This is a genomic window from Pseudomonas sp. NFACC13-1, from assembly GCF_900104425.1.
GTDB lineage: Bacteria > Pseudomonadota > Gammaproteobacteria > Pseudomonadales > Pseudomonadaceae > Aquipseudomonas > Aquipseudomonas fluorescens_AA.
In genome coordinates this window covers 1-57,671 of sequence record NZ_FMXV01000035.1, presented here as the reverse complement: position 1 = coordinate 57,671, position 57,671 = coordinate 1, and the positions used below count along the sequence as shown (strand labels likewise).

General features: G+C 61.3%; 46 protein-coding genes, 3 tRNA genes and 1 pseudogene (1 of these 50 running past the window's edge). 36 read left to right on the top strand and 14 right to left on the bottom strand.

From position 1 onward, the window contains the following. On the bottom strand, positions 1–464 hold the 5' portion of the coding sequence (locus BLQ55_RS28295; protein WP_092202109.1) for an outer membrane protein assembly factor BamE. Its footprint begins 64 nt before the window's first position; the window shows 464 of its 528 coding nt (coding positions 1–464); it begins with the start codon at positions 462–464; its stop codon lies off the left edge, out of view. Positions 465–561: 97 nt separating this feature from the next. On the opposite strand from BLQ55_RS28295, the gene fur reads away from it, so the two are divergent. Then, positions 562–966, top strand: a complete 405-nt coding sequence (gene fur, locus BLQ55_RS28290; RefSeq protein ID WP_003197684.1) for a ferric iron uptake transcriptional regulator — start codon at positions 562–564, stop codon at positions 964–966. A gap of 75 nt (positions 967–1,041) precedes the next feature. Here the strand turns inward: fur and recN are convergent, their stop codons facing one another. After that, the gene (gene recN / locus BLQ55_RS28285) at positions 1,042–2,715 is read right to left on the bottom strand and encodes a DNA repair protein RecN (RefSeq protein WP_092258764.1); all 1,674 of its coding nucleotides are present in this window, start codon (positions 2,713–2,715) and stop codon (positions 1,042–1,044) included. Positions 2,716–2,957: 242 nt separating this feature from the next. Between recN and grpE the strand changes: the two genes are divergently transcribed. The 8 genes from grpE to BLQ55_RS28245 all read left to right on the top strand — a co-directional run bounded on the left by grpE (position 2,958) and on the right by BLQ55_RS28245 (position 13,437). Beyond that, positions 2,958–3,524 carry a nucleotide exchange factor GrpE gene (gene grpE, locus BLQ55_RS28280; protein ID WP_092258762.1) on the top strand — a complete coding sequence of 189 codons (567 nt, stop codon included), beginning with the start codon at positions 2,958–2,960 and terminating at the stop codon, positions 3,522–3,524. Positions 3,525–3,625: 101 nt separating this feature from the next. Continuing rightward, positions 3,626–5,542, top strand: a complete 1,917-nt coding sequence (dnaK, locus tag BLQ55_RS28275; RefSeq protein ID WP_014336568.1) for a molecular chaperone DnaK — start codon at positions 3,626–3,628, stop codon at positions 5,540–5,542. A gap of 323 nt (positions 5,543–5,865) precedes the next feature. Continuing rightward, a complete protein-coding gene (gene dnaJ, locus BLQ55_RS28270; protein ID WP_060739226.1) occupies positions 5,866–6,990 on the top strand; it encodes a molecular chaperone DnaJ in 1,125 nt (374 codons plus the stop codon). A 9-nt stretch (positions 6,991–6,999) separates the two neighbouring features. Next, the gene (gene dapB, locus BLQ55_RS28265) at positions 7,000–7,806 is read left to right on the top strand and encodes a 4-hydroxy-tetrahydrodipicolinate reductase (RefSeq protein WP_060739225.1); all 807 of its coding nucleotides are present in this window, start codon (positions 7,000–7,002) and stop codon (positions 7,804–7,806) included. A gap of 255 nt (positions 7,807–8,061) precedes the next feature. Next, complete coding sequence (gene carA / locus BLQ55_RS28260; protein ID WP_092202115.1) at positions 8,062–9,198, top strand: glutamine-hydrolyzing carbamoyl-phosphate synthase small subunit; 1,137 nt, start codon at positions 8,062–8,064, stop codon at positions 9,196–9,198. Positions 9,199–9,303: 105 nt separating this feature from the next. After that, positions 9,304–12,525 (top strand): carbamoyl-phosphate synthase large subunit, encoded by a 3,222-nt coding sequence (gene carB / locus BLQ55_RS28255; RefSeq protein ID WP_092202117.1) that lies wholly within the window; start codon positions 9,304–9,306, stop codon positions 12,523–12,525. 2 nt (positions 12,526–12,527) lie between these two features. Next, a complete protein-coding gene (gene greA, locus BLQ55_RS28250) occupies positions 12,528–13,004 on the top strand; it encodes a transcription elongation factor GreA (RefSeq protein WP_030139783.1) in 477 nt (158 codons plus the stop codon). Between the two features lie 28 nt (positions 13,005–13,032). Then, the gene (locus tag BLQ55_RS28245) at positions 13,033–13,437 is read left to right on the top strand and encodes an MFS transporter (protein WP_092202119.1); all 405 of its coding nucleotides are present in this window, start codon (positions 13,033–13,035) and stop codon (positions 13,435–13,437) included. A 10-nt stretch (positions 13,438–13,447) separates the two neighbouring features. Here BLQ55_RS28245 and BLQ55_RS28240 read toward each other — a convergent pair whose 3' ends face one another. Continuing rightward, the gene (locus tag BLQ55_RS28240; RefSeq protein ID WP_003177852.1) at positions 13,448–13,756 is read right to left on the bottom strand and encodes a YhbY family RNA-binding protein; all 309 of its coding nucleotides are present in this window, start codon (positions 13,754–13,756) and stop codon (positions 13,448–13,450) included. Positions 13,757–13,862: 106 nt separating this feature from the next. Here BLQ55_RS28240 and rlmE point away from each other — a divergent pair, with 106 nt between their 5' ends. From rlmE to BLQ55_RS28160, 16 genes are all read left to right on the top strand, one after another. Continuing rightward, entirely contained in the window at positions 13,863–14,513 is a 651-nt protein-coding gene (rlmE, locus tag BLQ55_RS28235) for a 23S rRNA (uridine(2552)-2'-O)-methyltransferase RlmE (protein ID WP_060739222.1), read from the top strand. Between the two features lie 191 nt (positions 14,514–14,704). Then, positions 14,705–16,618, top strand: coding sequence for an ATP-dependent zinc metalloprotease FtsH (gene ftsH / locus BLQ55_RS28230; RefSeq protein ID WP_092202121.1), 1,914 nt, complete (start codon positions 14,705–14,707; stop codon positions 16,616–16,618). Between the two features lie 8 nt (positions 16,619–16,626). After that, complete coding sequence (gene folP, locus BLQ55_RS28225; protein WP_092258759.1) at positions 16,627–17,478, top strand: dihydropteroate synthase; 852 nt, start codon at positions 16,627–16,629, stop codon at positions 17,476–17,478. Positions 17,479–17,494: 16 nt separating this feature from the next. Then, on the top strand, positions 17,495–18,832 hold the full coding sequence (glmM, locus tag BLQ55_RS28220) for a phosphoglucosamine mutase (protein ID WP_092202126.1): 1,338 nt from the start codon (positions 17,495–17,497) through the stop codon (positions 18,830–18,832). Positions 18,833–18,898: 66 nt separating this feature from the next. Further along, positions 18,899–19,654 (top strand): triose-phosphate isomerase, encoded by a 756-nt coding sequence (gene tpiA, locus BLQ55_RS28215; RefSeq protein ID WP_060739219.1) that lies wholly within the window; start codon positions 18,899–18,901, stop codon positions 19,652–19,654. 4 nt (positions 19,655–19,658) lie between these two features. Continuing rightward, positions 19,659–20,045 carry a preprotein translocase subunit SecG gene (gene secG / locus BLQ55_RS28210; RefSeq protein WP_003177862.1) on the top strand — a complete coding sequence of 129 codons (387 nt, stop codon included), beginning with the start codon at positions 19,659–19,661 and terminating at the stop codon, positions 20,043–20,045. A gap of 21 nt (positions 20,046–20,066) precedes the next feature. After that, positions 20,067–20,152: transfer RNA gene (locus BLQ55_RS28205), tRNA-Leu, on the top strand. 97 nt (positions 20,153–20,249) lie between these two features. Next, positions 20,250–20,326 (top strand) — tRNA-Met (locus BLQ55_RS28200). Between the two features lie 140 nt (positions 20,327–20,466). Then, complete coding sequence (gene rimP, locus BLQ55_RS28195; protein WP_053118762.1) at positions 20,467–20,925, top strand: ribosome maturation factor RimP; 459 nt, start codon at positions 20,467–20,469, stop codon at positions 20,923–20,925. 59 nt (positions 20,926–20,984) lie between these two features. Next, positions 20,985–22,466 carry a transcription termination factor NusA gene (gene nusA, locus BLQ55_RS28190; protein ID WP_003177868.1) on the top strand — a complete coding sequence of 494 codons (1,482 nt, stop codon included), beginning with the start codon at positions 20,985–20,987 and terminating at the stop codon, positions 22,464–22,466. A 27-nt stretch (positions 22,467–22,493) separates the two neighbouring features. Next, positions 22,494–25,013: a translation initiation factor IF-2 gene (gene infB / locus BLQ55_RS28185; protein WP_060739218.1), complete on the top strand. Its 2,520-nt coding sequence runs from the start codon at positions 22,494–22,496 to the stop codon at positions 25,011–25,013. A gap of 159 nt (positions 25,014–25,172) precedes the next feature. Beyond that, positions 25,173–25,574: a 30S ribosome-binding factor RbfA gene (gene rbfA, locus BLQ55_RS28180; protein WP_060739217.1), complete on the top strand. Its 402-nt coding sequence runs from the start codon at positions 25,173–25,175 to the stop codon at positions 25,572–25,574. A gap of 3 nt (positions 25,575–25,577) precedes the next feature. Beyond that, positions 25,578–26,495, top strand: a complete 918-nt coding sequence (truB, locus tag BLQ55_RS28175) for a tRNA pseudouridine(55) synthase TruB (protein WP_060739216.1) — start codon at positions 25,578–25,580, stop codon at positions 26,493–26,495. Between the two features lie 143 nt (positions 26,496–26,638). After that, positions 26,639–26,908 carry a 30S ribosomal protein S15 gene (rpsO, locus tag BLQ55_RS28170; RefSeq protein ID WP_011332409.1) on the top strand — a complete coding sequence of 90 codons (270 nt, stop codon included), beginning with the start codon at positions 26,639–26,641 and terminating at the stop codon, positions 26,906–26,908. 194 nt (positions 26,909–27,102) lie between these two features. After that, positions 27,103–29,208 (top strand): polyribonucleotide nucleotidyltransferase, encoded by a 2,106-nt coding sequence (pnp, locus tag BLQ55_RS28165; RefSeq protein ID WP_072411314.1) that lies wholly within the window; start codon positions 27,103–27,105, stop codon positions 29,206–29,208. 125 nt (positions 29,209–29,333) lie between these two features. Further along, positions 29,334–29,406, top strand: a tRNA-Thr gene (locus BLQ55_RS28160). Positions 29,407–29,419: 13 nt separating this feature from the next. Here the strand turns inward: BLQ55_RS28160 and BLQ55_RS28155 are convergent. Then, entirely contained in the window at positions 29,420–29,968 is a 549-nt protein-coding gene (locus BLQ55_RS28155) for a hypothetical protein (protein WP_092258756.1), read from the bottom strand. A gap of 304 nt (positions 29,969–30,272) precedes the next feature. On the opposite strand from BLQ55_RS28155, the gene BLQ55_RS28150 reads away from it, so the two are divergent. After that, positions 30,273–30,578: a DUF6388 family protein gene (locus BLQ55_RS28150; RefSeq protein WP_072341097.1), complete on the top strand. Its 306-nt coding sequence runs from the start codon at positions 30,273–30,275 to the stop codon at positions 30,576–30,578. A gap of 38 nt (positions 30,579–30,616) precedes the next feature. On the opposite strand, the gene nadC is transcribed toward BLQ55_RS28150, so the two are convergent. Then, positions 30,617–31,465 (bottom strand): carboxylating nicotinate-nucleotide diphosphorylase, encoded by an 849-nt coding sequence (gene nadC, locus BLQ55_RS28145; RefSeq protein WP_092202131.1) that lies wholly within the window; start codon positions 31,463–31,465, stop codon positions 30,617–30,619. A 224-nt stretch (positions 31,466–31,689) separates the two neighbouring features. Between nadC and BLQ55_RS28140 the strand changes: the two genes are divergently transcribed. The 5 genes and pseudogenes from BLQ55_RS28140 (at position 31,690) to BLQ55_RS33000 (ending at position 37,681) form a co-directional block, all read left to right on the top strand. Then, the gene (locus tag BLQ55_RS28140; protein WP_092258753.1) at positions 31,690–33,903 is read left to right on the top strand and encodes a DUF1631 domain-containing protein; all 2,214 of its coding nucleotides are present in this window, start codon (positions 31,690–31,692) and stop codon (positions 33,901–33,903) included. 64 nt (positions 33,904–33,967) lie between these two features. Continuing rightward, positions 33,968–34,528 carry a 1,6-anhydro-N-acetylmuramyl-L-alanine amidase AmpD gene (gene ampD / locus BLQ55_RS28135; protein ID WP_092202135.1) on the top strand — a complete coding sequence of 187 codons (561 nt, stop codon included), beginning with the start codon at positions 33,968–33,970 and terminating at the stop codon, positions 34,526–34,528. After that, positions 34,525–35,361, top strand: coding sequence for a regulatory signaling modulator protein AmpE (ampE, locus tag BLQ55_RS28130; protein ID WP_092202137.1), 837 nt, complete (start codon positions 34,525–34,527; stop codon positions 35,359–35,361). Before ampD ends, ampE begins: the two co-directional genes overlap by 4 nt. A 322-nt stretch (positions 35,362–35,683) precedes the next feature. After that, positions 35,684–36,775: pseudogene (locus tag BLQ55_RS33005) on the top strand (methyl-accepting chemotaxis protein); the annotation flags it as partial. After that, complete coding sequence (locus BLQ55_RS33000; protein ID WP_371128555.1) at positions 36,752–37,681, top strand: methyl-accepting chemotaxis protein; 930 nt, start codon at positions 36,752–36,754, stop codon at positions 37,679–37,681. The pseudogene BLQ55_RS33005 and the gene BLQ55_RS33000, both read left to right, overlap by 24 nt. Positions 37,682–37,797: 116 nt before the next feature. On the opposite strand, the gene BLQ55_RS28120 is transcribed toward BLQ55_RS33000, so the two are convergent. Beyond that, positions 37,798–38,574 (bottom strand): TatD family hydrolase, encoded by a 777-nt coding sequence (locus BLQ55_RS28120; protein ID WP_092258746.1) that lies wholly within the window; start codon positions 38,572–38,574, stop codon positions 37,798–37,800. Positions 38,575–38,594: 20 nt separating this feature from the next. Then, positions 38,595–39,590, bottom strand: coding sequence for a catabolite repressor/activator (gene cra / locus BLQ55_RS28115; RefSeq protein ID WP_092258743.1), 996 nt, complete (start codon positions 39,588–39,590; stop codon positions 38,595–38,597). Between the two features lie 289 nt (positions 39,591–39,879). Here cra and ptsP point away from each other — a divergent pair, with 289 nt between their 5' ends. The 4 genes from ptsP (at position 39,880) to BLQ55_RS28095 (ending at position 47,183) form a co-directional block, all read left to right on the top strand. Beyond that, the gene (gene ptsP, locus BLQ55_RS28110; RefSeq protein WP_092202143.1) at positions 39,880–42,744 is read left to right on the top strand and encodes a phosphoenolpyruvate--protein phosphotransferase; all 2,865 of its coding nucleotides are present in this window, start codon (positions 39,880–39,882) and stop codon (positions 42,742–42,744) included. Beyond that, positions 42,744–43,685, top strand: coding sequence for a 1-phosphofructokinase (pfkB, locus tag BLQ55_RS28105; RefSeq protein ID WP_092202145.1), 942 nt, complete (start codon positions 42,744–42,746; stop codon positions 43,683–43,685). Before ptsP ends, pfkB begins: the two co-directional genes overlap by 1 nt. Positions 43,686–43,699: 14 nt before the next feature. Then, positions 43,700–45,442, top strand: a complete 1,743-nt coding sequence (locus BLQ55_RS28100) for a PTS fructose-like transporter subunit IIB (protein ID WP_092258740.1) — start codon at positions 43,700–43,702, stop codon at positions 45,440–45,442. 199 nt (positions 45,443–45,641) lie between these two features. Beyond that, a complete protein-coding gene (locus BLQ55_RS28095) occupies positions 45,642–47,183 on the top strand; it encodes an alkaline phosphatase D family protein (protein WP_092258737.1) in 1,542 nt (513 codons plus the stop codon). Positions 47,184–47,316: 133 nt separating this feature from the next. Here BLQ55_RS28095 and BLQ55_RS28090 read toward each other — a convergent pair whose 3' ends face one another. From BLQ55_RS28090 to BLQ55_RS28065, 6 genes are all read right to left on the bottom strand, one after another. Further along, positions 47,317–49,842: a PepSY domain-containing protein gene (locus tag BLQ55_RS28090; protein ID WP_176814265.1), complete on the bottom strand. Its 2,526-nt coding sequence runs from the start codon at positions 49,840–49,842 to the stop codon at positions 47,317–47,319. A 324-nt stretch (positions 49,843–50,166) separates the two neighbouring features. Continuing rightward, positions 50,167–51,330: a type III PLP-dependent enzyme gene (locus BLQ55_RS28085; protein WP_092202153.1), complete on the bottom strand. Its 1,164-nt coding sequence runs from the start codon at positions 51,328–51,330 to the stop codon at positions 50,167–50,169. Positions 51,331–51,831: 501 nt separating this feature from the next. Beyond that, entirely contained in the window at positions 51,832–52,989 is a 1,158-nt protein-coding gene (locus BLQ55_RS28080) for an osmoprotectant ABC transporter ATP-binding protein OsmV (protein ID WP_092258731.1), read from the bottom strand. Further along, the gene (locus BLQ55_RS28075; RefSeq protein ID WP_060739198.1) at positions 52,986–53,639 is read right to left on the bottom strand and encodes an ABC transporter permease; all 654 of its coding nucleotides are present in this window, start codon (positions 53,637–53,639) and stop codon (positions 52,986–52,988) included. Before BLQ55_RS28075 ends, BLQ55_RS28080 begins: the two co-directional genes overlap by 4 nt. Positions 53,640–53,654: 15 nt before the next feature. Further along, entirely contained in the window at positions 53,655–54,557 is a 903-nt protein-coding gene (locus BLQ55_RS28070; protein WP_092202159.1) for a glycine betaine ABC transporter substrate-binding protein, read from the bottom strand. Positions 54,558–54,582: 25 nt separating this feature from the next. Continuing rightward, positions 54,583–55,299 carry an ABC transporter permease gene (locus tag BLQ55_RS28065; protein WP_092202161.1) on the bottom strand — a complete coding sequence of 239 codons (717 nt, stop codon included), beginning with the start codon at positions 55,297–55,299 and terminating at the stop codon, positions 54,583–54,585. A gap of 331 nt (positions 55,300–55,630) precedes the next feature. On the opposite strand from BLQ55_RS28065, the gene BLQ55_RS28060 reads away from it, so the two are divergent. Next, positions 55,631–57,214, top strand: coding sequence for a peptide chain release factor 3 (locus BLQ55_RS28060; RefSeq protein WP_092202163.1), 1,584 nt, complete (start codon positions 55,631–55,633; stop codon positions 57,212–57,214). A 134-nt stretch (positions 57,215–57,348) separates the two neighbouring features. Here the strand turns inward: BLQ55_RS28060 and BLQ55_RS28055 are convergent. After that, a partial coding sequence (locus BLQ55_RS28055; protein WP_143011796.1) for an integrase core domain-containing protein occupies positions 57,349–57,671 on the bottom strand: 323 nt, incomplete at its 5' end.

Here is a 57,671-nt window from a genome sequence, read left to right as displayed (position 1 = left end):
TCCTTCTGGATCTGGTCCAGCAACGAACCTGGCTTGGCCGGTTTTTCCGGTTTCGGCTGTTCGGCATTCTGGGTCGGATCGGTCACGGTGGTGCCGCTGTCCTTGCCCATGATGGCCTCGTCGCGGCTCACGCCAGGCATGAAATCCCCCGACAGGCTGACGAGTTGGTCATTGGGGCTAAAGATAACGCTGATGCGTTCCTGCTGGCGCTCACCGCCGCCTGGCTGCAAGCTGTACAGATAATCCCAGCGATCGGCATGGAACGTGTCGGTCAGCAGAGGGTTACCCATGATAAACCGTACTTGCCGGCGGGTCATTCCCGGGCGTAACTGGTCTATCATGTCCTGCGTGACGACATTGCCCTGCTGGATGTCGATTTTGTAAACCCCGGGGAATGAACAACCGGCGAGTGCGAGCAGTCCCACAAAGGTGAAACTGGTTAGCAAGAGCTTGGTGTTTTGCATCGGTGGGCGACTTCCACTATCTTGGCTGGGACAACGTAAACGCCGATCATACCCGCATTAAGAGAAGCTGCGAAGCAGCATCGCGAGAAAGCTGACCATGGTTGAAAATAGCGAACTACGCAAAGCCGGCCTCAAAGTGACCCTGCCACGGGTCAAGATTCTACAAATGCTCGATTCCGCAGAGCAACGCCACATGAGTGCCGAGGACGTCTACAAGGCGCTTATGGAGGCTGGTGAGGACGTCGGTCTGGCCACGGTTTACCGTGTTCTGACCCAGTTCGAGGCAGCTGGCCTTGTGGTGCGACACAACTTCGACGGAGGCCATGCGGTCTTCGAGCTGGACGACGGCAAGCATCACGACCATATGGTCAACGTCGAGACCAGCGAAGTCATCGAATTCTTCGACGAAGAAATCGAGCGGCTGCAGAAGGCAATCGTCGACAAGTATGGTTTCGAGATGGTCGATCACAATCTTGTACTGTACGTACGCAAGAAAAAGTAAGCATGTCGCGCGGACTTGAGGTTCGCGAAACGAACGAAGGCGACCCCAGGGTCGCCTTCGTGCTGTCTGTCGTTCTCAGATTTTCGCAGTAACGACCATTTTTTTCGCGTGGGCCAGGGATTCCTTGGTGAGGTCGATACCCCCGAGCATTCGCGCCACTTCTTCCACTCGCTCGTTTTTGTTGAGCTTGGACACGGCGGTGCGAGTCGCGTCCTCGCCACGCACTTTGTGCACGAATAAATGCTGGTGTCCCTGGGCGGCGACTTGGGGCAGGTGAGTGACGGTCAGCACCTGGCCGCGTTCCCCCAGTCGGCGCAGCAGTTGGCCGACAATTTCCGCGGTTGGGCCACCGATGCCCACGTCCACTTCGTCGAATACCAGTGTCGGCACGCGTGAGGTCTGCGCGGTGATGACCTGGATGGCCAGGCTGATTCGCGACAACTCACCGCCGGAGGCGACTTTGGCCAGGCCCTTGAGCGGTTGCCCGGGGTTGGCGCTGACCAGCAGTTCCACCTGTTCCAGCCCATTGGGTTGGAGCTCGTCACCGGCGTTGGGGCGCAATTCGATGGTGAAGCGTCCGCCCGGCATGCCCAGGCGCTGTATCTCCTGCTCCACGGCACTGGCCAGCCCTGTCGCGGCCTGGCGCCGCAATTCACTGAGCTCCTTGGCCTTTTCCTGGTAATGACGGGCATAGGAAGCCAGTTCGTCCCCCAGGCGCTCGATGGATTCATCGTTGGCGTTCAGGGTTTCCAGTTCTTCCAGCAGGCGCTGCTGGAGTTCGGCAACGTCGGTTGGCTGGATACGGTGCTTGCGCGCCAGCGTATAGATGGTATCCAGGCGCTCTTCCAGGTACTGCAGGCGGGCCGGGTCGGCATCGAAATGATCGAGGAAGCGGTTCAGTTCCCCAACGGCTTCCTCGACCTGGATCTGCGCGCTCGTCAGCAGGTTGGTCGCTTCGTTCAGGGCGCCCACCGAATTGTTCACGCTGGAGAGTCGGTTCAGGCTCGCCGTCAGGGCATTGAGCACATTGCCCGAGTCGCTCTCGCTGCATTGTTCGACCACCTGGCGGCAGATGCCCAGCAGGGTTTCGGCGTTGGTCAGGTTCTTGTGTTCCTGCTCCAGTTCTTCCAGTTCATTTTCACCCAGGGACAGGTTTTCCAGTTCTTCGAGCTGGTAGCTCAATAGCTGGTGACGGGCACGCTGTTCGTCGCCGGAGTTGGAAAGGCGATCGAGCTCCTGACGGGTCTGGCGCCAGCGTTGGGCGGCCAGCTGGACTTGCCGGGCCAGGTCGGTGGCGCCGGCGTATTCATCCAGCAGGCGACGATGGGTATCGGTCTTGAGCAGGGATTGGTGCTCATGCTGGCTGTGGATGTCGATCAACAGTTCGCCAAGGGCCTTGAGATCGCCCAGGGGGCAGGGCGTGCCGTTGATGTAGCCTCGGGAGCGGCCTTCGGCGGTGATGACCCGGCGCAGGATGCACAGGCCGTCGGTGTCCAGGTCGCGTTCGGCCAGCCAGGCGCTGGCCTCGGGGATGTCGACCAGGTCGAACGTCGTCAGGATGTCGGCCTTGTCCGCTCCGGGGCGCACCACGCCGCTGTCGGCGCGGTCGCCCAGCGTCAGGCCCAGGGCGTCGAGCATGATCGACTTGCCCGCGCCGGTTTCACCGGTGATCACGCTCATGCCTCGATCGAGTTCGAGGTCCAGATGTTCGACGATGGCGTAGTTGTGTACGGACAGGTGCACCAGCATAAGGCCGCTCCCAGGCTTTAGGTCTGGTTATTTATACAGTGTTTTGTTTCGGCCTGACAATGCCCGCGCTTAGCTCGATTTGCTTGGGAAAGTGGTTTTCTTAGCGCGGCGAGGAATGATTATGCAGCTGCTTTTTGTAAGGTTAATTCGTCAGGTGGCCCTTGAAGCTGGAAAACCCGGCCCCATATACCGGGGCAGAAGCGCGAGTCGAGCTCGCGGACGAAGTTGAAAGGAGAAATTCTATGGCTGACGAACAGACGCAGGACACGCAAAATCTAGACGCCAATCAGGCCTCCCAGGATTCCGGTGAGGACCTGACGGCACGTGTACAAGTGCTCGAGGAGCAACTGGCCGGTGCGCAGGATCAGGCGTTGCGTGTAGCCGCCGACCTGCAGAATGTCCGTCGTCGCGCCGAGCAGGATGTGGAAAAGGCTCATAAATTCGCCCTGGAGCGTTTTGCTGGCGACCTGCTGCCGATCATCGACAGCCTGGAGCGCGGCCTGGAGCTGTCCAACCCGGACGACGAGAACATCCGTCCGATGCGTGAAGGCATCGAGCTGACCCTGAAAATGTTCCAGGACACCCTCAAGCGTTATCAGCTCGAAGCCCTTGATCCCCATGGCGAGCCCTTCAATGCCGAACATCACCAGGCCATGGCGATGCAGGAAAGTGCCGACGTCGAGCCAAACAGTGTTTTGAAGGTTTTCCAGAAGGGCTATCTGCTGAATGGCCGTCTGTTGCGCCCGGCCATGGTCGTGGTCAGCAAGGCACCGGCACCGGTTTCGCCTTCTATTGACGAGCAGGCTTGAAATCGGGCGCAGCGGCCCCATCTATAAGTCAAGCGTTTAAGTGCTACCGCAGTTAGCCACCACTGCTGCGGCAACAAAATCCAAGTTCCGGGAGAGTTAACATGGGCAAGATTATCGGCATCGACCTGGGGACCACCAACTCGTGCGTCTCCGTGCTGGAAAACGGCAAGGCCAAGGTTATTGAAAACGCTGAAGGCGCGCGTACCACGCCGTCGATCATCGCGTACGCCAATGATGGCGAAATTCTGGTTGGCCAGTCGGCCAAGCGTCAGGCAGTGACCAATCCGCATAACACCCTGTACGCGGTGAAGCGTCTGATCGGTCGCAAGTTCGACGAAGAAGTCGTTCAGAAAGACATCAAGATGGTGCCTTACAAAATCGCCAAGGCTGACAACGGCGACGCTTGGGTTGAAGTGAACGGCCAGAAAATGGCACCGCCACAGATCTCGGCCGAGATCCTCAAGAAAATGAAGAAAACCGCCGAAGACTACCTCGGCGAAGCGGTGACCGAGGCGGTCATCACGGTTCCTGCCTATTTCAACGATAGCCAGCGCCAGGCGACCAAAGACGCCGGCCGCATCGCGGGCCTGGACGTAAAACGTATCATCAACGAACCGACCGCGGCCGCTCTGGCCTACGGTATGGACAAGGCCAAGGGCGACCACACCGTGATCGTCTATGACCTGGGTGGCGGTACCTTCGACGTCTCCGTGATCGAGATCGCTGAAGTCGACGGCGAGCACCAGTTCGAAGTACTGGCAACCAACGGTGACACGTTCCTCGGTGGTGAAGACTTCGACATCCGCCTGATCGACTACCTCGTCGACGAGTTCAAGAAAGAAAGCGGCATGAACCTCAAGGGTGACCCGCTGGCCATGCAGCGCCTGAAAGAAGCCGCTGAAAAAGCCAAGATCGAACTGTCCTCGAGCCAGTCGACCGACGTGAACCTGCCGTACATCACCGCAGATGCCACCGGTCCTAAGCACCTGAACGTAAAAATCTCCCGCGCCAAGCTCGAAGCGCTGGTGGAAGACCTGGTTCAGCGCACCATCGAACCTTGCCGCATTGCGATGAAAGACGCCGGTATCGACGTTGGCTCGATCAACGACGTGATCCTGGTGGGCGGCCAGACCCGTATGCCGCTGGTTCAGAAGCTGGTCACCGACTTCTTCGGCAAAGAAGCCCGCAAGGACGTGAACCCGGACGAAGCCGTTGCCATGGGTGCTGCCATCCAGGGCGCTGTTCTGGCCGGTGACGTGAAGGACGTTCTGCTGCTCGACGTCAGCCCGCTGACCCTGGGTATCGAAACCATGGGTGGCGTGATGACTGCGCTGATCGAGAAAAACACCACGATTCCTACCAAGAAATCCCAGGTGTTCTCGACGGCTGACGACAACCAGGGCGCCGTGACCATCCACGTGCTGCAGGGTGAGCGCAAGCAGGCTGCCCAGAACAAATCCCTGGGCAAGTTCGACCTGGCCGAGATTCCACCAGCGCCACGTGGCGTGCCACAAATCGAAGTGACCTTCGACATCGACGCCAACGGCATCCTGCACGTCGGCGCGAAAGACAAGGCCACCGGCAAGACCCAGTCGATCGTGATCAAGGCCAACTCCGGCCTGTCCGAGGAAGAAATTCAGCAGATGGTTCGCGATGCTGAAGTCAACGCCGAGGAAGACCGCAAGTTCGAAGAGCTGGCCAGCGCCCGCAACCAGGGCGATGCCCTGGTGCACTCGACCCGCAAGATGATCGCCGATGCTGGCGAGAAAGTGACCGCGGAAGAGAAAACCGCCATCGAAGCGGCCGTGGTTGCCTTGGAAGCCGCTGTGAAAGGCGACGACAAGGCGGCCATCGAGGCGAAGATCGAAGAGCTGTCCAAGGTCTCCGCACCAGTGGCTCAGAAGATGTACGCCGAGCAGGCTCAGCCCGCTGAAGGCGCGGCTGCCCAGGGCGAATCGGCCGAAAAAGCCGACGACGTCGTGGATGCCGAGTTCGAAGAAGTGAAAGACCACAAGTAATCGCTTGTTGGTCGGCCGGTTGACTGCACTTGTGCGGTGGCTGGTAGGATGTCGCCGCGCGGGGGCTTGCTCCCGCGTTGGCGTGTCTGGAGCTAGGGAATTTTTACAGCATGCGACAGTTGTTCGGATGTTGGCGGTGCGTTCGGGAATGCTCCTGCTTTCCGGCGATGGGCACTGCGTTTTGGCCGGGGCCCTGGCTGAAATATTTAAAGACCAGGATCGTTGAATTGACGTGAGTTGGGTCCGGGCCTGTATTGGGGCTCAACGAGTTTGGCAAGGCTCAGGAGAGGTTTGCCGGACGTCCTATAAGAGTGCAAAGACTAATGGCGAAGCGTGATTTTTACGAAGTATTGGGTGTCGAGCGGGGGGCCAGCGAGGCGGAGCTGAAAAAGGCTTATCGTCGCCTGGCGATGAAGCACCACCCGGACCGTAATCCCGGCGATAAAGCGTCGGAAGAGATGTTCAAGGAAGCCAACGAGGCTTACGAAGTTCTGTCCGATTCCAGCAAGCGCGCGGCCTATGACCAGTATGGGCATGCCGGTGTCGACCCAAGCATGGGCGGCGGCGGTGCCGGTTTCGGCGGCCAGAACTTCTCCGATATTTTCGGCGACGTGTTCAGCGATTTCTTCGGCGGCGGTCGCGGCGGTGCCCGTGGGGGCGCCCAGCGTGGCAGCGATTTGCGCTACACGTTGGAGCTGAACCTGGAAGAAGCGGTGCGTGGTACCACCGTCAATATCCGTGTACCGACATTGGTCAACTGCAAGCCGTGCGATGGCTCGGGTGCAAAGAAGGGCTCCTCGCCCGTGACTTGCCCGACTTGCGGCGGCATCGGCCAGGTTCGCATGCAGCAGGGCTTCTTCTCGGTCCAGCAGACCTGCCCGCGTTGCCATGGCCAAGGCAAGATCATTTCCGACCCGTGCGACTCCTGCCATGGCGAAGGGCGTGTCGAAGAGTACAAGACGCTGTCGGTCAAAGTGCCGGCCGGTGTCGACACCGGTGACCGCATTCGCCTGTCCGGCGAAGGCGAGGCGGGTGCCCAAGGCGGTCCGACTGGCGACCTGTATGTGGTCATCAACGTGCGCGAGCATGCGATTTTCCAGCGCGACGGCAAGCACCTGTTCTGCGAAGTGCCGATCAGCTTCGTCGACGCGGCCTTGGGTGGCGAGCTCGAGATCCCGACCCTCGACGGTCGCGTCAAGCTGAAAATTCCCGAGGGCACGCAGACCGGCAAACAGTTCCGGATTCGCGGCAAAGGCGTTGCGCCAGTGCGTGGCGGTGGTGCGGGCGACCTGATGTGCCGTGTGGCGGTGGAGACGCCGGTCAACCTGAGTCGGCGTCAGCGTGAGCTGCTGGAAGAGTTCCGCGGCACGCTGGCGGATGACAACAGCCACTCCCCGAAAACCACCGGTTGGTTCGAAGGTGTGAAGCGCTTCTTCGGCGACCTGTAAGGAGTTCGCATGCGACGTATAGCTGTGATGGGCGCTGCGGGGCGCATGGGCAAGGCGCTGGTCGAGGCGGTGCAGCAGCGCTCGCCGCTCTCCGGCCTGACGGCGGCCATCGTTCGGCCCGACAGTACGTTGGTGGGCGCCGATGCTGGCGAGCTGGCTTCGCTGGGGCGTATCGGCGTGCCGATGTCTGGCGGCCTGGAGAAGGTGTTGGACGAGTTCGATGTGCTGATCGACTTCACCCTGCCGGACGTGATGCTGAAAAACCTCGCGATCTGCCGCAAGCATGGCAAGGCCATGGTGATTGGCACCACGGGGCTGGATGCTGCGCAAAAGCAATTGCTGGCCGAAGCGGGCAACGATATCGCAATCGTGTTCGCGGCGAACTTCAGCGTGGGCGTGAACCTGTCGCTGAAGCTGCTGGACATGGCGGCCCGGGTCTTGGGCGACGATGCCGATATCGAAATCATCGAAGCGCATCACCGGCACAAGATCGACGCACCTTCCGGAACGGCCTTGCGCATGGGTGAGGTGATTGCCGATGCGTTGGGGCGTGATCTGCAGAAAGTCGCCGTGTACGGGCGTGAAGGGCATACCGGTGCCCGCGAGCGCGACACCATCGGTTTCGCCACAGTGCGCGGTGGTGATGTGGTAGGTGATCACACGGTGTTGTTCGCCACTGAAGGCGAACGCCTGGAGATCACCCACAAGGCCTCCAGCCGGATGACCTTCGCCAAGGGCGCCGTGCGTGCCGCGCTGTGGCTGGATGGCCGCGAGCCTGGCTTGTATGACATGCAGGACGTTCTCGACCTGCGTTGATGTCATTGAAGGCGGGGTTCAGGTTATACTGCGCCCCGTTTTACACCGCTTCGCGACGGCCTGTCGCATTCCCCTGCCTTTAAGGCTCATTAGCGGTGGACCAAAAAAGCCTTTTTCTGTAAGCTACAGCTTTAGTGTGTCCACTAAAAGCGCGCAGAATAATTCAGTGAACAAGCGGGGTGACGTGTCCATACGTCACTCCGCTTTTTTACAACCTGCGATCGCCCTTTCAGGCTTTATTTACGGGAGGTCTTCTTGACTAAGCCAGCCATACTCGCCCTTGCTGATGGCAGCATTTTTCGCGGCGAAGCCATTGGAGCCGACGGTCAGACCGTTGGTGAGGTGGTGTTTAACACCGCAATGACCGGCTATCAGGAAATTCTTACCGATCCTTCCTACGCCCAGCAAATCGTTACCCTGACTTACCCGCACATCGGCAACACTGGCACCACGCCGGAAGACGCCGAGTCCGATCGTGTCTGGTCCGCCGGCCTGGTCATTCGTGACTTGCCGCTGGTAGCGAGCAACTGGCGTAACACGATGTCCTTGTCCGATTACCTGAAAGCCAACAACGTCGTGGCGATCGCCGGTATCGACACTCGCCGCCTGACCCGCATCCTGCGGGAAAAAGGCGCGCAGAACGGCTGCATCATGGCTGGCGACAACATTTCCGAAGAAGCCGCCATTGCCGCTGCCCAGGGCTTCCCTGGCCTCAAGGGCATGGACCTGGCGAAAGTCGTCAGCACCCAGAAACAATACGAATGGCGCTCCACGGTCTGGGACCTTAAGACCGACAGTCACGCGACGATCGAGGCTTCCGAGCTGCCCTACCACGTGGTGGCGTACGACTACGGCGTCAAGTTGAACATCCTGCGCATGCTGGTCGAGCGTGGCTGCCGCGTCACCGTGGTACCGGCCCAGACCCCGGCCGCCGATGTCCTGGCCCTCAATCCCGACGGCGTGTTCCTGTCCAACGGCCCGGGTGACCCAGAGCCGTGCGACTACGCGATCCAGGCGATCAAGGACGTGCTGGAAACCGAGATCCCGGTGTTCGGTATCTGCCTCGGTCACCAGTTGCTGGCCCTCGCTTCGGGCGCCAAGACCTTGAAAATGGGCCACGGCCACCACGGTGCCAACCACCCGGTGCAGGACCTGGATACCGGCGTGGTGATGATCACCAGCCAGAACCACGGTTTTGCGGTGGATGAGGCGACCCTGCCGGCCAACGTGCGTGCGATTCACAAGTCGCTGTTCGACGGCACGCTGCAAGGTATCGAGCGTACCGACAAGAGCGCGTTCAGCTTCCAGGGCCACCCTGAAGCGAGCCCGGGCCCGAACGATGTGGCGCCGCTGTTCGATCGCTTCATCAACGAGATGGCCAAGCGACGCTGACCGCGTGAAGCTCGAGGGCGGCCCCGAGTGCGGCGGCCCCTTCGGGCGCTTCAAAGATTGTTCGACGGCCTAGCCGACTGACCTGCGGATTTGAGTGACAAACCCATGCCAAAACGTACAGACATAAAAAGCATCCTGATTCTCGGCGCTGGCCCGATCGTGATCGGCCAGGCCTGCGAATTCGACTACTCCGGCGCCCAGGCCTGTAAAGCCCTGCGCGAAGAGGGCTACCGCGTCATCCTGGTGAACTCCAACCCGGCCACCATCATGACCGACCCGGCCATGGCCGACGCCACCTACATCGAGCCGATCAAGTGGCAGACCGTTGCCAAGATCATCGAGAAGGAGCGCCCTGATGCGCTGCTGCCGACCATGGGCGGCCAGACCGCGCTCAACTGCGCCCTGGACCTGGAGCGCGAAGGCGTCCTGGAGAAGTTCGGCGTGGAAATGATCGGCGCCAACGCCGATACCATCGACAAGGCCGAAGACCGTTCGCGCTTCGACAAGGCGATGAAATCCATCGGCCTGGACTGCCCGCGCTCGGGCATCGCCCACAGCATGGAAGAGGCCAACGCCGTCCTGGAGCGCCTCGGCTTCCCATGCATCATCCGTCCGTCCTTCACTATGGGCGGCACCGGTGGTGGCATCGCCTACAACCGTGAAGAATTCGAAGAAATCTGCGCCCGTGGCCTCGACTTGTCGCCGACCAAGGAACTGCTGATCGACGAATCCCTGATCGGCTGGAAAGAATACGAAATGGAAGTTGTCCGCGACAAAAAGGACAATTGCATCATCGTCTGCTCCATCGAGAACTTCGACCCGATGGGCGTGCACACCGGCGACTCGATCACCGTCGCACCGGCCCAGACCCTGACCGACAAGGAATACCAGATCCTGCGTAACGCCTCCCTGGCGGTGCTGCGCGAGATCGGCGTGGAAACCGGCGGCTCCAACGTCCAGTTCGGCATCTGCCCGAACACCGGTCGCATGGTGGTCATCGAGATGAACCCGCGAGTTTCCCGTTCGTCGGCCCTGGCGTCCAAGGCCACCGGTTTCCCGATTGCCAAGGTCGCCGCCAAGCTGGCCGTGGGCTACACCCTGGACGAGCTGTCGAACGACATCACCGGCGGCAAGACCCCGGCGTCCTTCGAACCGTCCATCGACTACGTCGTGACCAAGCTGCCACGCTTCGCCTTCGAGAAATTCGCCAAGGCCGATGCCCGCCTGACCACCCAGATGAAGTCGGTCGGTGAAGTCATGGCCATCGGCCGGACCTTCCAGGAGTCCCTGCAGAAAGCCCTGCGCGGCCTGGAAGTGGGTGTCTGTGGCCTGGATCCGAAGCTGGACCTGAACGACCCGGAAAGCATGAGCGTGCTCAAGCGCGAGCTGACCGTGCCAGGTGCCGAGCGCATCTGGTACGTGGCCGATGCCTTCCGCGCCGGCATGACCGTCGAGCAGATCTTCGGCATGAACATGATCGACCCTTGGTTCCTGGTGCAGATCGAAGACCTGATCAAGGAAGAAGAGAAGGTCAAGACCCTGGGCATGTCCAGCATCGATCGCGACACGATGTTCCGCCTCAAGCGCAAAGGTTTCTCCGACATGCGCCTGGCCAAGCTGCTGGGTGTGACCGAGAAGAGCCTGCGCACCCACCGCCACAAGCTGGAAGTGTTCCCGGTCTACAAGCGCGTCGACACCTGCGCGGCCGAGTTCGCCACCGATACCGCCTACCTGTACTCCACGTACGAAGAAGAGTGCGAAGCCGCGCCATCGACCCGGGACAAGATCATGATCCTGGGTGGCGGTCCCAACCGGATCGGCCAGGGCATCGAGTTCGACTACTGCTGCGTACACGCGGCACTGGCCCTGCGCGACGACGGCTACGAGACCATCATGGTCAACTGCAACCCGGAAACCGTGTCCACCGACTACGACACCTCCGATCGCCTGTACTTCGAGCCAGTGACCCTGGAAGACGTGCTGGAAATCGTCCGCGTCGAGAAACCAAAAGGCGTGATCGTCCAGTACGGCGGCCAGACCCCGTTGAAACTGGCCCGTGCCCTGGAAGCCGCCGGCGTGCCGATCATCGGTACCAGCCCGGATGCGATCGACCGCGCCGAAGACCGTGAGCGCTTCCAGCAGATGGTCGAGCGCCTGAACCTGCGTCAGCCGCCAAACGCCACTGTTCGCAGCGAAGACGAAGCGATTCGTGCCGCCGCCAAGATCGGTTACCCACTGGTGGTGCGTCCGTCCTATGTACTGGGCGGCCGTGCGATGGAAATCGTCTATCAGGAAGACGAACTCAAGCGCTACCTGCGCGAAGCGGTCCAGGTGTCCAACGACAGCCCGGTGCTGCTGGACCACTTCCTCAACTGCGCCATTGAAATGGACGTGGATGCGGTCAGCGACGGCAAGGATGTGGTGATCGGCGCGATCATGCAGCACATCGAGCAGGCCGGTGTTCACTCCGGTGACTCCGCCTGTTCGCTGCCGCCTTACTCGTTGCCGGCGCACATCCAGGACGAGATGCGCGAGCAGGTCAAGAAAATGGCCCTGGAGCTGGGCGTCGTCGGCCTGATGAACGTGCAACTGGCCCTGCAGGGCGAAGACATCTACGTCATCGAAGTCAACCCGCGCGCTTCCCGGACCGTGCCGTTCGTCTCCAAGTGCATCGGCGTTTCCCTGGCGATGATCGCGGCGCGAGTCATGGCCGGCAAAACCCTGAAGGAACTGAACTTCACCAAAGAAATCATTCCGAACTTCTACAGCGTGAAAGAGGCGGTGTTCCCGTTCGCCAAGTTCCCTGGCGTGGACCCGATCCTCGGCCCGGAAATGAAGTCCACCGGTGAAGTGATGGGCGTGGGCGATACCTTCGGTGAGGCGTTTGCCAAGGCCCAGATGGGCGCCAGCGAGGTGTTGCCGACTGGCGGCACGGCGTTCATCAGCGTGCGTGATGACGACAAGCCACTGGTTGCAGGCGTGGCCCGTGATCTGATCAACTTGGGCTTCGAAGTGGTCGCCACTGCCGGTACTGCCAGGCTGATCGAAGCCGCGGGCCTGAAAGTGCGCCGCGTGAACAAGGTGACCGAGGGGCGTCCGCACGTGGTCGACATGATCAAGAATGACGAAGTCACGCTGATCATCAACACCACCGAGGGTCGTCAATCGATCGCCGATTCCTACTCCATTCGTCGCAACGCGCTGCAGCACAAGATCTACTGCACCACGACCATTGCGGCAGGCGAAGCGATCTGCGAAGCGCTCAAGTTCGGTCCCGAGAAGACCGTACGTCGCTTGCAGGATCTACATGCAGGATTGAAGGCATGAGCATAACCAAGTACCCGATGACTGTTCAGGGCGCGAAGGCCCTGGAAGAAGAACACGCTTTCCTGACCAAGGTTGAGCGCCCGCGCTTGAGCCAGGCTATCGGTGAAGCGCGTGAGCTGGGCGATCTCAAGGAAAACGCCGAATACCACGCTGCCCGAGAGGAGCAGGGGATGGTCGAGGCGCGTGTCCGGGACATCGAAGGCCGCATGCAGAATGCGGTGATCATCGATGTCACGACGATTCCACATACCGGCAAAGTGATTTTCGGCACCACGGTGGAAATCGCCAACGTCGAGACCGATGAAAGCGTGACGTACCAGATCGTTGGCGAGGACGAGGCAGACATCAAGCTCGGCAAGATTTCCGTCGGTTCACCCATTGCTCGTGCCTTGATTGCCAAGGAAGAGGGCGATGTGGTGGCGGTGAAGACACCGGGTGGTGTCATCGAGTATGAGATTGTCGAAGTCCGTCACATCTGAACGAAGGCGCCCGCTGCGAGCGGGCGCCATGATCTGGCAGCTCACCCAGATGTTGTGGGTGGGCGGTGTCTGGTTGCTGCACATCGGTTTGCTGCCGGTGCTGGGGCGAGTGGGCCTGGCACCGCTGCTCATCGATGAAATCGCAGGCATGCTCACGGCGCTGCTGGTGGGTTTTTCCGCGGCGTGCGTGATGTTTCAGGCGTTGGTGCTGGTTCAGGCCGAAGGCCTTGGCAGCCTATGGCGCGACATTCGTGGGCAATTGCTGCTCATGTCGTTGTACGCGTGCGGGATGTTCTTTGCCGTGCGTCTCGGCTGGCCGGATGCGAGCCAGTGGCAGGTATTCAGTTACCTGGTGCTGGGTTTTTCCGGTCTGGTACTGGTCTTGCAGCCGGTTCCGGGGTGGAGCGGCAGGGTGTGCGAAGCACACCCTTGACCCTTTGGCATCACTTGAAGCGATGAACGTTCGACAGTTGCTTGTTGACGCTGAAATTCTTGCGATAAATCAGCGCCATCTTGCCGATGACCTGCACCAGGTCTGCCTTGCCGGTCTTGCACAATTCGGCAACGGCAGCCAGGCGGGCTTCGCGATCGAGGATGTTGAGCTTGATCTTGATCAGCTCGTGATCGCCCAGGGCGCGTTCCAGTTCGGCGAGTACACCTTCAGTCAAACCGTTGTCAGCCACAGTCAAAACCGGTTTCAGATGGTGGCCAATGGATTTGTATTGTTTCTTCTGCTCTTGAGTGAGCGGCATAATCTGACCCCTGCGTCTGATCTTGTAAAAAGCGGCGGCCAGTTTACCCGAGCAAGTCCGGGACCGCCCACTTAATCACGACCCGTTTTATTTTTAGAGGTGGCCCGTGGCCCGTTCCAAGACTAGCCAGAACTGGCTCAGAGAGCATTTCAACGATCCGTACGTCAAAATGGCGCAAAAAGACGGCTATCGCTCTCGTGCCAGCTATAAATTGCTGGAGATCCAGGAAAAGGATCGCCTGATCCGTCCAGGCATGACCGTGATCGACCTTGGCGCAGCCCCGGGCGGCTGGTCCCAGGTTACCAGTCGTCTGATTGGTGGTCAGGGCCGCTTGATCGCTTCCGACATCCTGGAAATGGACAGCATCCCTGATGTGACCTTTATCCAGGGCGATTTCACGGAAGACGCCGTACTGGCGAAAATCCTGGAAGCCGTCGGAAATACGCAAGTTGACCTTGTGATTTCCGATATGGCCCCCAATATGAGTGGATTGGCGGCTGTCGACATGCCTCGTGCCATGTTCCTCAGCGAGCTGGCCCTGGATCTTGCCGGGCGGGTTTTGCGTCCAGGCGGTGATTTTCTGATCAAGGTCTTCCAGGGGGAAGGCTTCGACGAATACCACAAGGGCATCCGCAAGTTGTTCGACAAGGTGCAGATGCGCAAGCCATTGTCGTCCCGTGACCGTTCTCGCGAGCAGTATCTGCTGGCGCGGGGCTTTCGCGGTGTCGAAGGCGCGGCCAGTGATGAGCGTCTTTGAACAGGGCGATAGTTTTTTTTGTCTCGCGTTGAAAAAGCCGCGTAACCAAAATTATGCGGTCAAAGTTTCACAAAGGGTTACAGACGGCGCCTGCCAGAGTCGTAGGTAATGTAGTAAGTTAGGCCGGTGAATATCATGCGAAGCGCGCGCCAGTAGCGGAGCTTGCTTCAGAGGGTAGTTAATTGAACGATATGGCAAAGAATCTGATCCTGTGGTTGATCATCGCCGCTGTCCTGGTGACCGTGATGAACAACTTCTCCAGTCCTAACGAGCCGCAGACCCTCAACTATTCCGACTTCATCCAGCAGGTCAAGGATGGCAAGGTCGAGCGCGTAGCCGTTGATGGCTATGTGATTACCGGCAAGCGCACCGATGGCGACAGCTTCAAGACCATTCGTCCGGCAATCCAGGACAATGGCCTGATTGGCGACCTGGTGGACAACCATGTCGTGGTCGAAGGCAAGCAGCCAGAGCAGCAAAGCATCTGGACCCAGCTCCTGGTGGCCAGCTTCCCGATCCTGGTGATCATCGCGGTGTTCATGTTCTTCATGCGCCAGATGCAGGGCGGCGGTGGTGGCAAGGGCGGGCCGATGAGCTTTGGCAAGAGCAAGGCCCGGCTACTTTCCGAAGACCAGGTGAAAACCACCCTGGCCGACGTCGCAGGCTGCGACGAAGCCAAGGAAGAAGTGGGCGAACTGGTCGAGTTCCTGCGCGATCCGGGCAAGTTCCAGCGCCTGGGCGGGCGTATCCCGCGCGGCGTGCTGATGGTAGGCCCGCCAGGTACCGGTAAAACCTTGCTGGCCAAGGCGATTGCCGGCGAAGCCAAGGTGCCGTTCTTCACGATTTCCGGTTCCGACTTCGTCGAAATGTTCGTCGGCGTGGGCGCCAGCCGTGTTCGCGACATGTTCGAGCAGGCCAAGAAACACGCACCGTGCATCATCTTCATCGACGAAATCGACGCTGTTGGTCGCCATCGTGGCGCCGGCATGGGTGGCGGTCACGACGAGCGCGAACAGACGCTCAACCAGTTGCTGGTCGAGATGGACGGTTTCGAAATGAACGACGGCATCATCGTGATCGCCGCCACCAACCGTCCTGACGTGCTCGACCCTGCGCTGTTGCGTCCAGGTCGTTTCGACCGCCAGGTCGTGGTAGGGCTGCCGGACATTCGTGGGCGCGAGCAGATCCTCAAGGTCCATATGCGCAAGGTGCCGATGGGCGACGACGTCGCTCCGGCCGTCATCGCGCGTGGCACGCCGGGCTTTTCCGGTGCCGACTTGGCGAACCTGGTCAACGAAGCGTCGCTGTTCGCCGCTCGTACCGGCAAGCGCGTCGTGGAAATGAAGGAATTCGAGCTGGCCAAGGACAAGATCATGATGGGCGCGGAGCGCAAATCCATGGTCATGTCGGAGAAAGAAAAGCAGAACACTGCGTATCACGAGGCGGGTCACGCGATCGTTGGTCGTGTCGTGCCCGAGCATGATCCGGTCTACAAGGTCTCGATCATCCCGCGTGGTCGTGCCCTGGGCGTGACCATGTTCCTGCCGGAAGAGGATCGCTACAGCCTGTCCAAGCGTGCATTGATCAGTCAGATCTGTTCGTTGTACGGCGGTCGTATCGCTGAAGAGATGACGTTGGGCTTCGACGGTGTGACCACGGGTGCATCCAACGACATCATGCGCGCCAGTCAGATCGCTCGGAACATGGTCACCAAGTGGGGCCTGTCCGAGAAGCTGGGGCCGTTGATGTATGCCGAAGAAGAAGGGGAAGTGTTCCTCGGTCGTGGTGGCAGTGGCCAGCATGCAAGCTTCTCCGGCGAGACGGCCAAGCTGATCGATTCCGAGGTGCGCAGCATCATCGACCAGTGCTATGGCACTGCCCGGCAGATCCTCACGGACAACCGTGACAAGCTCGATGCCATGGCCGACGCCCTGATGAAGTACGAAACCATCGATGCCGAGCAGATCGACGACATCATGGCGGGTCGCGAGCCTCGCGAGCCTCGTGACTGGTCGGGCGGTGGTACCGGTACCTCCGGTACACCTCCGGCGGTACAGGGTGAGCGTCCGGAAACACCGATTGGCGGTCCTGCCGCTGATGTCTAAGGCTTGAAATGACTTCTGTTCAGTCCTCGACCCGGTTGCCTTGCGGCAACCGGGTTCTTGATTTGGCCCATGCACATGTCATGGGCATTCTCAATGTCACGCCTGATTCCTTTTCCGATGGTGGTCGATTCAGCCAGCTCGATGCTGCGCTGCGGCATGCCGAGGCCATGGTGGCCGCTGGCGCGACACTGATCGATGTGGGTGGTGAATCGACCCGGCCGGGTGCGCGCGCGGTTTCGCCCATCGAAGAGCTGGAACGGGTGGCGCCGATTGTGGAACGCATCCATCGCGAACTCGATGTCATTATCTCGGTCGATACGTCCACGCCCGCGGTCATGCGCGAGACTGCGCGACTGGGAGCGGGCCTGATCAACGATGTTCGGTCCTTGCAGCGCGATGGTGCCCTGGATGCCGCGGCGGCCACCGGGTTGCCGGTTTGCCTGATGCATATGCTCGGCGAGCCGGGGACCATGCAGAACGACCCGCATTATGACGATGTGACCAGGGAGGTGGGTGAGTTCCTGGTGGCGCGTCTGGAACAATGTGCTGCCGTGGGCATTCCCGCCGAGCGGATCATCCTTGATCCCGGGTTCGGCTTTGCCAAGACCTTGGCGCACAACCTGAGCCTGTTCAAGCATATGGAAGCCTTGCACGCCCTGGGGCGGCCCCTGTTGGTCGGGGTCTCGCGAAAGAGCATTATAGGCAATGCCCTGGGGCGGCCGGTGGGAGAGCGCCTGTATGGTGGTCTCGCCCTTGCGGCCTTGGCCCTTGCCAAAGGTGCACGCATATTGCGCGTGCACGATGTAGCCGAAACGATGGATGTCGTGCGGATGATCGCAGCTGTGGATTCAGCCGAATAAGAATGACGGAGCACTTATGAGCAAGAAATACTTTGGCACCGACGGTATTCGTGGTCGGGTCGGCGAATACCCTATTACCCCTGATTTCATGCTCAAGCTCGGCTGGGCGGCAGGCATGGCATTCCGCAAGATGGGCGCCTGCAAGGTGCTGGTCGGCAAGGACACGCGAATTTCCGGCTACATGTTCGAATCGGCGCTCGAGGCCGGCCTGACGTCGGCGGGCGCCGATGTGATGCTGCTGGGCCCGATGCCGACGCCGGCCATCGCCTATCTGACTCGTACGTTCCAGGCCCAGGCGGGCATCGTGATCAGTGCCTCGCACAACCCCCATGATGACAACGGCATCAAGTTCTTCTCCGGCCAGGGTACCAAGCTGCCGGATGACATCGAGCTGATGATCGAAGAGCTGCTGGACGCGCCGATGACCGTGGTCGAGTCGAGCAAGATCGGCAAGGTGTCGCGGATCAACGATGCGTCGGGTCGCTACATCGAATTCTGCAAAGGCAGCGTGCCGACTGGTACCAGCTTTTCCGGCCTGAAAATTGTTGTCGATTGCGCTCACGGCGCCACCTATAAAGTCGCGCCGAGCGTCTTTCGCGAGTTGGGTGCCGATGTGGTGGTGCTTTCCGCCCAGCCTAACGGCCTGAACATCAACCACAACTGTGGTTCCACCCATACCGAGGCCTTGCAGGCAGCAGTGCTGGCCGAGCAGGCCGATCTCGGTATCGCCTTCGATGGCGACGGTGATCGGGTCCTGATGGTCGATCACACCGGTACGGTCGTCGACGGTGACGAACTGCTGTTCATCATCGCTCGTGACCTGCATGGGCGCGGCAAGCTGCAGGGCGGCGTGGTCGGCACCTTGATGAGCAACCTCGGGCTTGAACTGGCCCTGGCGGACCTGGATATCCCGTTCGTGCGGGCCAACGTCGGCGACCGCTACGTGATTTCGGAGTTGCTGGAGCGCAACTGGGTGATCGGGGGCGAGAACTCCGGCCATATCGTGTGCTTCGACCATACCACCACCGGTGATGCGATCATTGCGGCCCTGCAGGTGCTGATGGCGCTCAAGGCGCGCAACGAAGGGCTCGCACAGTCGCGCCAGGCATTGCGTAAATGCCCGCAAGTGTTGATCAACGTGCGTTTCGGTGGCGGTGTGAATCCTCTCGAACATGCGCAGGTCAAGCAGGCCAGCGAACGTGTGACAGCGGCGATGGCGGGGCGTGGGCGCGTGTTGTTGCGCAAGTCCGGCACAGAGCCTTTGGTGCGCGTCATGGTCGAAGGCGAGGACGAAGCGCAGGTTCGCGGTTATGCCGAAGAGCTGGCAAAACTGGTTACTGAAGTTTCTGCCTGAATTCGGCTTGCCAGTCATGAATCGGTTGGGTAACATCTGCGCCCACTTTGACCGACGAGGTACAGCATGCGTCGCCCTATGGTAGCTGGTAACTGGAAGATGCACGGTACCCGCGCCAGCGTCGCTGAGCTGATCAATGGCCTTCGTCATCTGGCCTTGCCAAGCGGTGTTGATGTCGCGGTATTCCCGCCTTGCTTGTATATCAATCAAGTGATTGATGGCTTGAAAGGCAAGTCGATTTCGGTCGGCGCGCAGAACTCTGCGGTGGAATCCATGCAAGGTGCGTTGACCGGTGAGATTGCACCGAGTCAGTTGGTGGATGCAGGTTGCTCCCTGGTCCTGGTTGGACATTCCGAGCGTCGCCAGATCATGGGCGAGCAGGACAAGACCTTGATCCGCAAGTTTGCTGCGGCCCAGGCCTGTGGTCTGATTCCGGTGTTGTGCGTAGGGGAAACCCTCGCGCAGCGTGAGGCCGGCAAGACCCTTGAGGTTGTCGGGCGTCAGCTCGGCAGCATCATCGAAGACCTGGGTGTCGGTGCTTTTGCAAAGGCAGTCATTGCCTACGAGCCGGTCTGGGCCATTGGTACCGGGCTGACGGCTTCGCCGCAACAGGCGCAGGATGTGCACGCAGCCATCCGCGCGCAGTTGGCGGAAGAGAATTCTGAAGTGGCACGAGGTGTGCGGCTTCTATACGGCGGCAGCGTGAAGGCGGCCAATGCGGCCGAACTGTTCGGCATGCCGGATATCGATGGGGGGCTCATTGGTGGAGCGTCCCTGAATGCAGATGAGTTCGGTGCGATCTGTCGCGCCGCGGGAAACTGAAAAAATGCTGGAAACAGTCGTAGTCGTTTTTCATCTGCTGGGTGCACTGGGCGTAGTTGCTCTCGTATTGCTGCAGCAGGGTAAAGGTGCGGATGCTGGTGCGTCTTTCGGTGCAGGTGCTTCAAATACTGTGTTCGGAAGCCAAGGTTCCTCTACCTTTCTTAGTAAGTTTACTGCTATACTTGCCGCCGGTTTCTTCATGACCAGCTTAGGGTTAGGTTACTTTGCTAAAGAGAAAGCTCACGAGCTGACTCAAGTAGGTTTGCCAAACCCGGCGGTACTGGAAGCGCCCAAGCAACAACAACCGGCTTCTGATGATGTCCCGGTGCTTCAAGAGCAAAAGTCGGCCAACCCGGCGACTGACGTGCCTCCAGCTCAAGAGCAGAAGTAAGAAGGTTTCAAACGCTGTATTGCCGAGGTGGTGGAATTGGTAGACACGCAACCTTGAGGTGGTTGTGCCCATAGGGTGTAGGGGTTCGAGTCCCCTTCTCGGTACCAATTATCAGGAGAGCCCGCGATTGCGGGCTTTCTTGTAGGTGGAAGGGTTACATTGACCCTGTAAAGGATCGGTCGTATACTTCCGCCCCAGCTTTGTCGCGGGATGGAGCAGTCTGGTAGCTCGTCGGGCTCATAACCCGAAGGTCGTCGGTTCAAATCCGGCTCCCGCAACCAGTTTCAGGGGCCCCTTCCAAGGGGCTTTTTGTTAGCTGGACACTTTATAACGCCGCTATTCGACGGCGTTTCAGGGATGGGCGATTCGCCCATTTTTTTTTATTTGCACAGCATGCACAAACATGCACGAGGGGGTTCAGGTGTCGAGCAAGCTAGAACAGTTGCAGGCCTTGTTGGCCCCGGTGGTCGTGGCCCTTGGCTATGAATGCTGGGGTATTGAGTTTTCGGCTCAAGGTCGCCACTCACTGTTGCGCGTTTATATCGATAAGGAAGGCGGCGTGTTGGTGGACGATTGCGCCATCGTCAGCCGTCAGATCAGCGGTGTACTGGATGTCGAAGATCCAATCACCTCCGAATACACCCTTGAAGTTTCCTCGCCTGGCATGGAGCGCCCCCTGTTCACACTTGAACAGTTCGCTTTGTTTGCCGGTGAACAAGTGAAGATCAAGCTGCGCTCGCCTTTCGAAGGTCGGCGCAACTTCCAAGGCCTTCTGCGCGGTGTAGAAGAGCAGGACGTCGTGGTGCAGGTAGATGACCATGAGTTCCTGTTGCCGATCGATATGATCGACAAGGCCAACATTATTCCCAGTTTTGACTGATACGTGCCAGATACTGCGGATCCCGCGGATCCAATGGCTTGCGAAAGGCGAGGCGTACGATGAGCAAAGAAGTACTGCTGGTTGTTGAGTCGGTATCCAATGAAAAGGGCGTACCGGCTAACGTTATTTTTGAAGCGCTGGAGCTGGCTCTGGCCACTGCTACCAAGAAGCGGTTCGAAGACGAAGTTGATTTGCGTGTGGAGATCAATCGCCACACGGGTGCCTACGAGACTTTCCGTCGCTGGACGGTCGTCGAGGAAGCCGACCTGGACGATCCGGCTATCGAAACCTGGCCAAGCAAGGTTGCAGAAACGCATCCGGGCGCCAAGGTCGGTGATGTCGTCGAAGAAAAAATCGAATCCATTGAGTTCGGCCGCATCGCTGCACAGACTGCCAAGCAGGTCATCGTGCAGAAAGTTCGCGAAGCCGAGCGTGCGCAAGTGGTCGACGCTTATCGCGAGCGCCTGGGGGAAATCATCTCCGGCACCGTGAAAAAGGTCACCCGCGACAACGTGATCGTCGACCTGGGCAACAACGCCGAAGCGTTGCTGGCTCGCGAAGACATCATCTCCCGCGAAACTTTCCGGGTTGGCGTGCGTTTGCGTGCGCTGCTCAAGGAAATCCGCACCGAGAACCGGGGCCCGCAGCTGATCCTGTCGCGTACAGCGCCGGAAATGCTGATCGAGTTGTTCCGCATCGAAGTGCCGGAAATTGCTGAAGGCCTGATCGAAGTCATGGCCGCCTCCCGTGATCCGGGTTCGCGTGCCAAGATCGCGGTCCGCTCCAAGGACAAGCGCATCGACCCGCAAGGTGCCTGCATCGGCATGCGTGGTTCGCGTGTCCAGGCCGTATCCGGCGAGTTGGGCGGCGAGCGCGTGGACATCGTCCTGTGGGACGACAACCCGGCTCAGTTCGTGATCAATGCCATGTCGCCTGCTGAAGTGGCGGCAATTATCGTCGACGAAGATGCCCACGCCATGGACATCGCCGTTGGCGCAGACAATCTGGCTCAGGCCATCGGTCGCGGTGGTCAGAACGTGCGTCTGGCCAGCCAATTGACTGGCTGGACCCTGAACGTGATGACCGAATCGGACATCCAGGCTAAACAGCAAGCTGAAACTGGCGATATCCTGCGCAACTTCATCGAAGAGCTTGAAGTCGATGAAGAACTGGCACAGGTGCTGGTGGATGAAGGCTTTACCAGCCTGGAAGAGATTGCCTACGTACCGGTGGAGGAAATGCTCAACATCGACGGCTTTGACGAGGAAATCGTCAACGAGCTTCGCGCTCGGGCCAAGGATCGTTTGTTGACCAAAGCCATCGCTACTGAGGAAAAGCTGGCAGACGCCCATCCGGCCGAAGACCTGCTCTCGCTTGAGGGCATGGACAAGGATTTGGCGATGGAACTGGCGGTGCGCGGCGTAATTACCCGCGAAGACCTGGCCGAGCAGTCTATTGACGATCTGCTCGACATCGACGGCATTGACGATGATCGTGCCGGCAAGTTGATCATGGCCGCCCGAGCCCACTGGTTCGAGTAATTAGGCGCGGCCTGAGGAGAGAAGTGCATGACGCAAGTCACGGTGAAACAACTGGCCGATGAGGTCAAAACACCGGTAGAGCGCCTGTTGCAGCAGATGCGTGAGGCAGGTCTGCCGCACACCGCCGCCGAGGAACATGTGACCGACAGTGAGAAGCAGTCCCTGCTGACTCACCTGAAGAGCAGTCACAAGGCTAAAGTGGAAGAACCGCGCAAGATCACTCTGCAGCGTAAAACCACCAGCACCCTGCGTGTTGCCGGTAGCAAAAGCATCAGCGTTGAAGTACGCAAGAAGAAAGTCTTCGTACAACGCAGCCCGGAAGAAATCGAAGCCGAGCGCAAACGCGAACAGGAAGAACGTCGCGCAGTAGAAAATGCTGCTCGTCAGAAGGCTGAAGAAGAAGCCAAGCGTCGCGCCGAAGAAGAAGCGCGCCGCCAGCCTGCTGCTGCGCAAACCGCTCCGGTAGAAGCCGTCGAGGCTGTTGCCCCGGTCGCCGAACCTGTGCGCGAAGCGGCGCCAGTCGTGGCACCGGCGCCGGCTCCGGCCGATACCCGCAAGCGCGATGAACAGCGTCGTCCAGACAAGCCACGTGCCGACGACAACCGTCGTGGCAGTGGCGATGGCGAGCGCAAGAACGCGCCTCATCGTGCATCGGTCAAGGAAAAGGCACCAGCACCTCGTGTTGCGCCACGTACCACCGACGAGGAAAGCGATGGCTTCCGTCGCGGCGGTCGCGGCAAGGCCAAGCTGAAGAAACGCAACGCCCACGGTTTCCAGAGTCCTACCGGCCCTGTCGTGCGTGAAGTGAAGATCGGCGAGACCATCACTGTGGGCGATCTGGCCCAGCAGATGTCGGTCAAGGCTGCTGAAATCATCAAGTTCATGTTCAAGCTGGGTACGCCAGCCACCATCAACCAGGTACTGGACCAGGAAACTGCCCAGCTGGTTGCTGAAGAGCTGGGCCACAAAGTGACCCTGGTCAGCGACACCGCCCTGGAAGATTCCCTGGCCGAGTCCCTGAAGTTTGAAGGTGAGGCGGTTTCCCGTGCTCCGGTCGTGACCGTAATGGGCCACGTTGACCACGGTAAAACCTCCCTGCTCGACTATATCCGTCGTGCGAAGGTAGCAGCAGGTGAGGCTGGCGGTATTACCCAGCACATCGGCGCCTACCACGTTGAAACCGACCGCGGCATGGTGACGTTCCTCGACACCCCGGGTCACGCCGCGTTTACCGCGATGCGTGCCCGTGGTGCCAAGGCGACCGACATCGTGATCCTGGTGGTTGCAGCGGACGACGGCGTCATGCCGCAAACCATCGAAGCCGTTCAGCATGCCCAGGCAGCTGGTGTGCCGCTGGTGGTTGCAGTGAACAAGATCGACAAGCCGGGCGCCGATCTCGATCGCATCCGCAGCGAACTGTCGGTCCACGGCGTGACCTCCGAAGAGTGGGGTGGCGACACTCCATTCGTGCCGGTCTCGGCGAAGATGGGTACCGGCGTTGACGAACTGCTCGAAGCCGTTCTGTTGCAGGCCGAGGTTCTGGAACTGACCGCTACGCCTTCGGCTCCTGGCCGTGGTGTGGTCGTTGAGTCCCGTCTCGACAAGGGCCGTGGTCCGGTTGCGACTGTCCTGGTTCAGGACGGTACCCTGCGCCAAGGCGACATGGTGCTGGTCGGCTCGAACTATGGCCGCGTGCGCGCCATGCTCGACGAGAACGGCAAGTCCATCAAGGAAGCCGGTCCGGCTATCCCGGTCGAGATCCTCGGCCTGGACGGCACCCCGGACGCTGGCGACGAGATGAGCGTTGTGGCTGACGAGAAGAAAGCCCGTGAAGTGGCTCTGTTCCGTCAAGGCAAGTTCCGCGAAGTCAAACTGGCTCGTGCTCACGCCGGCAAGCTGGAAAACATCTTCGAGAACATGGGTCAGGAAGAGAAGAAGACGCTCAACATCGTCCTCAAATCCGACGTCCGTGGTTCGCTCGAAGCGTTGAACGGCGCCTTGAATGGCCTGGGTAACGACGAAGTGCAAGTGCGTGTGGTCGGTGGCGGTGTCGGTGGTATCACCGAATCCGATGCCAACCTGGCACTGGCTTCCAACGCTGTACTGTTCGGCTTCAACGTGCGTGCCGATGCCGGCGCTCGCAAGATCGTCGAGCAGGAAGGCCTGGATATGCGTTACTACAACGTGATCTACGACATCATCGAAGACGTCAAGAAAGCGTTGACCGGTATGCTGGGCAGCGACGTGCGGGAGAACATCCTGGGCGTGGCCGAAGTTCGCGACGTGTTCCGCTCGCCGAAGTTCGGTGCCATTGCCGGTTGCATGGTGATCGAGGGTGTCGTTCACCGTAACCGTCCGATCCGTGTACTGCGTGAAGACATCGTCATCTTCGAAGGCGAGCTGGAATCCCTGCGCCGCTTCAAGGATGACGCTTCCGAAGTACGTGCCGGCATGGAGTGCGGTATTGGCGTCAAGAGCTACAACGACGTCAAGGTCGGCGACAAGATCGAAGTCTTCGAGAAGGTCCAGGTTGCTCGCAGCCTCTGACTCGCGCACTTCAAGAGCCGCACCGGGCAGCCGCATGAACATGCGCTGCCTGGCTGGCGGACTCTAAACGCAACGCCCGGTCTGGCTTTTGCCAGGCCGGGCGTTTGCCGCTTTCAGACCTCGCGGGTTTCACCGTGGGGCAGTAACAGGTAACAAGACATGGCAAAAGAATACAGCCGTACCCAACGAATCGGCGATCAGATGCAGCGCGAGCTGGCCCAGCTGATCCGTCGCGAAGTCAAAGACCCGCGCGTCGGCCTGGTCACCATCACCGCAGTGGAAGTCAGCCGTGACGTCGGTCACGCCAAGATCTTCATCACCGTGATGGGGCAGGACAGCGCCGAAGAAATCGCCCAGAGCATCAAGGTGCTCAACTCGGCCGCCGGCTTCCTGCGTATGCAACTGGCCCGGGAGATGAAGCTGCGCAGCGTCCCACAGTTGCACTTCCACTACGACGAAAGCGTCGCACGGGGTGCGCATCTGTCGGCACTGATCGAGCGCGCCGTGGCGCAGGACAGCCAGCACCCGGTTGCGGCTGACCCCGAAGACACCAAGGAGTAATCGGTGGCTCAGGTCAAACGTATCCGTCGTAACGTCAGCGGTATCATCCTGCTCGACAAGCCGCTGGGGTTCACCTCCAACGCGGCGTTGCAGAAGGTTCGCTGGCTGCTCAATGCTGAAAAGGCCGGGCACACCGGTAGCCTCGATCCGCTGGCCACCGGCGTGCTGCCGCTGTGCTTTGGCGAGGCGACCAAGTTTTCCCAGTACCTGCTTGATTCCGACAAGGGTTACGAAACCCTGGCGCAACTGGGCAAGACCACCACCACGGCGGATGCTGAAGGTGAGGTTTTGCTGGAGCGCCCGGTGACCGTTGGTCAGGCGGATATTGAAGCGGTCTTGCCGGGTTTTCGCGGGCAAATCAGCCAGATACCGCCGATGTACTCCGCTTTGAAGCGTGATGGGCAGCCGTTGTATAAACTGGCCCGTGCAGGCGAAGTAGTGGAGCGCGAACCGCGTTCTGTTACTATTGCGCGCTTGGAATTGCTGGCCTTTGACGGTAATACTGCGCGGCTGGCCGTGGATTGCAGCAAAGGCACCTATATCCGGACCCTGGTGGAGGATATCGGTGAGCAGCTCGGCTGTGGCGCGTACGTGGCAGAATTGCGACGGACCCAGGCCGGGCCTTTCACGTTGGCTCAGACGGTCACGCTGGAAGAGCTCGAAGCGGTGCATGCCGAAGGCGGCAACGAAGCGGTCGACCGTTTCCTGATGCCATCGGACAGCGGGTTGCTGGATTGGCCGCTCTTGCAGTTCTCGGAACACAGTGCGTTCTACTGGCTCAACGGCCAGCCGGTACGTGCCCCGGATGCGCCGAAGTTCGGCATGGTCCGGGTACAGGATCACAACGGTCGTTTCATCGGTATCGGTGAAGTGAGCGAAGACGGGCGCATTGCGCCGCGTCGACTGATTCGGTCGGAATGACCGGAACCAGCCTGCGTAACAGCAGGTTGGCGAGTGTGGCTGTTAACAGGCACGGTCACTACTCATTTATAGATACAGGGATTTGTCCCTGGCCTGTTGAAGCTGTTTCCTCGGAACAGTTTCCTGACTGGAAGGATTGCCTCATGGCTCTCGACGTTCAAGAAAAAGCTCAAATCGTAGCTGACTACCAGCAAGCTGTTGGTGACACTGGTTCGCCAGAAGTGCAAGTTGCACTGCTGACCGCCAACATCAACAAACTGCAAGGTCACTTCAAGGCCAACGGTAAGGATCACCACTCCCGTCGTGGTCTGATCCGCATGGTAAACCAGCGTCGTAAGCTGCTGGACTACCTGAAAGGCAAGGACGTGAGCCGTTACAGCGCTCTGATCGCTCGCCTGGGTCTGCGTCGCTAACAAGCGATTGCGCTAGAGGTTGGTGGTCTGTCGTGCGTCAGTGGGTATCCCGCTGGCGCATGGCAGGCTCCCAGCCTCAAGTTTTATCTGGATACACGTTTTACCCTGGACAGGCGTCGGGCCGATTCCCGTCATTGCCCAAGAATTTCGCAAGAAGACAAGTTCCCCAAGAGCCACAAAGAAGGTAGGACACCGTGAACCCGGTAATCAAAAAATTCCAGTTCGGTCAGTCGACCGTTACCCTCGAGACTGGCCGTATCGCCCGTCAGGCCTCCGGCGCAGTGCTGGTCACCGTTGACGACGACGTCAGCGTATTGGTGACCGTTGTCGGTGCCAAGCAAGCCGATCCAGGCAAGGGTTTCTTCCCTCTGTCTGTCCACTACCAGGAAAAGACTTACGCTGCCGGTAAGATCCCTGGCGGTTTCTTCAAGCGCGAAGGCCGTCCTTCCGAGAAAGAAACCCTGACTTCCCGACTGATCGACCGTCCGATCCGTCCGCTGTTCCCAGAAGGCTTCATGAACGAAGTGCAGGTTGTCTGCACCGTCGTATCCACCAGCAAGAAAACCGATCCGGACATCGCTGCGATGATCGGTACCTCGGCTGCCCTGGCCATCTCCGGCATTCCTTTCGATGGCCCGATCGGCGCTGCCCGCGTCGCGTTCCACGAAAGCACCGGCTACCTGCTGAACCCGACCTACGAGCAACTGAAAGCCTCGAGCCTGGACATGGTCGTGGCCGGTACTTCCGAAGCCGTGCTGATGGTTGAATCCGAAGCCAAAGAGCTGACCGAAGACCAGATGCTGGGCGCCGTGCTGTTCGCCCACGACGAGTTCCAGGTGGTGATCAACGCCGTCAAGGAACTGGCCGCCGAAGCCGCCAAGCCAACCTGGACCTGGGCTCCGCAAGCCGAAGCCACCGAACTGCTGGGCGCGATCCGTGCCGAGTTCGGCGAAGCGATCTCCCAGGCCTACACCATCACCGTCAAGGCTGACCGTTATGCGCGCCTGGGCGAGCTGAAAGACCAGGTCGTCGCCAAGCTGTCCGGTGAAGAAGGCCAGCCGTCTGCCGCTGAAGTGAAAGCCGCTTTCGGTGAAATCGAATACCGCACCGTTCGCGAAAACATCGTCAACGGCAAGCCGCGTATCGACGGTCGCGACACCCGTACCGTACGTCCGCTGAACATCGAAGTCGGCGTCCTGCCCAAGACCCACGGTTCGGCACTGTTCACCCGTGGCGAAACCCAGGCCCTGGTCGTTGCTACGCTGGGCACCGCCCGTGACGCGCAACTGCTGGACACCCTGGAAGGCGAAAAGAAAGACCCGTTCATGCTGCACTACAACTTCCCGCCGTTCTCGGTGGGCGAGTGTGGTCGCATGGGTGGCGCCGGTCGTCGCGAAATCGGTCACGGCCGTCTGGCCCGTCGTTCGGTCCAGGCCATGCTGCCAGCCGCTGACGTGTTCCCGTACACCATTCGCGTGGTATCGGAAATCACCGAGTCCAACGGCTCGAGCTCCATGGCGTCGGTCTGCGGCGCATCCCTGGCCCTGATGGACGCTGGTGTGCCGATGAAGGCACCGGTTGCCGGTATCGCCATGGGTCTGGTGAAAGAAGGCGAGAAATTCGCCGTCCTGACCGACATCCTGGGTGACGAAGACCACCTGGGCGACATGGACTTCAAAGTGGCCGGTACCGCCAAGGGCGTCACCGCACTGCAGATGGACATCAAGATCAAGGGCATCACCGAAGAGATCATGGAAATCGCCCTGGGCCAAGCCCTGGAAGCGCGCCTGAACATCCTCGGCCAGATGAACCAGATCATCGGTCAGTCCCGTACCGAGCTGTCGGAAAATGCTCCGACCATGATCGCGATGAAAATCGACACCGACAAAATCCGTGATGTCATCGGTAAAGGCGGCGCGACCATCCGCGCGATCTGTGAAGAAACCAAGGCTTCGATCGACATCGAAGACGACGGTTCGATCAAGATCTTCGGCGAAACCAAGGAAGCGGCAGAAGCGGCACGCCAGCGCGTCCTGGGCATCACTGCCGAAGCCGAGATCGGCAAGATCTACGTCGGCAAGGTTGAACGCATCGTCGACTTCGGCGCGTTCGTCAACATCCTGCCGGGCAAGGACGGTCTGGTTCACATCTCCATGCTGAGCGATGCTCGCGTCGAGAAAGTGACCGACATCCTCAAGGAAGGTCAGGAAGTGGAAGTGCTGGTACTGGACGTGGACAACCGCGGCCGTATCAAGCTGTCCATCAAGGACGTCGCAGCAGCCAAGGCATCGGGCGTTTAATCACCCCATCGCCTGACCGCTGAACAAGCAAACGCCCCGACTGGTTCGGGGCGTTTTGCTGTGTGACGAAAATCCCTGCCAGGCAGGTTGCCTGGCCACCGGAGACGGTGCTAGTTTTAGCCACCGCCCGTGTAGCTCAGTCGGTAGAGCAGCGCACTCGTAACGCGAAGGTCGCAGGTTCGATTCCTGTCTCGGGCAAGATTTCCCCTCGTTATTTCACCTTCCTGCTCAGTTCCTCGACCGTGCGTTTGAGCTGATCCATCTCTCGATCCTGATCGCTGAGTTCCCGTTTCAGGGACGACATCTCGCTGTTGCTCGAACTCGAATTGGAGCCGCTATTGCGCTTGAGTTCTTCCACTTGCTTGCCAAGGTCGTTCAGGTCGCGTTCCTGTTCCTTGATAGTGCGCTTGAGCTCGTCAATCTCTTTGCTGCTGGAGGTGGAACTGGAGCCGCTGTTGCGCTTGAGTTCTTCGATCTGACGGGCCTGCTCGCTGAGGACGCGTTTCTGGCTTTCCAGTTCCTCGGCGTTGTTCTTCACGGATTTCGGCAGGTTTTCCAAGGCGCTGACGCTGACGTTGGTCTTGACGAGTACGTACTTATCAAATCGGTCATAACGAAGGGCAGGAATGGCGTCGTCGGAAGATGGCCCATCGGAGGAGACTTCAACCGCCGCTTGAGCCACGTCAGTCAAGGTCAGGCTGCCAAGCAGCACGGTCGCGGTGGCAAGTTGGATCGACAAGCGTTTCGAAAAGCTGCGCATCACTGGGGTTCCTTGTGAAGTGCCGGCATGGCACATGGCTATGACTGGTTATTTTGACAGATGTTCCAGGGCCCGCAGCGCTTCTTCTGCACAGGTTTTTTTGTGGGATAGATGTAAAGAACCGTGTAAATCGTCGGCAAAACATCCTATATTCGTTGCCTGCATGTGCATCGCCCAGCAGTTTTCAGATGATCCACGAATGGTTCTGAAGGCCAGATAAACCGGGCTTCACACGGTTTTTTGCGTCAGAGAGATCCTTGATGATCCAGATCCATCTTCCATTCCCCCGATCAACGAGAACGCCATGACTGTTAAAGCATTGACCCAGGAAGCCAGGCACGAAGAAGCGCTGAAGAAGTACGTGCTGGATGCGCCCCAGTTGCTGGAAGAGATCAAGGACTTGTCCGCCGACGATCAGAAAGATCAGATCCAATGGGCATTCGAGGACGAGGCCGAAGCCCAGGGGCTGCAACCCTGGGAGTTGACGCTCAAGTACACCAGCACGCCTGAAGAGTTCGAGGCACAGCGCCTTGCGTTGCACAAGGAAGCGGCCGAGGTGCTGGGCGTGGAATGGGATGAGTACTGCGAGATGAACAATCTGGTGGTCTGAAAAAAACGCCAGCCTTTCAAGGCTGGCGTTTTTTGTTGTCAGAGGCTCAAGCGCATCGACAGATCCACTGCCTTCACATCCTTGGTCATCGCGCCGATCGAGATGTAGTCCACCCCGGTCTCGGCGATCGGGCGCAACGTGCTTTCATTGATCCCGCCGCTGGCCTCCAGCTTCGCCTTGCCGCCATTGAGGCGCACGGCTTCACGCATGTCGTCCAGGCTCAGTTCGTCGAGCATGATGATGTCGGCGTTGGCCGCCAGCGCTTCGTTCAACTCCGCCAGGCTTTCCACTTCGATTTCCACCGGTTTGCCCGGTGCGATCTTGTGGGCGGCCGCGATGGCCTGGGCGATTCCGCCGCAGGCGGCGATGTGGTTTTCCTTGATCAGGAAAGCGTCGTACAGGCCGATGCGGTGGTTATGGCAGCCACCGCAGGTGACCGCGTACTTCTGGGCCAGGCGCAGCCCGGGCAGGGTCTTGCGGGTGTCCAGCAGCTTGACCTGGGTCCCGGCGACAAAGTCGGCCAGGTAACGGGCCCGCGTGGCGACGCCCGAGAGCATTTGCAGGAAGTTCAGGGCGCTGCGTTCGCCGGTCAGCAGCGAGCGGGCCGGGCCCTCCAGGTGGAACAGCGCCTGATCGGGAGTGACCCGGTCGCCGTCGTGCACTTGCCAATGCACCGCGACACGCGGATCCAGTTGCCGGAACACGGCATCGACCCAGGCCGTGCCACTGATGATCGCCGCGTCGCGGGTGATGATGGTGGCCTTGGCCAGGCGTTCGGCGGGGATCAGTTGCGCGGTGATGTCGCCGCTGCCGATGTCTTCAAGCAACGCACGGCGCACGTTGGCTTCGATTTCGGCGGTCAGATCGGCGAGGCGTAGATTCGGCATAACGGGCTCCACAAACAAAGTGGCGTGATTATAGGGTGTCGAAACCTGCATTTGGTCGCGTCCTCGCAACATTTCCTCATTTTCCCGGTCACTTATTTGCGCCGTATTTCGAGCTGGTTCACAGAGTCTACTGGTACGACAGGGTTGTTTTACCCGATAATGCGCCTTTCGATTGACGTCATAGCTTTGACGTTGCGAACCGAAAACCGTTTCAGGAGGCCAGGATGCACAACGACGGGAATGTAGTGCCTTTGCACAAGGTGGCTACCGATCAGGCGAATCGTTCGCCGCTCGCCCGCCTGCCTGTGATTCTGCTTCAGGTTCGCGACAAGGCCGCCCAACAGCTGCGCCTGGGCTTGCAGGGGCTGTTCGATAACGCCGACGACACCTTGTTTGAAATGGCCGATCGGGCGCGCGACGACGTCGAGCAGAACTTGTACTTCGAGGCCATGCGGGACTTGCGCCTGAAGCGCAAAAGCATCGAGCGGGAATTCATCGAGCAGTTTTTCGAGACCTTCGTCAGCCTGACCCAGTACGACCTGACCCACGCCAGCCTGGTGCCCGCCCTGGCGCCGGAAGGCCAGACACAGCGTTCCCACGATGAGCTGGAACGTCATCTGGCGGTCGAGGCCATGGTCACTCGGGTGCTCAGGCGCGATGGCGTGTCGCTGGAGCAACTGACGGCCCGGCTCGGTGTACTGCTGGACCGGCCGCTGGCCAACCAGTACAACCCCCTGAGCCCGGCGCTGCTGTGCGAGAAGTTCCTGCAGGCCGGGCGTAACCTGGGCGTGGGCATCAAGGTCAAGCTGATCCTGCTCAAGCTCTTCGAGCGTTATGTGCTCAGCGAGTGCGACCATCTCTATACCGAGGCCAACCAACTGCTGGCCGCCACGGGCATCTTGCCGGAGCTCAAGGTGACCCCGGCTCGCCGGGCGTCGGATCGCTCCGAGGATCCCCCCAGGGCCAACGCCGAAATCGCTGCCCAGCCCAGCGATGCCGAGGTCGACGACAGCGTGCAGGAAGTGTTCGCCGCCTTGCAGAAGCTGTTGATGCAAGTGCGTGGCAGTGTGGCGCCGACCCTGGAAGCCAGCGCGCCGCCTCAACCGATCTCGACCCGTGACCTGCTGCGGCTGCTCTCGCACTTGCAGCAGTACGTGCCAGCGCCTGCCGTGCAGGACGAATTCGACCTGCGTAGCCAGCTCGAACAACTGTTGACCCGGGTCAGCGTCAGGAGTGGCAAGTCCCGGGTGGTCGAAGGCGCCGATGAAGACGTGATCAACCTGATCTCGATGATGTTCGAATTCATCCTCGACGACCATAACCTCCCAGACTCCTTCAAGGCCCTGATCGGCCGCCTGCAGATCCCGATGCTCAAGGTCGCGGTGCAGGACAAGAGCTTCTTCAGCCGCGGCAATCATCCGGCCCGGCGGCTGCTGAACGAAATCGCGGCCGCCGCCATGGGCTGGGGCGATTGCGACGATCATCAGCGCGACAGCCTGTATTTGCGCATCGAACAGGTCGTGCAGCGCCTGCTGAATGATTTCGTCGATGACCCGGCGATTTTCTCCGAGCTGCTGGCCGATTTCCTGGCCTTCACCAGTGACGAGCGGCGGCGCAGCGAGTTGCTTGAGCAGCGTATCCGCGATGCCGAAGAGGGCCGGGCCAAGGCCGAACTGGCGCGCCAGCGGGTCGAAGGGACGCTGAACCAGGTGATGCTGGGCAAAGTCTTGCCGCAAGCCGTGGTGGAGTTCGTGCAACACGCCTGGAGCCAGGTGTTGTTGCTGACCTGTTTCAAGCACGGCAAGTATTCCGCCGAGTGGCAGGCCGACGTCCTGACCCTGGAGCATTTGATCTGGAGCGTCCAGCCGCATGACGAACCGGACGCCGGCCTGCGTTTGCTGGCGATGGTGCCGGAGCTGCTCAAGGCCCTGCGTGAAGGCCTGAGCCGTTCGGCGTTCGACCCGTTCGCCACCAGCGAGTTTTTCAGTGAGCTGGAAGTCCTGCATGTGCAGGCGCTCGAACGCACGGGCCAGGCAACGGAACAGGCCCAGCCGTTCGATTCGCCGGCCATGGTCGAGGTGCTGGAAAAAATCGTCCTGCGCCCTCCGCAAAAAACGGCGGGGGAGAGCGTGGCGGTGCATTTGCCGGCGGATGATGTCGGCCTGCTGCAGGTCGACCAGTTGCACCTGGGGAGCTGGGTCGAGTTCCAGGAGGACGATGACAATACCCTGCGTTGCAAGCTGGCGGCGATCATCGAGGCCACCGGCAAATATGTCTTCGTCAATCGCACCGGTCTCAAGGTGCTGGAGCACAGCCGCACCAGCCTGGCCCTGGAGTTTCGTCGCGGCGCGGCGCGGCTGTTGGACGACACCCTGTTGTTCGACCGGGCGCTGGAGTCGGTGCTGGGCAATCTGCGCCAGCTCAATCGCGGCAAGTGATCGCGCAGCCCGGTCCGATCACGGCATACTGGCGGTATCCACCGTCGTCGTCGAAGGAACCTGTATGCAGTTGGACTCCGCGAGCGGTTGGTGCGAAGGGGTGCGTCATTGCCCATCGCCCAACTTCAATGCGCGCCCCGAGGGCGAAATCTCCCTGCTGGTGATCCACAACATCAGCCTGCCCCCGGCACAATTCGCCACCGGCAAGGTGCAGGAATTCTTCCAGAATCGTCTGGATGTCACGGAACATCCCTACTTTGCCGGTATCGCTGACCTGCGGGTTTCTGCGCATTTTCTGATCGAGCGTGACGGCGCCGTGACCCAATTTGTCTCTTGTCTGGATCGTGCGTGGCATGCGGGCGTCTCGTGCTTCGAGGGGCGTGAGGCCTGTAACGATTTTTCCCTGGGCATCGAGCTTGAGGGCACGGATGATCTGCCGTTCACCGACGCGCAATATGTCGCATTGGTGGACCTGACCCGGCAGTTGCAAGCGGCGTTCAAGGCGATCACTGTGCAGCGTATCTGCGGGCACAGCGACATCGCACCGGGGCGCAAGACCGATCCGGGACCGGCATTCGACTGGGCGCGCTATCGCACGGCCCTGACAGAAGGGGAAGGACAATGAGTTTTCTGGTGTTGCTGCTGGCTGTCTGGATCGAGAAATTCTCGGCCTTGCGCCAGCGGGTCCAGCGCGACGGCGGTTGGCTGCGCGAGCTGAACAAGCTCGAGGCGAGCCCACGGTGGGTCAACCGACCCTGGCTGGTGCTGACGGTGCTGGTCCTGCTGCCTGTGGCCGTGCTGGCGCTGCTTTTGTGGGTGCTGGAGCCAGTGGCCTACGGTCTGCTGGCGCTGCCGGTGCATTTGCTGGTGGTGATTTACAGCCTGGGGCGCGGCGATCTGCTGGCCGCCCTCGGGCCGTTTCGCGACGCCTGGCGTCGGGAGGACCTGCAAGCGGCAGCCCATGTGGCCAAGCGCGACCTGGACATTGAGGCCGATGACGGTGAGCAATTGCTGGAGCGGGTCCAGGGGCATTTGTTGTGGCAGGCCTACCAGAGCTTTTTCGCGGTGATTTTCTGGTACTTCGTGTTGGGCCCGGTCGCGGCCTTGAGCTATCGACTGCTGGCGCTGGCCGCCGAGCACAGCCAGAACCCCGGCGTGGCCGAGCGGGCCGCGCAAATGCGCCATGCCTTCGATTGGGTGCCGGTGCGGTTGCTGGCGGCAAGCTTCGCCCTGGTGGGCAATTTCGTCGCGGTCAGCCGGGTCATGCTGCATGAGCTGTTGAACTGGAACATCAGCGCCGCCGACCTCATCGACAAGGTCGGCCTGGTGGCTGGCGAAATTCCCAAGCCTGTCGCCGGGCCGGATGGCATCAATAGCCTGGACCGCCTGTGGGAATTGCTGCTGCGTGCGGCGGTACTCTGGTATGCCGGGTTTGCGTTGTGGACGGTGTTGGCCTGACAGCTGTCGTCAAGGTGCTTTCTGTGGCGAGGGAGCTTGCTCCCGCTCGGCTCTGTAGGAGCTGGCGAAGCCTGCGATCTTTTGATCTTTCGCTTGGGATTCAAGCGTCGAGGGAAAGATCGCAGCTTCGTTGCACTCGTCAGCTCCTACACCGCTCCTACGTCGTTAACCTTAAGTTACAAATCTCCCCGCCGATTTAGGCTATACAGGGACAGCGCCCGAATAGTGGCTTTCTGCTGTCTCTGTGCGCGAGCTCATAACAATAAGAACACTACCGGGAGACTTCCTTGTGAAGAGTTTGCTCTGGCCCGCCGTCGCGCTGATGAACCGCCTGAGCTTCGGCATGAAGTTCAGCCTGATCAGCGTGCTGTTCCTGCTACCCATGCTGGTGACCAACTTCTTTCTGGTGCGTGATTCCTATCGGGAATTCCAGGGCACCCAAGTGGAGCTGCAAAGCCTCGACCTGCTGGGCAGCAGCCTGGCCCTGCGCCGGGACCTGGAAACCCTCAACAACCTGGTGCAGATCAACGCCAGCCTGGGCCAGTCCGGCAAGGCTGGTGATGTCGAAGCGAAGATCGGCAGCCTGGAGCAACAAGTCCTCGCGCGCCTGCAAGGCATGAACGCCATGGCCATCGAGCCCGAGCAGGTCAGTGCCTTCGAGGCCAAGCGCGACGAGATGATCGCTGCTTTCAAGGCCCAGCAGGCGGAAAGCTCCCTGCAGAGCAAAAGTGCGCTGATCGGCAAGTTGCTCAACAGCGCCCAGATGTTCAGCCAGATCATTGCCAGCCAGGCGGGGCTGAGCCGCGACAACCAGAGCGACATCCGCCAACTCAGCGAATTGATCATCGGCACCACTCCCAAGGTCACCCAGATCCTCGGCGATGGCCGGGCGCTGGGGGCGTCCTCGTTGGGGCTGGGGTTTCTCAATTCGGCATCGAGCACCCGCTTCGACGAGTTGCTGGCGCAGATCGAAAAGCTCCAGGGCGAGTATGACTTGAAACTGCAGGACGCCCTCGGCTCCAGCAAGGCCGCCGGGCAAGCCCTTGGCGCCCAGGCCGAGGGTAGCAAGAGCAGCCTCAAGAAAGCGTTGGAGCTGATCGAGGAGCAAGTGGTGATGGCCGACACCCTCGATGCACCGTGGCCGGCGTTCTTCGAGCAGGTCAGCGGCCTGATGGAGCAGACTTATCGGCTGAACGAAGCGACCCAGGGCTTTCTCGGTGTGCAGTTGCAGCAGCGGCTTGAGCAGAATCGTAGCCATATGGTGCTGCAGGCCGTGGCGCTGGTGGCGGTGTTCCTGTTGATTTTTTACCTGTACGCCGGCTTCTACGCGTCGACCCGCACCACCCTCCAGCACTTGGGCCAGATGATGGACAAAGTGGCGGCGGGGGACATGACGGTCAATTTCGTGGCGCGCAGCAAGGATGAGCTGGGCGAATTGGGGGAAGTGTTCAACGGTACGGTGGCGAAGATCCATGACCTGATCGAACAGGTCAGCCGCACCGTCGCGGAAGTCGAACGCCAGGCCGGGCAGGTGGAGACGGTATCGGCCCAGAGCAACCAGGCCGTCGCCGGCCAGCGTAGCCAGATCGAACTGGTGGCCACGGCGATGAACCAGATGTCGGCCACGGCCCAGGAAGTGGCCCGCAGTGCCGCCGCTGCCGTGAGCAGTGCCCACAGTGTGAACGACGAGACCCTCAGCGGGCGCGGGCTGGTGGAGTCGCAGCAGGGCAGCATCGCCCGCTTGGCCAGTGAGATCGATCAGTCGGTGCAGGTGATCAACCAACTGGCGACCGACAGCCAGGCCATCAGCCGCGTGCTGGATGTGATCAAGAGCATCGCCGAGCAGACCAACCTGCTGGCCCTCAATGCCGCCATCGAAGCCGCCCGTGCCGGTGAACAGGGTCGGGGTTTTGCGGTGGTGGCCGATGAAGTGCGGACCCTGGCCAAGCGGACCCAGCAATCGACCGGAGAAATCGAAGCGATGATCGCCCGTCTGCATGGCGGTGTCGGTGCCGCCGTCAAGGCGATGGGTAGCAGTCATGAGATGGCCAGTGGCACGGTCGGCCAATCGGAACAGGTCCAGCAGGCCTTGGAAAATATCCTCGGTGCGGTCGGCATGATCGTCGACCAGAACCAGCAGATCGCCGCCGCCGTGGAGCAGCAGACGGCCGTGGCCCATGACATCGACCAGAACATCGTCGAGATCAACCGCGCCGGCGAACGCACGGCCGAAGGCGCGCACCAGACCGAAAATGCCAGCCGTGAGCTATCTGCCCAGGTGGTGCAGCTCAAGCAACTGATCAATGCGTTTCGGGTGTAGTGCTGGCTGATTTGACCCAAGGTGGGAGCGAGCCTGCTCGCGATAGCGGTGCATCAGTCGACAAATGGGGGCCTGCCGCGCAGCAATCGCGAGCAGGCTCGCTCCCACAGGTTTCTTTACCAGCCGAATAATTCGCGGGCGTTAGTGGTGCTGGCCTCAGCCAGTTGTTGCGGGCTGGTACCCATGACCCCGGCCAGCGCCTCGCAAATCGCCGGCAAGTGCGCCGGGCTGTTGCGTTGTCCAGGAAACATCGCTGGGGCCATGTCCGGTGAGTCGGTTTCCAGCACCACCGCATCCAGCGGCAGTTTCGCCAGCACCCGGTGCATGCGCAGGGCCTGAGGCCAGGTCGCCGCACCGCCGAGGCCGAGCTTGAAGCCGAGCTTGAGGTATTCGCGGGCCTCTTCAAAACTGCCGGCGAAGGCATGGATGATCCCCGCCCGGGTGGGGCTGATGCGCTTGAGGGTCGCGATCACGGCGGCGTGGCTGCGGCGCACGTGGATCAGTGCCGGCAGTTCGAACTCCAAGGCCAGTTCCAGTTGCGCTTCGAACAGTGCTTGCTGGCGGTCACGGTCCAGGGTCTCGATGTAATAGTCCAGGCCGATCTCGCCCACTGCACACAATTGCCGGTGCCCGGCCAGGCGGCCCAGCCAGTCGCGCAACAGCGCCACGTCGTCGGGTCGATGCTGGTCCAGGTACACCGGGTGCAGGCCCAGGGCGGCATGCAGGCCCGGGTCGCTTTGCACCAGGTCCCAGACCCGCTGCCAATTGTCCCGGTACACACCCAGCACCACCATTTGCCGCACGCCCAAGGCGCGGCTTTCGGCCAGCAGCGCCGGGCGGTCCGCGTCAAAGTCCGGGAAGTCTAGGTGGGTGTGGGTGTCGATCAGCTCCATTCATCAATCCTGAGGAAACGTCAGCCCTGGTGGATCCGCTGCTTGAACGTCCGGGCGATGGCCTGCACGCCAGGCTGGTAGTCATCGTTTTCGATGGCCGCCAGGGCCAGTTCCAGGGCCTTGTCGGCGATCAACTGATGTTGTTGGGACATGGCATTGACCGGCAGCGGCAGGAAATCCAGCAACTGCGTGTCACCAAACGTGCCCAGGCGCAATGGCCGCGACTTGAGCGGGAAATCATGCAGGGCATCGAACACCCCTTGCAGCAGCACATAAGACGTGGTGATCAGCGCATCGGGCAGATGCCCCAGGCGCGCGAGCATTTCATCCATCAACTGACGGCCGCATTCACGGCTGAACGACTCGCCATGCTCGATCAACACCTGGCCCTCGAACCCGGCCAAGGCTTCGCGAAAACCTGCGGCCCGTTCCTGACTGATGCTCAATTCGGGACGGGCGCTGATCAAGGCGATTTGTCGAGGGTGGGTCTCCAGCAGGCTGCGCGTCAGGTGCAGGCTGGCCTGGCGATCGTCGCTGATCACCGAGCAGAAATGCGCCGGTTCCATCACCCGGTCGATGGCGATGATCGGAATGCCCTTGGCCTGCAGCTGCAGGTAGCTGTCGTCGCCGGCCGGCAGGCAACTGGCGACGATCAGCGCATCGCAGCGCCGGGCGCGGAACAATTGCAGCAGCTGTCGTTCACTGTCGGGCGCATCATCGGAACTGGCGATCAGCAACTGATAGCCCCGTGCCCGGGCGCCTTGTTCCAGCAACTTGGCGATGCGTGCGTAACTGGGGTTTTCCAGGTCTGGCAGGATGAAGCCCAGGGTGCGGGTGTGCCGGCTGCGCAGCCCGGCGGCCTGGGGATTGGGCGTGAAGCCATGTTCCTCGACCACTGCCCGCACCCGTTCGACGGTAGCGCTGCTGATGCGTTGCTGTTCGGCCTTGCCGTTGATGACATAGCTGGCGGTGGTGACGGACACACCGGCCAATTGAGCGATATCACTGAGTTTCAACCCGGTTTTCCTTGTTTTTTCGAGTGAGTCCCGAGGATAAGGGCCATCCTACCCGATTCAAGCTGACGGTTACCGCCCAAGCGCTTACGACAAGTTGCACTTCAACGATGAGAGATTATCGAGTAACGTGCCAATCTTTCTAGATTAAACGTTTCAGCAAGCGTATTTTCAAGGCTAGCAGGATTTTTGGCCGTGCTGCCGCGATACCGCCAAAAGCCGTCCTGTAACGCTAAGCTGATTCATTCAAAACAATACCTGGCGCCAACCCGGACGCCAAAAAGGAGAAAGCATGCTCGAGCTCACTCTAGAGCAGATATCCATGGCGCAGACGGCTGTGGATAAAGACGCTGCGCTGCAACTGCTTGCCGACAGACTGGTGGCCGATGGCCTGGTAGCCGAGGGCTACCTCGCTGGCTTGCAGGCCCGTGAAGCCCAGGGTTCGACCTTTCTTGGCCAAGGTATTGCCATCCCCCACGGCACCCCGCAGACCCGCGACCTGGTCTATTCCACCGGCGTGCGCCTGCTGCAATTCCCCGACGGCGTGGACTGGGGCGATGGTCAGATTGTCTACCTGGCCATCGGCATCGCCGCCAAGTCCGATGAACACCTGCGCCTGCTGCAACTGCTGACCCGCGCCCTCGGCGAGACGGACCTGGGCCAGGCCTTGCGCCGCGCCGGTTCCGCCGAAGCGTTGCTGAAGCTGCTGCAAGGCGCGCCGCAGGAACTGGCCCTGGATGCCCAGATGATCGGCCTCGGTGTGTCGGCTGACGATTTTGAAGAACTGGTATGGCGCGGCGCCCGCCTGTTGCGCCAGGCCGACTGTGTGAGCAATGGCTTTGCCGGCGTGTTGCAGCAAGTCGATGCGCTGCCCCTGGGCGATGGCTTGTGGTGGCTGCACAGCGAGCAGACCGTCAAGCGCCCGGGCCTGGCGTTCGTCACCCCGGACAAACCCATCCGTTACCTGGGCCAGCCGTTGAGCGGCCTGTTCTGCCTTGCCAGCCTCGGCGAGGCCCACCAGGCCCTGCTGGAAAGGCTCTGCGCCTTGCTGATCGAAGGCCGCGGCCACGAGCTCGGCCGCGCCACCAGCAGCCGCAAGGTGTTGGAAGTGCTCGGCGGAGAACTGCCCGCCGACTGGCCCAGCGCGCGCATCGGCCTGGCCAACGCCCATGGCCTGCATGCACGCCCGGCGAAGATCCTCGCCCAGTTGGCGAAAAGCTTCGACGGCGAAATCCGCGTGCGCATTGTCGACGGCCAGGACAGCGCCGTGTCGGCCAAGAGCTTGAGCAAACTGCTGAGCCTGGGCGCCCGTCGCGGCCAGGTCCTGGAGTTCATCGCCGAACCGAGCATTGCCAGCGACGCGTTGCCGGCACTGCTGGCCGCCATCGAAGAAGGCCTGGGCGAAGAGGTCGAACCGCTGCCGCCACCGAGTGCGCCACGGGAAACCGTGATGGCCGAGGTCGCGACCGTCATGCTGGCGCCCGAATCCGGCAGCCTGATCCAGGCCGTCGCCGCCGCCCCGGGCATCGCCATCGGCCCGGCGCACATCCAGGTATTGCAGGCCATCGACTATCCGCTGCGCGGTGAATCGGCGGCCATCGAGCGCGAGCGCCTGCAGAACGCCTTGAACCAGGTGCGCCGTGACATCCAGGGCCTGATCGAGCGCGCCAAGGCCAAGGCCATCCGCGAGATCTTCATCACCCATCAGGAAATGCTCGACGACCCGGAACTGACCGACGAAGTCGACACCCGCTTGAAGCTGGGCGAGAGTGCGCAAGCGGCGTGGATGGGCGTGATCGAAGCGGCCGCCAAAGAGCAGGAAGCCTTGCAGGATGCCTTGCTGGCCGAACGGGCCGCCGATCTGCGAGACGTCGGCCGTCGGGTGCTGGCGCAACTGTGTGGCGTCGAAACCCCGAACGAGCCCGATCAACCCTACATCCTGGTCATGGACGAAGTCGGCCCGTCCGACGTGGCCCGCCTGGACCCGACCCGTGTGGCGGGGATTCTCACCGCCCGTGGCGGCGCCACCGCCCACAGCGCCATCGTTGCCCGCGCCCTGGGCATTCCGGCGCTGGTGGGCGCGGGGGCGGCGGTATTGCTGCTGGCGCCGGGCACGTCCTTGCTGCTGGATGGCCAGCGTGGTCGCCTGCACGTGGACCCTGACGCCGCCACGTTGCAGCGCGCCAAGGAAGAGCGCGATACCCGCGAACAGCGCCTCAAGGTCGCGGCCGAGCAGCGCCACGAACCGGCGCTGACCCGTGACGGGCATGCCGTGGAAGTGTTCGCCAACATTGGCGAAAGCGCCGGCGTCGCCAGCGCGGTGGAGCAGGGCGCCGAAGGCATTGGCCTGTTGCGCACCGAACTGATTTTCATGGCCCACAGCCAGGCGCCGGACGAAGCGACCCAGGAAGCCGAATACCGCAAGGTGCTCGATGGCCTGGCCGGGCGGCCGCTGGTGGTGCGTACCCTGGATGTGGGCGGCGACAAGCCGCTGCCGTACTGGCCGATCGCGAAAGAAGAAAACCCGTTCCTCGGCGTGCGGGGCATTCGCCTGACGTTGCAGCGCCCGCAAGTCATGGAAGCGCAACTGCGGGCCTTGTTGCGCTCGGCGGACAGCCGTCCGCTGCGGATCATGTTCCCGATGGTGGGCAGCGTCGACGAGTGGCGCCAGGCCCGGGACATGACCGAGCGCCTGCGCCGGGAAATACCCGTGGCGGACCTGCAACTGGGGATCATGATCGAAGTGCCGTCCGCCGCGTTACTGGCGCCGGTGCTGGCCAAGGAAGTCGACTTCTTCAGCGTCGGCACCAATGACCTGACGCAATACACCCTGGCCATCGACCGGGGGCATCCGACCCTTTCGGCCCAGGCCGATGGCTTGCACCCGGCAGTGTTGCAACTGATCGACATCACCGTGCGCGCCGCCCATGCCCATGGCAAATGGGTCGGTGTGTGTGGCGAACTGGCGGCCGATCCGCTGGCGGTGCCGGTGCTGGTGGGCCTGGGCGTGGACGAGCTGAGTGTCTCGGCCCGTAGCATTGCCGAGGTCAAGGCGCGGGTTCGCGAACTGAGCCTGGCGCAAGCACAAACCCTGGCCCAAGCGGCCTTGGCCGTGGGCAGCGCCGATGACGTGCGCGCATTAGTGGAGGCGCTGTAATGGCGAAGATTCTAACCCTGACCCTCAACCCGGCGCTCGACCTCACGGTAGAGTTGGCGCGCCTGGAGCCGGGCCAGGTCAACCGCAGCGACGCCATGCATGCCCACGCCGCTGGCAAAGGCGTGAACGTGGCCCAGGTGCTGGCTGACCTCGGTCATACGCTGACGGTCAGTGGCTTTCTGGGCGAAGACAACGCCCAGGTGTTCGAGACGCTGTTCGTCCAGCGCGGGTTTGTCGACGCCTTTATCCGTGTCCCCGGCGAGACCCGCAGCAATATCAAGCTGGCCGAGCAGGACGGGCGCATCACTGACCTCAACGGACCTGGCCCGGTGGTCGATGCCGCCGCACAGCAGGCCTTGCTGGCGCGTTTGGAGCAGATCGCCCCCGGCCACGACGTGGTCGTGGTGGCGGGCAGCTTGCCCCGGGGCGTCAGCCCGCAGTGGCTGCAGGCATTGATCGCACGCTTGAAGACACTCGGCCTGAACGTGGCCCTCGACACCAGTGGCGAAGCCTTGCGCGTTGCCCTGGCGGCGGGGCCGTGGCTGATCAAGCCGAACACCGAGGAACTGGCCGATGCGCTGGGGTGCGAGGTGGTGAGCGAAGCGGCCCAGGCGCAAGCGGCGCAGCGCCTGCATGCCCAGGGTGTCGAGCATGTGGTGATTTCCCACGGTGCCGATGGCGTGAACTGGTTCAGCGTCGGTGCGGCGTTGCATGCCTCGCCGCCCAAGGTCAGCGTCGCCAGTACCGTGGGCGCCGGGGATTCGCTGCTGGCGGGCATGCTCCATGGCCTGCTCAGCGCCGACACCCCGGAACAGACACTGCGCACTGCCACGGCCATCGCCGCCATGGCGGTCACGCAGATCGGTTTTGGCATCCACGACACCGCGGTACTGGCGTCGCTTGAACAGGGCGTGCGCGTGCGCCCCCTGACAGAACAATAAGAGGGTTCGCAAGAATGAAACTAGCCATTGTGACGGCCTGCCCGAACGGCATGGTTACCAGTGTGTTGTGCGCCCGCCTGCTGGACGCCGCGGCGCAGCGCCAGGGTTGGAGCACCAGCGTCGAGGTCCATGACGCGGCCCATCCGGAACGCCAGTTGTCGGCGGCGACCCTCGAAGCGGCGGAGTGGGTGTTGCTGGTCGCCAGCGGCCCGGTGGACCTGTCGCGGTTCGTCGGCAAGCGGGTGTTCCGCAGCACACCGGCCCTGGCCCTCCAGGACGTGGATGCGGTGTTGCGTCGTGGCGCCGTAGAGGCTGAGGTTCTGGGCGAGGCGGATGTGTTCGAGCAAGAGCCGTCGGCGTCGGCCGAGCGTGCCCCGCGCCTGGTCGCCATCACCGCATGCCCAACGGGCGTCGCCCATACCTTCATGGCCGCCGAGGCCTTGCAGCAGGCGGCGACGAAGCTTGGCTATGACCTGCAAGTGGAAACCCAGGGTTCGGTGGGGGCGCGCAATCCGTTGAGCGCCGAGGCCATCGCCGAAGCGGACGTGGTGCTGCTGGCGACCGACATTGAAGTCGCCACCGAGCGGTTTGCCGGCAAGAAGATCTACCGTTGCGGCACGGGCATCGCCTTGAAACAGGCCGAAGCGACGCTGAACAAAGCGCTGGTCGAAGCTCGCCAGGAAAGTGCGTCGAGCGGCGCCAGCGCCCCGGCCAAGTCGGAGAAGACCGGCGCCTACAAGCATCTGCTGACGGGCGTGTCGTTCATGCTGCCGATGGTGGTGGCCGGTGGCTTGATGATCGCCTTGTCGTTCGTGTTCGGCATCGAGGCCTTCAAGGAACCTGGAACCCTGGCGGCCGCGCTGATGCAGATCGGCGGCGAGACCGCGTTCAAGTTGATGGTGCCGCTGCTGGCCGGCTACATCGCCTATTCCATCGCCGACCGGCCGGGCCTGGCGCCCGGCATGATCGGCGGGATGCTGGCGAGCACTCTGGGCGCCGGCTTCATTGGCGGGATCATCGCCGGTTTCCTGGCCGGTTACGCGGCCAAGGCGATCAGCCGCTACGCGCGCTTGCCCCAGAGCCTGGAAGCGCTCAAGCCGATCCTGATCATTCCGCTGCTGGCGAGCCTGTTCACCGGCCTGGTGATGATCTACATCGTCGGCAAACCGGTGGCGGGCATGCTCGAAGCCTTGACCCACTTCCTCGACAGCATGGGCACCACCAATGCGATTCTGCTGGGCGTGCTGCTGGGGGCGATGATGTGCGTCGACCTCGGCGGACCGATCAACAAGGCCGCCTATGCGTTTTCGGTGGGGCTGCTGGCTTCGCAGAGTTATGCACCGATGGCCGCGGCCATGGCTGCCGGCATGGTGCCGCCCATTGGCCTGGGCATCGCCACGTTCATCGCCCGGCGCAAATTTGCCCAGACCGAGCGCGAGGCCGGTAAAGCGGCACTGGTGCTGGGACTGTGCTTCATCTCCGAAGGCGCGATCCCGTTCGCGGCCAAGGACCCCCTGCGGGTGATCCCGGCGAGCATCGCCGGCGGTGCGCTGACCGGTGCGCTGTCGATGTACTTCGGCTGCAAGCTCATGGCCCCCCATGGCGGCCTGTTCGTGATGCTGATCCCCAACGCCATCAACCATGCGTTGTTGTACTTGCTGGCGATCGTGGCGGGGAGCCTGCTGACGGCAGTGGCGTACGCGCTGCTCAAGCGGCCTGAGGTGGTGGAGATGGCGTTGGAGCCGGCGAAGGCCTGAGCGCTTCTTTGAAGCAATGAAATCCCCTTGTGGGAGTGAGCTTGCTCGCGATAGCGGTGTATCAGTCGACAACTGGGTTGTCTGAGACTCCGCCATCGCGAGCAAGCTCGCTCCCACAGTTGGTTTTGGGGGCATGAAATCCTGTCACACCCACTTCACACAGCCATGCTTAAGTTTTCCCATTTCAAGGGAGAACACCATGAGCGAATTCGACCTGGGCCGTCGTCGGGTGATGCAAGCCGTGGGGGCGGGGTTGTTGTTGCCGGGGCTGGCGCCGGCGGTGATGGCTTCGGTCAAGGATCGTCCGGTGCTCACCGACGGTGTGCAGTCTGGCGACTTGCAGGGCGACCGGGCGATGATCTGGAGCCGCAGCGACCGTCCGGCACGGATGGTGGTGGAGTGGGACACCCGCAGCAAGTTCACCAATCCCCGTCGCTTCGTTTCGCCCGTGGCCGATGCCCGCAGTGATTTCACCGCCCGGGTCGAACTTACCGGGCTGCCCCGCGACCAGGCGATTTTCTACCGTGTGCATTTCGAAGACGCCCAAAGCGGGGTTGCCAGCGAACCCTGGCTCGGCCACCTGCGCAGCGTGCCGCAATTCAAGCGCAACATTCGTTTCGTCTGGAGCGGCGACACCGTCGGCCAGGGTTTCGGGATCAACCCGGACATCGGCGGCATGCGCATCTACGAAGCCATGCGCCTGCGCCTGCCGGATTTCTTTATCCACAGCGGCGACACCATCTACGCCGACGGCCCGGTGCCAGCGCAAATCACCGCCGAGGGTGGACGCATCTGGCGCAACCTCACCACCGAGGCCAAGAGCAAGGTCGCCGAAACCCTGGATGAGTATCGCGGCAACTATCGCTACAACCTGATGGATGAAAACGTACGCCGCTTCAATGCCGAAGTGCCGCAGATCTGGCAGTGGGACGACCATGAGGTGGTCAACAACTGGTCGCCGGGCAAGCAACTGGACGAGCGTTACCAGACCAAGGATATCCACAGCCTGGTGGGGCGGGCGCGCCAGGCCTGGCTGGAGTACGCGCCGATGCGCCGGCAGAAGGCCGACGGCGGCGGGCGGATCTACCGCAAGCTCGGTTACGGGCCACTGCTGGATGTGTTCGTGCTGGACATGCGCAGTTACCGCGAAGCCAATGACGCCAACCTCGGCGCGGCCAAACCGTTCCTGGGGCGTGAGCAATTGAATTGGCTCAAGCGCGAGTTGAAGCAATCCCGCGCCCAGTGGAAAGTCATCGCCGCCGACATGCCCATCGGCCTGGGTGTGCCGGATGGCGAGGTCAGCCCCGGCGTGCCGCGTTGGGAAGCAGTCGCCAACGGTGACCCGGGCGCGGCCCAGGGGCGTGAACTGGAGATCGCCGAACTGTTGGGTTACCTGCGCAAGCATCAGGTGCGCAACTACGTCTGGCTCACTGCCGATGTCCACTATTGCGCCGCCCATCACTACCACCCCGAACACGCCGCGTTCCAGGATTTCGAACCGTTCTGGGAGTTCGTCGCCGGGCCATTGAACGCCGGCAGCTTCGGGCCCAACGCCTTGGACAAGACCTTCGGCCCTGAGGTGGTGTTCCAGAAAGCTCCTCCGGCCCAGAACACCTCGCCGTTCGCCGGGTATCAATTCTTTGGTGAGGTGAACATCGATGGACCGAACGGGGAGATGAGCGTGGTGTTGCGGGATCTGGAAGGGGTGGCGGTGTTCGAGAAGAAGTTGCAGCCCGTGTGAATTTCAAGCACACCAGGAACCAATGTGGGAGCGAGCCTGCTCGCGATGCGGTGTGTCAGCCGACAAGTATGCTGTCTGATACTCCGCTATCGCGAGCAAGCTCGCTCCCACAGGGATGATGTTTCGGCCAGGATCAGTAGACATCCCGCCGATACCGCCCCTGCTCGATCAGTCGCTCCACTTCCTCGCGCCCCAGCACGTTGTTGAGCACGTGATCCACCCCGGATGCCATGCCCTGCAAGCTGCCGCAGACATAGATCGCCGCGCCGTCGGCCACCCATTGCTTGAGCAGCGCGGCCGATTCCAGTAGACGGTCCTGGACGTAGATCTTCCGCTTCTGATCCCGGGAGAAGGCCAGGTCCAGGCGTTCCAGGTCGCCGGAGGTCACCCATTCCTGCAACTCATCGCGGCAGTGGAAATCGTGCTCGCGGTTGCGCTCGCCAAACAGCAGCCAGTTGCGCTGCATGCCCTCGGTGACGCGGGCCTTGAGCAGGCTGCGCAGGCCCGCCAGGCCGGTGCCGTTGCCCAGCAGGATCATCGGCACGCCCTGGGGCGGCAGATGGAAGCTGCTGTTGCGGCGCAGCCGCAGGCTGATGGCGCTGCCCAGCGGTGCGTGTTCGGTCAGCCAGCCGGAACCGACGCCCAGGCTGCCGTCGACGTGACGTTCCTGGCGCACGATCAGTTCCAGCACGCCGTCGGCCGGGATCGAGGCGATGGAGTATTCGCGCATGGCCAGCGGTGCCAGCGCCTCCACCAGCGCCTGGGCATGGAGGCCGACCAGGTGGGCGCGGTTTTCCGGCAGTTGGCGGGTCGCCAGGGCCTGATCGAGGCTCTGGGGCAGGCCATCGACTTGCACACGCGCCTGGCCGGAGAGGCCGAGGCCATCGAGGAAATGCTCGATGGCCCCCAGGTCATTGCGCGGCAGGATTTCCACCAGGTCACCGGCCAGCCAACTGCTCGGCCCGGGGGCGGTGAGGCCCAGCAGGTACACGCCCGAGCCGCTGCTGTCGGGGTTGAGCAGGGTGCGTTGGCTGAGGGTCCAGTTTTCAAAACTGGGGGGCTGCCAGGTGTCGGCAGGCGCCTGTCCGGTCAGTTCGGCCAGTTGTTGTTGCCAGTGACGCAGGGCATAAGGGTCGCCGCTGTCGACTTCCACCGGCGCGAACAGGGTCTTGCCGCCGTGCTCCGCCAGCCAGGCGTGCAGGCGCCGGGCGAAACCGCAGAAGTGTTCATATTGCCGGTCGCCCAGGCCCAGCACCGAATACTGCAAGCGCTCCAGGCTCAAGGCCTGGCCCAGCACCTTGCGTTCGAAGCCGCGGGCACTGTCCGGCCCTTCGCCGTCGCCAAAAGTGCTGACGACAAACAGCGCATGGGTGGCGTTGTTCAGGTCTTGCTCGCGAACACCGGCCAATGGCTGGACCTTCACGGGCAAGCCGGCGGCCTGGAGTTGGCCGGCAGTCTGCCAGGCCAGTCGCTCGGCGAAACCGCTCTGGCTGGCGAAGCCGATCAGCCAGGCCGGCGCATCGGTCGGGTTGACGCTCAGGGCCTGGCGGGCGTTTCTGGCCTGGCGTTTCTTGCGGCGACGGTCCAGGTACAGCAACCAGCCGGTGATGAAGAACAGGGGCATGGTCAGCGCGGCGACGGTCACCAGGATCCGCCCGACCAGGCCGAAGTAGCTGCCGATATGCAGGGCATAGACACTGGTCAGCAACTGCGCCTTGAGGCTCTTGTCGCTGTAGCGGCTATGCCGGCTGATGACACCGGTGGCCGGGTCGAGGATGAGCTGGTTCAGCGCCCGGTCGTGAGGTGAGTTTTTCAGCAGGTAAAGCACGGTCGCCGGCTGCCCGGCCACGGGCGGCATGCGCACGTTGTAGGCGGACAGGCCCGGGCCGGCGGCGCTGTAGATGCTGCTCCACATGGCCCGGTAATCGGCCACGGGCAGTGGGCCGCTTGGCGCCGGGCCGCGATTGCGCACCCGTTCCTCTTCCGGTGAATCGGAGAGCAGGCGGGTCACGCCTTTGTTGTACCAGTCGTAGGACCAGGTCAGCCCGGTCAGTGCCGCCAGCAGATAGAACACCAGGCACCAGGTGCCCGCCACCGAGTGCAGGTCCCAATTGAAGCTACGGCCTTTTTTCCCCCAGTCGAGGGTCAGCCAGGCGCGCCAGCTTTTCCATTGGCGTGGCCAACGCAGGTACAGCCCGGACAGGCAGAAGAACACCAGGATCAGCGTGCAGGCCCCGGTGATTTGCCGACCCACGTCATCCAGGGTCAGGACGCGGTGCAGCCTGAGCATCAGGCCAAAGAAATCCTGGCCGGTCACCTCACCCATGAACTGTGCGGTGTAGGGGTCGAAATAGCGCATGGCATCACGTTTTTCCCCGGGAGGCGCCGCGAAGATCAACCGCGCGGCGTTGCCGCTGTCGGTCTCGACCCAGAGCATGGCGACGGTCTTGCCGGAGGCGGCTTCGATCTGCTCCACCAGCTCGGCGGGCGGCAAGACGCCGGCCGGTTGCTTCTCGACCGTCAGCACTTGCGGGTTCAAGGCCCGCAGGATTTCATCCTGAAACGACACCACCGCCCCGGTAACGCCCATCAACGCCAGGACCAGCCCGGCACTGATGCCGAAAAACCAGTGCAACTGGAACAGGGTTTTCTTCAACACGTCGCCCGCCTTGTTCATCTATTACTGTTCATCACGGTGCGCATTATGCCGTGTGTTATCGAGAAGCATTCATAAACACACCTAAAAGGTGTCGATCAGTGATGAGATGAGCGACAAAATCCTGTGGGAGCGAGCTTGCTCGCGATAGCGGCCTGTCAGCCACATCACTGTCGGCTGACCCACTGCTATCGCGAGCAAGCTCGCTCCCACAGGGGATACGCGGTTTCATCAAGAACAAAAAAACGGCGCTTTCCATTTCTGGAAAAACGCCGTTTTTATTACGCGACAGGGCCGGAACGATGGACGTTCAAGCCCCCGAACGCATTACACGTAAAACGATTTCAGCGGCGGAAAGCCATTGAATTCCACCGCGCTATAGCTGGTGGTATAGGCCCCGGTCGACAACCAGTACAGGCGATCGCCAATGGCCAGGTTCAACGGCAGACCGTACTTGTAGTTTTCATACATGATGTCGGCGCTGTCGCAGGTCGGCCCGGCGATAACCACCTCTTCCATCTCGCCTTTCTTCTCGGTCCAGATCGGGAACTTGATGGCTTCGTCCATGGTTTCGATCAGGCCGGAGAACTTGCCCACATCCGTGTACACCCAGCGCTCGACAGCGGTACGGGACTTGCGCGCCACCAACACCACTTCGCTGACCAGGATACCGGCGTTGGCGATCAACGAACGGCCTGGCTCCAGGATGATTTCCGGCAGGTCGTCGCCGAAGTCTTCCTTGAGGAAGCGGATGATTTCCTCGGCATAGGTGTCCAGGCTATTGGTGCGGGTGATGTAGTTGGCCGGGAAGCCGCCACCCATGTTGATCAGCTTCAAGACGATGCCGTCTTCTTCCTTCAGACGCTCGAAGATCACCTTGACCTTGGCGATGGCCGCGTCCCAGACACTGATGTCGCGCTGTTGCGAGCCGACGTGGAACGAAATGCCGTACGGCACCAGGCCCAGGTCGCGGGCCAGGATCAGCAGGTCCATGGCCATGTCGGTCTGGCAGCCGAACTTGCGCGACAACGGCCAGTCAGCGGTGGTCGAGCCTTCGGTGAGGATCCGCACATAGACCTTCGAACCCGGCGCGGCCTTGGCGATGTTGCGCAGGTCGGCTTCGGAGTCGGTGGCGTACAGGCGCACGCCCTTCTCGTAGAAGTAGCGGATGTCGCGGGATTTCTTGATGGTGTTGCCGTAGCTGATCTGGTCCGGGCCCACGCCACGGCTCATGACTTTATCCAGCTCGTAGATCGAGGCGATGTCGAAGTTCGAGCCTTTGTCCTTGAGCAGGTCGATGATTTCCACCGCCGGGTTGGCCTTGACGGCGTAGTAGACCTTGGCGAATTCGAAACCGGCGCGCAGGTCGTCATAGGCCTGGGCGATCATCGCGGTGTCGATCACCACGAACGGGGTTTCCTGCTTGTCGGCGAACGCTTTCATTTTCTGGAAAGTTTCGCGCGCGAAATAATCTTCGACCTGGATCGACATACTTGGGACTCCTACTGGCAAACATCAGGATCAATGGGTGTGAGGGCAAGCAGCCCTCGTGAACGTCCTCCGTATCCCCACTTTGGTTCGCCTACTTCCCAAGGCATGTCGCCGAAAGCAAAAAGGCCATGGGATACATGATTCCCTTGGCCTTGCTGTCTCGTCGTCAGTACTTGAGCCGGATGGATCGTTTCCAGCATGGACGTTCGGCGCGAACTTTAGGGCGTGAGGGGCCTGAGATCAACTAAAAATGTCGCGTTTTTGCACACATCCGTCGTGCGGCCCGCGACAGCTCATGATGTAACCGACCTGCGTGACAGATTGATGTTCCCGCGGGATGGAAAATCGGGGCGTTTCGGGCAGAGACATCATTTTGGTGACCGCCCCGGAAACTGTGGGAGCCGAGCTTGCTCGCGATCGCGGCGGCACAGCCAACACTACCGCCAACTGACCCACCGCTATCGCGAGCAAGCTCGGCTCCCACAGGGTTCGTTGGGGTGATCAGGCCTGCGCAATCTCCGCCGGCGAAACGATGCTGGTCTTGCCCCCACGGGATCTCCCGGAACTCAGGTATTCGGCGATGGATTCCTGGGTGACCTCGCCGAGGAACACCCGCTCGGCGTCCATCACCGGCAGCCACGAGCGGTTGAACTCGTACATGCGCGACAGCAGGATCCGCAGGTGTTCGTCGTAGGCGGCAGTGGCATTGAATTCCCGCAGGTACTGCGCGCAGGTGCCGGTCTGGCGATACAGGTCGCGCCGTCGCACATAGCCCAGGGCCTTGTTCTCGGCGCAGGTGACCACCACGTAGCGACGGTCATGTTCGTCCATCAGCTCCAGCGCCTCATTCACCGGCGTTTCCGGGCTGACCGACGGCGCGTTGTCGGCGGCGTCTTCGGCCTTGACCAGCAACAGGCGCTTGAGCGTGCTGTCCTGGCCGACGAAACTGCTGACGAACTCGTCGGCCGGATGCGCCAGCAGGGTATCCGGATGATCGAACTGGACCAGCTTGCCGGCGCGGAAGATCGCGATCTTGTCCCCCAGCTTGATGGCTTCGTCGATGTCATGGCTGACCATGATCACGGTCTTGTTCAGCGCCCGCTGCATCTCGAAGAACTCGTTCTGGATCATCTCGCGGTTGATCGGGTCCACCGCGCCGAAGGGTTCGTCCATCAGCAACAGCGGCGCATCGGCCGCCAGGGCCCGGATCACGCCGATCCGTTGCTGCTGCCCGCCCGACAGTTCACGGGGGTAGCGATGCAGGTACTGCTTGGGCTCGAGCTTGATCATGCTCATCAGTTCGCGGGCACGGTCGTGGCACTTCTGTTTGTCCCAGCCCAGCAGGCGCGGGACCACGGTGATGTTTTCCTCGATGGTCATGTTCGGGAACAGGCCGATCTGCTGGATCACGTAGCCGATGTTGCGGCGCAGGGTCACTTCGTCCAGGTCGGTGGTGTCTTCGCCGTTGATCAACACCTTGCCCGAGGTGGGCGGGATCAGGCGGTTGATCATCTTCAGCGTGGTGCTTTTGCCACAGCCCGACGGCCCGAGGAACACGCAGATCTCGCCTTCGTTGACGATCAGGTTCACCGAGTCGACGGCCTTGATGTCCTTGCCGTTGCTCTTGAAGGTTTTGCTGAGGTTTTGAAGTTCGATCATTTCAATAGTCCTTTTGGGGTCAGCGAGCGTTGCAGCCATTGCAGAAGCAGGTCGGCGAAGATGGCCAGGAGACTGACCAGCACGGCGCCGACGATCAGCATCGACATGTCGCTGCGGCTGATGGAAGCGAGGATGAGCACGCCCAGGCCACCGGCGCCGATGGTGGCGGCGATGGTCATGACGCCGATGTTCATGACCACGGCGGTGCGCACGCCGGCCAGGATCACCGGCACGGCGATGGGCAGTTCGACCATGCGCAGGCGCTGGGCGAAGGTCATGCCGATGCCGCGGGCGGCTTCCCGGATGCCCGGTTCGACGCCGGTCAAGGCCAGGTAGGTGTTGCGCATGATCGGCAACAACGAATAGAGAAACACCGCGGTGATCGCCGGCATCGGGCCCAGGCCCTGGCCGAACTTGGAATAGAACGGCAACAGCAGGCCGAACAGCGCGATCGACGGAATGGTCAGCAGCACGGTGGCGCTGGCCTGCAACGGTCCGGCGAGCGCCGGGAAGCGGGTCATGAAGATACCCAGGGGCACACCGACGACAATGGCCAGGGTCACGGCGATGCCCACCAGGGTGATGTGCTGCCAGGTCAGGTGCAGCACCAGCGGCCAGTCCAGATGGGAAAAGGCGTCAAGAAAATCCATGGCTTTTCCTCCAGGTCATTGGGTTGAGAGCAGCGAATGTTGGCGCAGGAAATCGGCGGCAACGGCGGAGGGGCTTTCATGGTTGACGTCCACGCGGGCGTTGAGCTGGCGCATGGTTTCATCGTCGAACAACTCGGCCAGGGGCTTGAGCTGCGCGGCCAGTTGCGGGTGCGCGTCGAGGAACGCCTGGCGCACCACCGGCGCGGCGGTGTAGTCGGGGAAATAATGCTTGTCGTCTTCCAGCAACTTCAGCTTGAACGCGTTCAGCCGGCCGTCGGTGGTGTAGACCAGGCCGGCGAACACCTGGCTGTTGCGCAGGGCGGTGTAGACCAGGCCCGCGTCCATCTGCCGGATGTTCTTGCGGGTCAGGTTCATGCCGTACTGCTCGACCATGCCCGCCAGGCCGTCGGAACGGTTGGCGAATTCGGTGTCCAGGGCCACTAGGTGATTGTCATCGGCTTCGGCCTGCAACACCGTGTTCAACTGGCTGATGGAATTGATCTGCGGATATTGCTGCGCGACTTTTTCCGGCAGCGCCAAGGCGTAGGTGTTGCTGAATTTCGACGGTGCCAGCCAGGCCAGGCCCTTTTTGGCGTCGAGTTCTTTCACTCGGGCGTAGGACTGGGCGCTGTCGAGTTTTTCCGTGACGTGGTTGTAGGCCACCAGCGACACGCCGGTGTACTCCCACAACAGGTCCAGTTGCCCGGTTTCATGGGCGCTGCGGGCCAGGTTACTGCCCAGGCCGCCGGTGATCTGCGCGTCGTAGCCCTTGGCGCGCAAATATTGCGCGGTGATTTCCGCCAGCAGTGTCTGCTCGGTGAACACCCGGGCACCGAGGCGGATCAGCGGTTTTTCAGCGGCTTGGGCGAACCCTGCGAACAGCAGGACACAGCCCAGTATCAAGCTCAACTTCTTCATAAACGATTTCCTTTTTCCAGCCGGCTTATGACGGTCGCAGACCGCGTTCCAGCCAGAGGCGGCTGGCCAGTGTCACCAGGCCGTCGAGCAGCAGCGCCAGCAGGGCGGTGCAGGCCGCGCCGAGCAACAGCTGCGGCTGGTTGTTCAGGGCGATGCCGGGGAAGATCAGGCTGCCGAGGCTGTTGGCACCGATCAGGAACGCCAGGGGCGCGGTGCCGACGTTGATCGCCAGGGCCACGCGCACGCCACCGACGATGATCGGCACGGCGTTGGGCAACTCGACTTTCCACAGCACCTGGCGTGGGGTCATGCCGATGCCGACGGCGGCTTCCTTGAGGGAGCCCTGGACATTCTTCAGGCCTTCATAGGTGTTGCGCACGATGGGCAGCAGCGAGGCGAGGAACAGGGCGAAGATGGCGGGCCCGCTGCCGATGCCCAGGATGCCCAGGGCGATGGCCAGCACGGCCAGGGGCGGTACGGTATTGCCGATGTTGAACACTTGCATGAAGCGTTCGGCGCGCCCGACCATGCCGGGACGGCTGAGGGCGATGCCGGCGGGGATGCCGACAACCAGGGCCGCCAGCATGGAGGCCAACACAAGCATCAGGTGCGCTTGCAGGTAAAACAGCAGATCGTCGCGGTAGCGTTGGATCGTATCGATGCCGATCCAGTGGATCAACAGGGCCAGGAGCGCGACGACGACCGCACCCCCGATAAGCCCTTTGCCATAGCGGATAGCCACAGGCGGACTCCTTTGTCTTTCAGTCGGCGCACGCTTTCCCGGGCGGCAAACCATCACGGGTTGCCGGAAAAACGTTCGCGAGAAGCAGCTCTTTTCGAGGCCGGTAAACAGTCGTCGAAGTGAGCCATGAGCGCAGCCCCGTCAGGCTAACTTGCTGATTTTCCAGACCCTGACGGTTGCTCGTATCAGGGTGGTGGACGCCTCCACGCGGCAAAAGGTTCCCATGCAAGGGATGATCTGGCCACCCTGGATGTGCTCAACGGTTCGGTTCCTGGCACAAGTTGAGCTATAATCGCCGCCCTTTTTTGAATCACCTGCCAGGCGATTTCCCATGACCAAACAGGCCGCCGAAGTCGCGAAACGCCGCACTTTCGCCATTATTTCCCACCCCGATGCCGGTAAAACCACCATCACCGAGAAGCTCTTGCTGATGGGCAAGGCGATTGCGGTCGCCGGCACGGTGAAGTCTCGCAAGTCCGATCGCCATGCCACCTCCGACTGGATGGAAATGGAAAAACAACGGGGTATCTCCATTACCACGTCGGTTATGCAGTTCCCGTATCGCGATCACATGATCAACCTGCTCGACACCCCGGGCCACGAAGACTTCTCCGAAGACACCTACCGTACCCTGACGGCAGTGGACTCGGCCTTGATGGTCCTCGACGGCGGTAAAGGCGTCGAACCACGGACCATCGCGCTGATGGATGTCTGCCGCCTGCGGGACACGCCAATCGTCAGTTTCATCAACAAACTCGACCGCGACATCCGCGACCCGATCGAACTGCTCGACGAGATCGAAGCGGTCCTGAAGATCAAGGCGGCGCCGATCACCTGGCCGATCGGTTGCTACCGCGACTTCAAGGGCGTGTACCACCTGGCCGACGACTACATCATCGTCTACACCGCCGGGCACGGGCACGAGCGCACCGACGTCAAGATCATCGAGAAGCTTGACTCCGACGAGGCCCGCGCGCACCTGGGCGATGAGTACGATCGTTTCGTCGAACAACTGGAACTGGTGCAGGGCGCCTGCCATGAGTTCAACCAGCAGGAATTCCTCGACGGCCAACTGACCCCGGTGTTCTTCGGTACCGCCCTGGGCAACTTCGGTGTGGACCATGTGCTCGACGCCGTGGTCGATTGGGCCCCGCGCCCGCTGCCGCGCGTCGCCAACGAGCGCACCGTGGAACCGGTGGAAGAGAAATTCTCGGGCTTCGTGTTCAAGATCCAGGCGAACATGGACCCCAAGCACCGCGACCGTATCGCCTTCATGCGCATCTGCTCCGGCAAATACGACAAGGGCATGAAGATGCGCCACGTGCGCACTGGCAAGGACGTGCGCATCGGCGACGCCTTGACCTTCTTCTCCTCGGAGCGCGAGCAACTGGAAGAAGCCTTCGCCGGTGACATCATCGGCCTGCACAACCACGGCACGATCCAGATCGGCGACACCTTCACCGAAGGCGAAACCCTGGGTTTCACCGGCATCCCGCACTTCGCCCCGGAACTGTTCCGCCGTGTACGCCTGAAGGACCCGCTCAAGTCCAAGCAGTTGCGCCAGGGCCTGCAGCAGCTGGCCGAAGAGGGCGCCACCCAGGTGTTCTTCCCGGAGCGCAGCAACGACATCATCCTCGGCGCCGTCGGTGTGCTGCAGTTCGATGTGGTCGCCAGCCGCTTGAAAGAGGAATACAAGGTTGAGTGCTCCTACGAGCCAATCACCGTGTACTCCGCCCGTTGGGTCGAATGCGGCGACAAGAAAAAGCTCGAGGAATTCTCCAACAAGGCTGTGGAAAACCTCGCGCTGGACGGCGGCGGTCACCTGACCTACCTGGCCCCGACCCGGGTCAACCTGGCGCTGATGGAAGAGCGCTGGCCGGATGTGAAATTCCGCGCGACCCGTGAGCATCACTAAGCATCAAGTGTGACCCACTGTGGGAGCGAGCTTGCTCGCGATAATAGTGGGTCAGCTTGCCTGGATGTTGAATGGGCGGCCCTCATCGCGAGCAAGCTGAACTGGTCAACTAATTTTGGACACCAGTTACGGTTTCACGCCGCCAGTTTCTCCATAGCTACCGGCGACCGGTAGTCGTTGTAGCTATGGAGTCTGACGTTGTTGTAACGCATCACATAACGCTGCACATCCACGCGGGCTTCATGCTCCGAGCTGTAGCCATCTTCTGGCACCCACTCTGACTTCAGGCTTCCAAAGAAACGCTCCATCGGGGCGTTGTCCCAGCACTCACCTTTGCGACTCATGCTTTGCAGGAGTCCATGCTTGCGCATTTCATTCCTGAATTTGTGGCTGGTGTATTGGCAGCCTTGATCGGAATGAAACAGCACCTCTTTTGGGCAACCTCGCAATTGCACCG

What these genes read in the sequence shown, in the direction of transcription:
- fur (WP_003197684.1), top strand. Translation starts at nt 562, where the DNA reads ATGGTTGAAAATAGCGAACTACGCAAAGCCGGCCTCAAAGTGACCCTG.
- recN (WP_092258764.1), bottom strand. Translation starts at nt 2,715, where the DNA reads ATGCTGGTGCACCTGTCCGTACACAACTACGCCATCGTCGAACATCTG.
- grpE (WP_092258762.1), top strand. Translation starts at nt 2,958, where the DNA reads ATGGCTGACGAACAGACGCAGGACACGCAAAATCTAGACGCCAATCAG.
- dnaK (WP_014336568.1), top strand. Translation starts at nt 3,626, where the DNA reads ATGGGCAAGATTATCGGCATCGACCTGGGGACCACCAACTCGTGCGTC.
- dnaJ (WP_060739226.1), top strand. Translation starts at nt 5,866, where the DNA reads ATGGCGAAGCGTGATTTTTACGAAGTATTGGGTGTCGAGCGGGGGGCC.
- dapB (WP_060739225.1), top strand. Translation starts at nt 7,000, where the DNA reads ATGCGACGTATAGCTGTGATGGGCGCTGCGGGGCGCATGGGCAAGGCG.
- carB (WP_092202117.1), top strand. Translation starts at nt 9,304, where the DNA reads ATGCCAAAACGTACAGACATAAAAAGCATCCTGATTCTCGGCGCTGGC.
- BLQ55_RS28245 (WP_092202119.1), top strand. Translation starts at nt 13,033, where the DNA reads ATGATCTGGCAGCTCACCCAGATGTTGTGGGTGGGCGGTGTCTGGTTG.
- BLQ55_RS28240 (WP_003177852.1), bottom strand. Translation starts at nt 13,756, where the DNA reads ATGCCGCTCACTCAAGAGCAGAAGAAACAATACAAATCCATTGGCCAC.
- ftsH (WP_092202121.1), top strand. Translation starts at nt 14,705, where the DNA reads ATGGCAAAGAATCTGATCCTGTGGTTGATCATCGCCGCTGTCCTGGTG.
- folP (WP_092258759.1), top strand. Translation starts at nt 16,627, where the DNA reads ATGACTTCTGTTCAGTCCTCGACCCGGTTGCCTTGCGGCAACCGGGTT.
- glmM (WP_092202126.1), top strand. Translation starts at nt 17,495, where the DNA reads ATGAGCAAGAAATACTTTGGCACCGACGGTATTCGTGGTCGGGTCGGC.
- tpiA (WP_060739219.1), top strand. Translation starts at nt 18,899, where the DNA reads ATGCGTCGCCCTATGGTAGCTGGTAACTGGAAGATGCACGGTACCCGC.
- secG (WP_003177862.1), top strand. Translation starts at nt 19,659, where the DNA reads ATGCTGGAAACAGTCGTAGTCGTTTTTCATCTGCTGGGTGCACTGGGC.
- nusA (WP_003177868.1), top strand. Translation starts at nt 20,985, where the DNA reads ATGAGCAAAGAAGTACTGCTGGTTGTTGAGTCGGTATCCAATGAAAAG.
- infB (WP_060739218.1), top strand. Translation starts at nt 22,494, where the DNA reads ATGACGCAAGTCACGGTGAAACAACTGGCCGATGAGGTCAAAACACCG.
- rbfA (WP_060739217.1), top strand. Translation starts at nt 25,173, where the DNA reads ATGGCAAAAGAATACAGCCGTACCCAACGAATCGGCGATCAGATGCAG.
- rpsO (WP_011332409.1), top strand. Translation starts at nt 26,639, where the DNA reads ATGGCTCTCGACGTTCAAGAAAAAGCTCAAATCGTAGCTGACTACCAG.
- BLQ55_RS28155 (WP_092258756.1), bottom strand. Translation starts at nt 29,968, where the DNA reads ATGCGCAGCTTTTCGAAACGCTTGTCGATCCAACTTGCCACCGCGACC.
- BLQ55_RS28150 (WP_072341097.1), top strand. Translation starts at nt 30,273, where the DNA reads ATGACTGTTAAAGCATTGACCCAGGAAGCCAGGCACGAAGAAGCGCTG.
- nadC (WP_092202131.1), bottom strand. Translation starts at nt 31,465, where the DNA reads ATGCCGAATCTACGCCTCGCCGATCTGACCGCCGAAATCGAAGCCAAC.
- BLQ55_RS28140 (WP_092258753.1), top strand. Translation starts at nt 31,690, where the DNA reads ATGCACAACGACGGGAATGTAGTGCCTTTGCACAAGGTGGCTACCGAT.
- ampD (WP_092202135.1), top strand. Translation starts at nt 33,968, where the DNA reads ATGCAGTTGGACTCCGCGAGCGGTTGGTGCGAAGGGGTGCGTCATTGC.
- ampE (WP_092202137.1), top strand. Translation starts at nt 34,525, where the DNA reads ATGAGTTTTCTGGTGTTGCTGCTGGCTGTCTGGATCGAGAAATTCTCG.
- BLQ55_RS33000 (WP_371128555.1), top strand. Translation starts at nt 36,752, where the DNA reads ATGACGGTCAATTTCGTGGCGCGCAGCAAGGATGAGCTGGGCGAATTG.
- BLQ55_RS28120 (WP_092258746.1), bottom strand. Translation starts at nt 38,574, where the DNA reads ATGGAGCTGATCGACACCCACACCCACCTAGACTTCCCGGACTTTGAC.
- ptsP (WP_092202143.1), top strand. Translation starts at nt 39,880, where the DNA reads ATGCTCGAGCTCACTCTAGAGCAGATATCCATGGCGCAGACGGCTGTG.
- pfkB (WP_092202145.1), top strand. Translation starts at nt 42,744, where the DNA reads ATGGCGAAGATTCTAACCCTGACCCTCAACCCGGCGCTCGACCTCACG.
- BLQ55_RS28100 (WP_092258740.1), top strand. Translation starts at nt 43,700, where the DNA reads ATGAAACTAGCCATTGTGACGGCCTGCCCGAACGGCATGGTTACCAGT.
- BLQ55_RS28095 (WP_092258737.1), top strand. Translation starts at nt 45,642, where the DNA reads ATGAGCGAATTCGACCTGGGCCGTCGTCGGGTGATGCAAGCCGTGGGG.
- BLQ55_RS28085 (WP_092202153.1), bottom strand. Translation starts at nt 51,330, where the DNA reads ATGTCGATCCAGGTCGAAGATTATTTCGCGCGCGAAACTTTCCAGAAA.
- BLQ55_RS28080 (WP_092258731.1), bottom strand. Translation starts at nt 52,989, where the DNA reads ATGATCGAACTTCAAAACCTCAGCAAAACCTTCAAGAGCAACGGCAAG.
- BLQ55_RS28075 (WP_060739198.1), bottom strand. Translation starts at nt 53,639, where the DNA reads ATGGATTTTCTTGACGCCTTTTCCCATCTGGACTGGCCGCTGGTGCTG.
- BLQ55_RS28070 (WP_092202159.1), bottom strand. Translation starts at nt 54,557, where the DNA reads ATGAAGAAGTTGAGCTTGATACTGGGCTGTGTCCTGCTGTTCGCAGGG.
- BLQ55_RS28060 (WP_092202163.1), top strand. Translation starts at nt 55,631, where the DNA reads ATGACCAAACAGGCCGCCGAAGTCGCGAAACGCCGCACTTTCGCCATT.